Below are 56,070 nucleotides of genomic sequence, written 5' to 3'. Positions count from 1 at the left end.
CAATGACGGGCACGTTCAATTCTTTGGCTAAATTCTTGAGTGCCCGCGAAATCGACGCAATTTCCTGCTCGCGGTTGCCGCCCATTCGCCCCGCCGTTGTGTCGCCCGACATCAACTGAAGGTAGTCAATCACCACCATCTGAATGTCGTGCTGGGCTTTCAATCGGCGGCATTTGGCCCGCAGTTCCAGGATGGATAGGGCAGGGGTATCGTCGATGAAAATGGGGGCTTCGGTCAGCCGCTGAATTTTATGGTGCAACTGCGTCCACTCATGCGGGGCCAGTGTCCCTTTTCTGATTTTCTCCGAATCGATTTCGGCTTCCGCCGAGATAAGCCGGTTGACCAACTGCACCGACGACATCTCCAGCGAGAAAATCGCCACGGGTTTTCCGTGGTCAACGGCTGCATTTCGGAGAGCGCTGACGACAAAAGCAGTGTTGTGGGTGACGGTCATGTCTTCGAGCAAAAACAACCGGTTGCCATCAATCGAGAAACCATAGTAGTCGTCAACTTTATCGTACTCGACCTGAATTCCGGTCACGCGCCAGTCAGCCCGTGCTTTAAGCGGTCGGGCTTTCTTTCCGGAACGCCGGACCGTGTCAATTCTCACGGGAATTGAATCCAGATTACCAAAGATTCGGAGTCGATAAACCGTTGATATATAGCCTATTTTAGCAATGCCAGCTTGTTTCTCCTTGAGGGAACAGGTAAAGCCCAGCGTATCGCAGAGGTATTTTAGCTGCTCGGCCAGATTCTTGTTTTTCTGAGTGATTTCGTAGCAGTTGAACGCTTCCTGATAATGGCCACGGTCCGACGCTCGGGCACTATCAATCAAACCCGCCAGTAATTTAAGCCGGTTTTCAGTCGAATTTATCAGGTAAGAGTGTGGAATGTGCTTGTTTTCAATCACTGACAAACCGCGTAACTGCTCTTGTACGTTGAATACGGCTGGGCGTCGGCCCGATTGAGCACCTCCCCGTTGACCGGATGTGATGGCATAATTAGCTATCCGGTTTGCCTGTTGGTAAGTGACCATCTTCAGGCCAGGTTCATCAGCATACTCCTGTAAATAATCGACTACTTCCGAGTCTGTGTTTGTGATGCGTGAACTGTAAGCATGACCGTCACCGAGCCATAGACCTACAAAATATGGATCGAGTGGAACAGCCTGCGCCGGGAACTCAACCGCAACTTTGTAACCTTTATAATTGGTTTTAAATTTATCGGCTTTCGTCAGGTAGTCGCGAACGGTGATGTTCAGTACATCCCCTTTTTTGTGCGGGCCTTCGGTACGGGACCGCTTGAGCGAAAGAATATGGCTTTCGTTGACTCGATAGTCGATGCCTTTGTTCTGCTTTACCCAGTACATTCGTTCCCGGCCACGGGCAATGGACAGAACCCGTCGCGGAGTCGAATCGTCGCCCATGAGCACGTCGCCTTCGCGCACGTCTTCCACTTTCCGCAGCGAACCATCGAACATAACCACTTTCGTGCCTTTGCCAAGGCACTTTCCCATCGCAGGCCGGGCCGCCAGAATAATCAATTCGGTGGGTTGCCAGCCCGATGTAACGCGGTCGAGGTTGGTGAAGCCCGACGGTACGCCGGTCAATCCTTCCTGGTTTTTCTTGGTTTCGAGTTCGTTGAGGGCCATCCGGACGATGGTACTCATGTCGGCATAGTTCTTCTTGATGTTCGACTCCGAAATCTTGAAGAGCTGCTGTTCGGTGCGGTCGAGGAGTTCAAACACATCGGTCGTATCCTCGTAGGCATCGCGCAGGATAACCGACGACATGGCAATGAGCGCCCGTTTGAGCGCCTGCTCCGACACAATCCGGGAGTGATACTCGATGTTGGCTGCCGAGTTGACCCGAAACGTCAGTTCGGCTACAAAACCACCCCCACCCACCAGTTCAATTTCGCCAGTTTTGCGGAGTTGGTTCGTAACCGTCAGCAAATCAATGGGATCGGAGTTGCCAAACAGCGTTAGAATAGCCTGGTAAATCCGCTGATGGGCTTCTTTGTAAAACGTTTCGGGCTTAAGAATGTCGACTACCGACGACAGCGCATCTTTCTCAATCATCAATGCGCCCAGCACCGCTTCTTCGAGGTCGAGCGCCTGTGGGGGCAGTTTGCCGAGGCCCGTATCGAGCCAGTGGTTGCCAGCCTGCTGACGACCTCCGGCGAAGGCTGACGGTTTACGAAGATGTTGGTTTGGGCGGGCGTTGTTCTCCATGTCTTACTGCAAGTTTACGCAATCCTGCCTGCATAAGGCAAGTCTGCATGGGCTGACGTATAGACATGATGACGGCCGGAGCGGTCGTAACATTCTGGTAATGTTGACGCTACCGCATCGAAATAAAAAAGAAAATTTAAGCAACGGTAGGAGGAAGGATTCGCGTGTAGCATACAGAAGCTGGCCAGTGAACTGTACGTCAGCAAGATAGCAATTTATTAACACAAAATACTTTTTTTGTACTAAATGCGACCCACAAATAAGAAACAGTATAAATGAATAAATTTTTCGGGAAATGCGTTGTACAAGCAAAGAAATCGCTTACTTTTCGGAATCACACGTTAAACCTATTCATCGTTTGGTCGAAAAAGTCATTACCCTCGACAATGTATCGCTCATCGACTTTCTGGGCGTAGAGAACCACAATATCAAAGAAGTGGCCGCTGCGTTTCCGATGAGCAAAATTATCTCCCGTGGCAACGAAATCCGTATCAAAGGCACCACGCCCGAAATTAGCCGAATCAGCGACATTCTGGATTCGCTGATGGAACACTACCAGCGATACGGTAAGATTACTCAGGAAAACGTGCAGACCTATATTAGCCATAGCGGGCAGCCCACAAATGGCAATAGTGCCGTGCCACCCGTTCTACCCGACGACGACGAGGTGCTGGTATACGGCAATCGGGGGGTGGTGGTTCGGGCCCGAACCGACAATCAGAAACGATTGGTCGAAGCCGCCGAAAAATACGACCTGGTGTTTGCTATTGGTCCTGCCGGAACGGGCAAAACCTACACGGCGGTGGCTATTGCCGTGCGCGCCCTGAAAAATAAAGAAGTAAAAAAAATAATCATCACCCGTCCGGCGGTGGAAGCCGGTGAAAATCTGGGCTTTCTGCCGGGCGACCTTAAAGAGAAAATCGACCCGTACCTGCGCCCTATTTACGACGCCCTCGATGACATGATTCCGGCGGAGAAACTGAAATTTTACCAGGAAAACCGGATTATTGAGATCGCACCGCTGGCCTATATGCGGGGCAGGACCCTCAACAATGCCTTTATTCTTCTCGATGAAGCCCAGAATACGACGCCCATGCAGATGAAGATGTTTTTGACGCGCATGGGGCCAACCTCGAAAGCGATCATTACCGGCGACCGGTCGCAGATTGATTTGCCCAACCGGCAGAAATCCGGCCTGATTGAATCGGTCGACATTTTAAAAAACATTAAAGGAATTGCATTCGTTGAACTTGATGGCCGTGATGTGGTTCGTCACCGGCTTGTTCGCGAAATTATTACGGCTTATGATAAAGCAGGTCAATAATAGCCTGACACCGGATCAACGAACCGGCTGGCGTTGGCTGGCCGGTTTGCTTTTGTGCCTGCTGGTCGCTGTTGCGCGGGCACAAACCACCAGCGAACTGAACCGGTGCGGAAGCGTTGCCTATGAACGCCTGCTGCAACAGCGAAACCCGAACCGGCTCCGGCAGCTAAACGAACTGAACCGGCGGATTCAACAGCTTGACCTAAACCAAAGGGCCCTGCGCGAGCCTGCCGACGAGACGGTTTATCGGATTCCAATTGTGGTTCATGTGGTTCACACCACGGCGTCAGGAATTATCGGTGGGGCCAATAATGGGAATATCACCGATACTCAGATAACGTCGCAGATTCAGGTGCTGAACGAAGATTACCGGCGTCAGCAGGGCACCAACGGGTATAACACCAGTCCAATTGGCGCTGACGCCCGCATTGAGTTTTCCCTGGCTACGACCGACCCCGACGGTAAGCCATCCAGTGGAATTACCCGGCACTATTACCCGCAAAAACCAACGTTCGACGTGTATTCGTCGGATGACCTCGTCTTGTCTCAGATTGCTTACTGGCCCAGCAACCGCTATCTGAATATTTGGGTAACATCCTTAGCGAATAATTATTTAGGCTATACCAAATTTCCGACCGCTGCTGATACGTTGAGAGGTCTTGAGCCTTCGACCGATGAGCGTACTGACGGCAGCATCATCGACTATCGGGCGTTTGGCCGGCAGGGGCCTGCCAATACAGACTCACGGTACGCTTTGGGGCGAACCGTTACGCACGAAATTGGTCATTGGCTGGGTCTGCTTCACCTGTGGGGCGACGGGGGCGGCTGCAACGAGGATTATGTGGCCGATACGCCCCTAATGGCCGATGGGTCGACCGCCCCTCAATCGTGCCGGCAAACGTTTTCAAACTGTAATGGCCGGGGGCAGGTGCGCGACCTCATGGAGAACTACATGAACTACTGGCCCGATGCCTGCATGAATTTGTTTACGGCCGGGCAGGTAGGCCGGATGAGGGCGGTGCTTACTCTGAGTCCGCGCCGGGCACAACTCCTCAAATCCGTTGCCAGCCCACTGGCCGAAACCGACGCCTTAACTATAAGCGTTTACCCAAATCCGACAGCGAGCGACCCATCAATTGACGTACAATTAAAAGGCTTTCAGTCGTTTAGTGTCGACTTGTTCGATGCAGCCGGTCGCCGGTTACGAACGCTCAGTTATACAGATTCGCCCAGCGCCCGCATCACGCTTCCTGTTAATGGACTAACCACGGGCATGTATATTGTCCGGGTAAAAACGGAAACTGAAACGGTCAGTAAGCGTTTGCTGGTGCAGTAACTTAGTCGGTAAGTGGTGTTGTGCAACATCTTACCGACTGTAGCTCCTAATTTATGATAAACGTTTTGCCTATTTCCAATCCCACTGATCTTGAATCGGCTTTTGCCATTCGCCGGCAGGTGTTTGTTGAGGAACAGCGGGTTTCAGCCCGTGAGGAATATGATGAGTTTGAAACCACGAGTACCCATTTTCTGGCTTACCTGGATGGCACACCTGCCGGTACAGCTCGCTGGCGACGAACATCCAACGGGGTGAAGTTAGAACGGTTTGCGGTGCTGGCGGGCTTCAGAGGAAAGGGTGTTGGCAAAGCCTTAGTGCGGGCCGTACTCGACGATGTGTTTAGCCAGCAACCCGAACCCATCGAGCGAATTTACCTGAACGCACAGGTAACGGCCATGCCGCTCTATGCAGGTTTCGGCTTTGTCGCCGTCGGGCCTATGTTCGAGGAGGCCGGTATTCAGCATTATAAAATGGTTTTGCCCGGTTCGGCCTACGCAAAGGAATGAAAGGGCATCCGTTTGTTCGTTATGCTGCAGGTCTCATTGCCGGCATTGTTCTCTACGTCAATTTTCCAGCCTGGTACGGCCTGCCGTTAACTGCCCTGGCCGCAGGCAGTGGCCTGCTTGTCTGGGGATTCGTTCGAACCAATGGCCAGACCATCAAGCCTATCCAGCTTACGCCGGGTATGGGCAGTTTGCTGATTTTGATGGCCTTAGGCTGGGCCATAACCTACGAGCGCACAGCCAGCAATCGACCCGACAACATTCTTCACCTGACCGATACACTCCGGGCCTATGAAGGCGTCGTTGTAGCTCAGCCCGAAGAACGTGCCAAAACCTACCGGGTCGAACTGGAAATTCGTCGGGGCAACTGGCCAAACCGCCGGGCCAGGGTCAATCAGGCTGCTGGTAGCTGGCAACCACTTAGTGGCCGGGTAATTGTGTATTTAGACAAGGCGAACGACCCGTCATCACGTGGTCCGTCATCACGTGGTCCGTCATCACGTGGTCCGTCATCACGTGGTCCGTCATCACGGCAACTTATGTCAGGCATGGTCGATATGCCGCACCACCGGCCGCACTATGGGGAGGTCTGGTTAGTGTCTGGCTCACCCCGGCCCATCGACCCGCCCCTGAACCCCGGCGAGTTCAATTACAAACGCTACCTCAGCTATCGAAACATCCACCACCAGCAATACCTGCGCCCCTTTCAGCGGCAGGTTCTGGCCGTTGATCCGCCCAGTCGAATCACGTTCTTTGCTACGACAGTTAACCACTGGGCCGACAGCGTTTTTACGCACCAGGTGGGCACCCGCGCCGAATACGGCATCGTAAACGCGATGATTCTGGGTGTCCGCGACGATCTGGACGCCGAACTCTACCGGGCATATTCGGCGGCTGGAGCCGTGCATATTCTGTCGGTTTCGGGGCTGCATGTGGGCATCCTGTTCGCCGTACTGACGTTTTTACTCAGCTTTCTCATCAAACGGCCCAGGGGCAAACTGCTGATGGCGGGCCTGCAATTGGTTATTTTGTGGTTCTACGCGCTCGTAACGGGTTTTTCTCCCCCAGTGCTACGGTCGGCGGGGATGTTCACGGTACTGATCATTGCCAATGCGCTGGGTCGGCAGCAGCAGTTGGTGAACACCCTGGGCGCGTCGGCGTTTTTCATTCTCTGCTTCGACCCTTACGCGCTTTTTTCGGCGGGTTTTCAATTATCATACTTAGCCGTGGCGGGCATTGGCCTTTGGCAGTCACCTTTGTATCAATCCGTTACGTTCCGAACCAAATGGGCCAATCGGTTGTGGGAGTTAACCGCTGTAGCCCTGGTGGCCCAATTGATTACATTTCCGCTGGGTGTGTTTTACTTCCATCAGTTTCCGACCTATTTCCTGCTGGCCAACCCGATTGTGATTGTCATGTCGGAACTGCTGTTACCCCTGGCAATGGCCGCACTGGCCTTTAGCTGGGTGCCCTATCTGAACGATATACTGGGCTGGGCGTTGCAAAAAACGGCCTGGTTGCTGAACTATGCCATCATGCAAACGGGTCAGTTGCCGGGCGCAGCCTGGGATGGGCTTTGGCTCTCACCGATGGCTATGCTACTAACCTACGGCCTGATCCTGTGCGGGGCTGCCCTGCTGCTGACCCGCAACCGGGCCTATGCGTGGGCCGCCTGTGTGGCTGCAGTAGGGTTAGCCGGAGCGACACTCTGGACCGATTATCAGCAGGCGCATCAACGGCGGCTGGCAGTTCACTTTTTGCCCCACCGAACCGCCCTAAGCCTGACCGATGGCCACCAAAGCACCCTCCTGACCGACCTCGACACGACCGACAACCGCTCGTATGATTTTTACCTGAAAAACACCTTCGGGCAGTGGGGCGTTTCGGACCTGACCCTTGCCAGTGTCAGGGCTGATTCACTACAGTTTGTCCCGGCCTATTATCGAACTAAAGAGTACGCTTTATGGGTTTGGCGGGGCAAAACGATCCTGCTGGTCAATAAATTTTCGGGTAGAAATTACTGGAAACTACCCGCTGTAGTGGACTATCTTATTATCCGCCGGAATGCGTTGCAGGAATGGGAGCAACTCAACGGGCGTGTGGTGGCCCGGTATATCATTTTCGATGATTCCAACAAAACACCCCTGACAGATAAGCTGTTAGCGGAAGCCAAACAGCGTGGTATCGTCTGTTATTCAGTCCGGCAGATGGGTGCATATATGACTGATTTGGAGTGATTTTTGGTTATCTTTACAACTTCAAGATACCGCGACCATGACACTAAGCATAGGAAACTTACCCGATGAGCAACGGACAACGGTCAACTTTGCGGACTACCGAATGGACGATGATGCGTTCTACGACCGCGACGGTGGCCCGTTTCTGCCGTCAGAATGACCACCTGAAATTTGAGCGCACCGTAACGACAGACCGCCCCGACGGAATCATCGTAGCCATGCCCAACACAGGTGGAAAAACCGGAAATAGAAATACAAAAATTACTTCCAGGCTTGACAGTTGGTCGGAATCCTTTGGTGGCTTAGTATTCGATTCCTCGACGGCGTTTAAGTTGCCAAACGGAGCAACACGTTCACCCGATGCCGCCTGGATTAGTGATGCCCGCTGGAATACGCTGACCGAGAGTGAGCAGGAAAAGTTTCCGCCCATCGCCCCTGAGTTCGTCGTTGAGCTTATCCGGGCCGACGTTCGGTCGGTAACAGACTCGCTGACCAATGCAAAAGAGAAAATGCAGGAATATATTGCCAACGGCGTTTTGCTGGGCTGGCTCATCAATCCCAAACAGGAAGAAGTGCTGATTTACCGGGCCGACGGAACCATTAGTAAACATACCGATTTTGACCAGCCCATTTCGGGCGAGGACGTATTGCCAGGCTTTGCCTTTACGCTGCGGTTATTGGTTCGATAGAAAAGACTATCGTCTTACCGTGTATATAAAGCGCCTTTGGCAATGGTGGATTCGTACTCGTAGTTGATTGTCTCCAAAAACTTGCCCGTTACCCAGCCAATATCCGCATTTCTGACAAAAACGAACCGCTTGGGTTCAGCGGACGACGAATATGCCTTTACGACGGCATCTAACCACAACGCACCGGCAATTAATTGTTTCTCTGTCAACTGGCTTTGTAAGGTTGTCATGTCTTTCTCGGCCTGACTGCGGGCCATTGGGTCCGCAATGTCCTTAAGGCTGGGTTGGGTCAGTTCCTTATAATCGTTTAGGGCTAAGCGTTTAAACCGCTCGACATCGTCCACCGTGATGGGAATGGCCGTAACTCCCGCCCGTTCGGGGTGTAAATACGTGACCAGCGCCCACACAATGTCGCCACCCAGACCTACGGTTCGGCGGATCTGCAATCCCCGGTTACCAGCGCTAATCTGGCCAGGGAGTTCTTTCTCCGCAATGGTTTTGATAACCTGCTGGGCTTCCCGCTTAAACGCATCCACACCCAGCGAACGCTTATTCTCGATCTGGCTCACCAATGAACTTGTGCCAACAGGCAGGCTGATGCCATGAAACGCTTTTTTTGTATCGAAATAGCCGCCAATAGTGCTGTTGGTGCCGAGGTCTAAAGCCGATGTGGTGGGCCATACTTTGCGGGGAATGGCGCCAATCGTGAATAACTCCGCTTCCCGGCTGGCCGTCAGCGACGTGTCTATTTTCAGACTGGTGTTGGGCAAAATGCGTGCTAGCTGCGCGTATAAATTCTGTCGGTTATCAGGGTTTCTTGCCAGCTCTTCCCGAACGTCATTGCTCAGGACCACAAACACGCGCCCATCGGGAATGTTGTAGCGCTGGATGGAATCGAAACAAATTTTAAGCGCATCCTGCCCCGCCCGCAGCGACCCCGACGCATCGGCAAATAAGGTCGTGCCGGGGTTGGCAATATCGACAATGGACCGAACATCTTTCTCGTAGAAATCGGTCTCATACTTTGTTTTGAGGATGGCTAATTTAATGTTCGAGGAGCCAATCTGAATCCCGGCATACAGGTTTTTGGTGGAGATATTCCGCACGATTTCGTTGACACCCCAGGCGCTGGCCACATACTTGAGATTCAGGTATTGAGCGCGGGCTTTCTCCAGATGGCGCAGGGCCGTCGTTGTATCGCGCAGGTCGTTGTAGGCGAGTCCCAGCAGTTCGTTGGCAACGGCTTCCCAATACGGATTTGTCGTTTTAACCGCCGGTAAGGCTCGTTTGAGCAAATCGATGGCCGCATCCGATTTCTCGACCTCCCGCAGCGTGTTGGCTAATTTAATGTAGCGAATGGCCTGCGACGTGCTGCGGGCCTGCTGGGCGAACCCAGCCTGAACAAAGAGGCCAAAAAGGAAAAGTAACGTAAGTGAGCGTTTCATAAACGGGCGAATTAATCTGGTTAGAAACGATTACATAACTCCTGATGAGCGTAATCCTACCGCCACACTTACGTTATAAAGTAGTACTTAGACTTTCGGTTGGGTAGAAAATTAGTTTACGGCAAAAAAAATGACATTACGGCTGATTGCCTGCCTTACTTAATGAATCTTTTTTAGGCGCAGGTGGCCGCCAGCCACCAATTTCTTTCGTCATCACATCTTTTTTTGATTGATACAGCGCCCATTGTTCCGGGGTTAGAATCGGTTTGAGTTTATCTTCTTTTTCTTCGTTGAGCATCAGCATCATATCCTGAACCTGTTTCACCGCTTCGGGCGAAGGACGCCCACCGCCGGTGCCCAGAATGTCTTTGATGGCATCCTGCTGCTGGTCGCCATAGTCGTTGTTAAGGTTTTTGACCGCCTTCAATTGATCTTTCGTCAGCGACAGATTTTCCTTCAGCCACTTGGTTTCCTTCTGAGCCAGTGCACCGGCAATGTTGGGTACCGATGCCCGCTGACTGTTCGACATCGTGGGGTCTCCGCCCATGCCACCCATCCGGCGGCCACTCATGCTGCCGCCCGGATAATACTGGCCAAAACTTTGAACGCTTGTTAACAGCCCCACAAGAAGAAGGCCACACACACCTATGTTTGTCTTGTTCATGACGACGGGTAGAATAGAGACAGGAACCTGCTGCCCGGTAAATTAATGCCAAAGTTCGGGAAAAAAAGGGAAGTTAGTTGGCCTTCCCTGGCGTTAAACGCATAAACTTTTTCGATCAACCCGCCGTTGTTCAGGTGTATGGAAACCCTCGAAAAAATCCGTAAGGCGTACACTGACTACGTTCTTGAAAACGGAAAACAACCCATCTCCGTCTTCCAGTTTGCTAAAAAACTTAAAATCGCCGAAGCCGACTTCTATCAGGAATATTCATCCTTCAACGCGATTGAGGCCGACATCTGGCTGACGTTCTTTACGGAGGCCAAAGCCACCGTTGAGGCCGACGAAACGTATCAGGGCTACTCCGTTCGCGAAAAGCTGCTGGCGTTTTATTACACCTGGATCGAGTTGCTGAAAGCCCAGCGCAGTTTCGTGGTGTATAGTTACGGGCAGTTGCGGGATGAAAAAAACGGGCAGAGAGCAAGGCGATTACGAACACAGCCATCTGTTTTTAACCCGTTCAAAGACGTATTTTTCGACTACGTCCGCGATTTGCTGGCCGAGGGCCGCGAAAGCAAAGAAGTGGAGCCGCGCCCGTTTGTGACTGACCGTTACCCCAATGCGCTCTGGATGCAAACGCTCTACTTACTTGATTTCTGGGTGCGCGACGTGAGTAAAAACTTTGAAAAAACCGACACGGCCATCGAAAAATCCGTGAACACCGCCTTCGACCTCATCGGACGTTCGCCCTTAGATACTCTCTTCGACTTCGCCAGGTTTATGTACCAAAATAAATAGCAGGGGGCGCGGTGCAGGGAGCAGGGTCACAGCCCCGCCCCTTGCTCCCTGCACCCTGCAACTACCTATGAAAAGCCAAACATCCGTTCCGACCACTAAAGTTGCCCGTGCCAGTCAGTTTGTAAAGGCTGGGGTTAAAGTTGGCGGGAATTATATAAAGCATTACAGCAAAAAGCTGCTTGATCCGGGTCTGTCGAAAGATGAACTCCATAAAGACAATGCCGCCGACATCTATGACGCCCTGAGTGAACTGAAAGGCTCGGCGCTCAAAATGGCGCAGATGCTGAGTATGGACCGGGGCCTGTTGCCCGTGGCTTATTCGGATAAATTTACGATGGCGCAATATTCGGCTCCGCCGTTGTCGGGGCCGTTGGTCGTTAAGACATTCAGAACGTATTTTGGGAAGTCTCCTTCGCAACTGTTCGATAAATTCGATAGTGAAGCGGTGAATGCCGCCAGCATCGGGCAGGTGCATGTAGCCTGGAAAAATGGCCGGAAATTAGCCGTCAAAGTGCAGTATCCCGGCGTGGCCGATGCTGTCAGTTCCGATTTGAAAATCGCCAAGCCACTGGCTGTGAGGTTGCTGAATCTGAATGAGCGCGACATTGACCGCTACATGGGCGAAGTAGAATCGAAACTGCTGGAAGAAACCGACTACGATTTGGAATTGAAACGGTCCATCGAAATTTCGGAAGCCTGCGCCCATCTTCCCGATTTGGTATTCCCAAAATACTACCCCGAATTTTCGTCGAAACGCATCCTGACAATGGACTGGCTCGACGGCCTGCACCTGAAAGAATTTCTGAAAACGAACCCGTCTCAGGATGCGCGCAACCGCATTGGGCAAGCCTTATGGGATTTTTATGATTTCCAGATTCATACCCTCCGGCAGGTTCATGCCGACCCGCACCCCGGCAATTTCCTGATGCGGCCCGATGGCACCCTGGGCGTGATCGACTTTGGCTGCGTGAAGGTGATTCCTGAGTTTTACTACGAGAATTACTTCCGGCTCGTCAACCCCGATACGCTCGAAGACCCTGAGTTGACCGAAGCGATTTTTAACAATCTGGAATTCCTGACCCCCGCTGATTCGCCCAAAGAGCGCCTTTTTTTCTCAGATTTATTCAAAGAAATGACGCTCATGCTGGCCGAACCTTTTGCCGTTGATTCGTTTAATTTTGGCGATGACGCCTACTTTAACAAAGTGTATGCCTTTGCCGAGGGGCTGGCGAACGTGCAGGAGTTGAAGAACTCGAAAGTGGCGCGGGGGTCGCAGGATGGGCTATACGTTAACCGAACATACTACGGTCTCTACGCGATGCTCAACGAATTGAAAGCCACAGTGGTGACCACCAAACCGGAGTGGCTGCGCTCGAAAAAGGAATTGGTTTAAGCGCCTGTTTAAAAATAGGGTAAGTATAAGCAAAAAGCGGAATCAGTCTATCTGGCGGATGGCTACTCGCTATGTGCCGGTCTCAAACGTCAACGTAATTACTGAAATTGGATAATTTTGCGGCTAAACCCTTCCCGCAACGGACCGTAGAGGAGTTGCCCGGCTGAAATACCCACAAAAAAGCTGGATAGCAACAACGTGACCTCGGTCACCGATGTCTGTAGCTACTGGGTAATCTAAGCGAAAGCGGGCAGCCGGTTTAAACCTCTTCTGTCGAATTCGGGTATTCTTCATCGGTTACCCGGTCCAGCCATACCACAATGCCTTTATCGGTATTGGTGTTAATGGCAATGTGGGTAAATTCACTGTCGGGAGAGGCTCCGTGCCAGTGTTCAATATCGGGTAGGATCGGCACTACATCTCCTTTTTGCAGTACCTGTATGGGCTTACCCCGTTCCTGATAGTAGTCTGTTCCCGCCGTAGCAATGAGAATTTGCCCACCGGGATGGCTGTGCCAGTAATTGCGGGCACCGGCTTCAAAGTCGACATTGAGCACCATAACATGGAGTTTGTCGTGGTCTGGAACTAAGTACTTTGCCCAGGCTTTTCCGGTAAAATAGTCTTCAGGAGCCGGATCGCCCTTCGGCAAGATCGGTGTCTGATGGATTGTTGACTTCATAATTCGCTTCTATTTAAAAACACCTCGCCTACTTATTTTTGCCCATATTCCGCATCCGTGACGGCCTGTAACCACTTGACGATGCCTTTGTCCGTATTCGGAATAATATACAGGTGGGTCATCCTGCTTCCGGGGCTTGCTCCGTGCCAGTGAATCACATTGGGCGGGCATTTAACCACGTCGCCTTTCCGAATCAGTTGCTTTGGTTCCCCTTTTATCTGGTGGTAGCCAACCCCATCGGTGACAATAAGTAGCTGCCCGGTTGGGTGAGAGTGCCAGAAAGAGCGGGCTCCCGGCTCAAAGGCGACACTGCCAGCCACAGTCGTATAAATAGCGTCATTGGGGACAAGGCTCGTCACCCAAACGGTCCCCGTAAAGGTGGCAGCGGGGCCTCGCGTTGCTGCCTGCGGACCCGTCACGGCGTTACCGGTCTGTCCCAGGGCCGAAGGAGAAATAGTGACCAGGGCGACCAACAGCAACAGGATGTTGAGGGCCATGCCGATTATCGGCGGATTGGCTACCGGATGACCCGAAAAGCGGGTTGTTTTGTTGTCGATTGAATTTTTCATGACCGTATGGTTCGTCTTTCTGTTGTTTCGATTACAAGGTCTTCACCACCTTTGCCGGTATGCCGGCAACGACGGTATTGGGTGGTACATTCCGGCTTACGACGGCCCCTGCGGCCACGATGGCGTTTTCCCCGACTGTAACTCCGGGCAGGATGGTGGCTCCAGCGCCAATCCAGGCATTCCGTTTGATGACAATGGCTCCGGGGATAACCGTTTTGCGGTCGCCCGGATCGAGCGGATGATTCTCGGAGGTAAGGTTGACTCTCGGACCAATCTGAACGTCATCTTCCAGGGTGATCCCGCCTATGTCCAGAAAAGAGCAGGCATGGTTGATAAACACGTTTTTACCCAACCGGATAAACAAGCCGAAGTTGGTATGAAAGGGTGGAAAAATCGCTGTCGATTCGTCAATCTCGGTGCCCGTTATGGTGCTTAGCTGGCTACGTACCTGGTCAACGTCGGTGGCCGTTGCGTTCATTTCCACACAGAGCCGGATGGTTCGCGAAACGACGGCCGTAAATTTTTCATAGTCGGGATCATCTTTTCGGAGCGGCTCACCCGCCCGCATCCGTTGGAAAATAGCATTACTCACTGATTCAGGCGGCATATCTTTACTCAATTTGGCTGTTGTAAACCCCTTTCGTGGCTGCTTAAGCTGGACGCAGCAGCTTATCGGGTGTAATAGGCAGGTCCCGGATCCGCTGACCGGTGGCATTGAAGACCGCGTTGGCTACCGCTCCGGCAAATCCGATCAGGGCAATTTCGCCCATCCCTTTCGCGCCCATCGGGTTGATGATCGGGTCGGGCTTGTCGATCATAATCGTTTCGATGGCCGGTACGTCGGCGTGCACCGCTACGTGATAATCGGCCAGGTTATTATTGACGAAACGGCCAAACCGGTGGTCGATGACCGCTTCTTCGGTCAGGGCCATGCCGATGCCACCCGTTACTCCGCCAATCATCTGACTGGCCGCCGTTTTAGGACTGATGATCCGGCCTGAATCCGCCACACTAACGGCTTTGGTCACACGCACCACGCCCGTTAGCGGGTTGACCCGCACCTGCACAAAATGCACCGAAAACGAATACATTGAGTAGTTCTGAAGTTCCGGCCCACCTTTCGACTCTTTCGTTTTGTCAATCACGGTCAGGTTATTGGCCTGCATCAACTCGCTTACGGCCACTTTTTTGCCCGGCTCTTTTTCAACAGAAAGTACGCCATCCGTTACCGTCAACTCATCCGCCTGACGACCGGCCAGGGGACCGCCGTCTTTCGTTGCCAATTCGATCAACGTGTTTTTTGTGCTGGTACAGGCATCGAACACCGCCGACCCTACCGCCGAAACAATGGCCGAGCCACCCTGACTTGGCGCCTTTGGCAACGACGTATCGCCGTATTCGACCCTGATACGATTCAGCGGCACAGCCAGTACGTTGTGAGCAATCATCGTCAGGGCCGTTCCCGTTCCCGGCCCAATGTCGGTCACCGCGCTCTGCACCGTCAGCGAGCCGTCGGCTTTGAGCAGGACACGGGCGCTGGCTTCCCAGCGGAAAGCGTTGAACGTACCCGTGCTCATACCGTAACCAACCAGCCAGTCGCCCTCACGCAAACTACCCGGTTCGTTTTTTCGCTTGCTCCAGCCAATGGCTTCCGCTCCACGTTGGTAAGCTTCTTTCAGGTGCTTGCTCGAATAAGGCCGGTTATGTTCAGGGTCGGTTTCGGTATAATTTCGCAGGCGAAACTCGATGGGGTCCAGCTTCAGTTTGTGGGCCATTTCGTCCATTGCCGATTCCAGCGCAAACGCGCCCGTCGCTTCGCCGGGACCCCGCATCCAGATGGGTACGCTCCGGTCGAGCCGCACGATACGATAGCGGGTGCTCACATTGGGGCAGGCGTACATAAACTTGGTCATGTTGACGGTCGCTTCGGTGAAGTCTTCGTAGCTGGCCGTTTCGGCGGTAGCCGCGTGGGCAATGCCGACCAGCTTGCCGTTGGTATCAGCACCCATCTGAATAGTCTGTACCGTGTGGGGACGGTGACCCACCAGCGTAAACATCTGACTGCGGTTCACGACCAGCTTCAGGGGACGGCCAATTTTTCGGGCAATGGCCACCACCGCTGTTTCCTGGGGCCAGGTCCTGAGACCCATGCCAAAGCCGCCCCCCATAAACTCAGTATGTACGTGGATATTTTTGGGGTTGAGCTTAAAGGCTTCGGCCATCGCCTGCTGCGTGGCATTCACTCCCTGCGTTTTGGCATAGATCAGTAGCATATCCGGTCCGGTCCAGTGGGCCACAATACCGTGCAGCTCCATCGGATTATGCACCTCGATAGGAATGGTGTAATTAGCCTCCAGCGTGACTGGAGCGGATTGATAGGCGTCGGCTTTTCCCCGCAAATAATTGCCTCCCTCAGACCCTTTAGGCGAAATGCCCTCGGCAATGTGTTTCGACAAGTCGGTACGGGCCGTCTGTTTTTTGTAGGTGGCCTTGACGAGCGAAGCCGCGTAGGTGGCCCGCTCGTAGGTGTCGGCTACCACGATGGCGATGGGTTGCCCATCGAAGAGAATCTTCGGGCTGCTCAGGATGCGGTAAGTCTCTTCGGTCCTGGGTTTGGGGGCTGGTCCATCCGCTTCACCGCCAACAGGGGCATCCCAGCCCGGAATGGGCGGCATGTTCTGATGCGTAAATACGCCCAGCACACCCGGTGCGCCCTGCGCTTTTTTGGTGTCTAAGCTGGTGACGGTGCCTTTAGCAATTTCACTGCCGACAAGGACACAATAAGTCATATTGGGCAGTTCAAAATCAGCGAAGTAGTTGGCTCCGCCGGTCACTTTCATCCGTGCATCCACGCGGTCTGGCACGACCCGGTCTGGCGCGACCCGGTCTGGCGCGACCCGGTCAATAGGCGGGTTTTTCGTGTCTTTGGTCATGATCAGGCGGTTTTAGTGGCGATTGTCAGCGCGTCAATAATGGAATTGGGGGCCAGCGTTAGTTTAAAGTCGTTCTCGCCGTATCCTTTCGCGCCCTTCATGGCCAGCGCAGCCGCCTGTTTGAAATTGGCTTCAGTCGCCGGTTTTCCCTTCAGAAACTGCTCGGCTTCAGTCAGTCGCCAGGGTTTATGCGCCACCCCACCCATCGCCAGCCTAACGTCCAAAATAGTGGTACCTTTCAGTTGTAGACCCACACCCACCGAAACCAGCGCGAAGGCATACGAAGCCCGGTCACGTACTTTCAGGTAGTAGGAGTTGTCAGCGAATCGATTCGTCGGCAAATCCACCGACATAATTAGTTCGCCGGGCAGCAGCGTGTTGTCTTTTTGGGGCGTATCGCCAGGAAGTCGGTGAAAGTCAATAAACGGAATTTTTCGGTTGCCCTTCGGGCCGGATACGTTCACCGTCGCATCCAGTGCTACCAGGGCGATGCACATGTCGCTGGGGTGAACGGCAATGCACTTGTTGGATGCGCCAAAAATGGCGTGCATTCGGTTGAAACCGCCGATGGCTCCACAACCCGTTGGTCCGTTAGGTTGTCCTTTATCGGGACCCGCCTGCACGGGGCTGCGCTTGTTGCACGGCATCGAATTGTCGTAGAAATATGAGCAGCGTGTGCGCTGCATCATGTTGCCGCCAATGGTCGCCATGTTCCGTAGCTGCGCTGAGGCCCCCGCGTTTAGGGCCATCGACAACAGGGGGAACTGCTTTTTGACCAGCTCGTTATCGGCAACAGTCGAGTTTTTGGCCATCGCCCCGATTCGCAGACCAGTTGCTGTTTTTTCAATCGTGGCCAGTGGCAGCTTGTTAATATCGACCAGCCGTTCGGGAATGACGACCCCGCGCTTCATCAGGTCGATGAGGTTAGTGCCGCCCGCCAGAAAATAGGTGCCACTTTCTTTCGTAATGGCCGAAACGGCTGCTTCAGGGGTCGTAACCCGCGTGAATTGAAACGGATTCATACTTTATGCCCTCTCTTTTTTACGTCGACAATCGCGTCGACAATATTGGAATACGCCCCACAGCGGCAGATGTTGCCGCTCATGTACTCCCGAATTTCGTCGGGACTGTCGGCGTGACCTTCCCGGATGCAGGCTATCGCCGACATGATCTGGCCTGGGGTACAATAGCCGCACTGCAAGCCATCGTGCCTGATAAAAGCCTCCTGCATCGGATGCAGCCGACCCGTAATGGGGTCGCCGTCGGCCAGGCCCTCAATGGTCGTTATCTGGCAGCCTTCCGTGGTGAGGGCCAGTGTCAGGCAGGCGTTCACCCGCGTACCATCGACGTGGACCGTGCAAGCTCCGCATTGACCGTGGTCACAGCCTTTCTTAGTGCCTGTCAGGTGGAGTTGTTCACGCAGCAGGTCCAGTAAGGTAACCCGAGGTTCAATGGCGAGTTGACGCGCAGTTCCGTTAATCGTTAGCTGAAGCGGCATTTGCTCAACGGCAGCCGCTACTTTTTCGTCCAATCTGTTGTCGACAGCAGCCAGGGCGGCTGGTGGAGTCATGACCAGCGCAGCCAGCGCGGAGGATTGCTTCAGAAAAATCCGCCGGGATGACGTTGAATGGGTTGCCTCATCCTCTATGTTTTCAGTCTCATCCATATAGCAAGTTTCTTTTAACGTGAGAAAACTATTGGCTTTGCCCCAATGCCCGAAGGCGACTGGTGACGTTTGGTCTATGGCAGGTTAAAACTGACCATCACACTGCCGAAAGAGCCAGCGCACGCTCAAGTCCGGCTGGATTATCGAACTGCCCCAGTTTTGTATAACTGTAGACCGTAGGAAACGTCTTATAGAAAAGCACCAGCGTAGTAAAACGTATTGCTTTTAGTCCGCAAACTTACCCAAAAGGGATTGGCGGTTTTATAGCAAAACCAAAGCATTTTTTATGAAAAGCGCATTTTTTAATCAGAAATGAAGTTGAGCGGTTCTTTTTGCATTATAGGCCCAGTTTTGCCGTTATTGGGTGGAATTTAGGGTTCCAGAAGGCTATTAGAAACGGTTACAAATTAAGAGATTGTCTGAAAATTAGTTTTTTCTCAGCCTAAAAACCCCTAAATCCCCTAAAGGGGACTTTATCTGAGAGTGAGCAAAGTCCCCTTTAGGGGATTTAGGGGTTTTTAGATAGCTTCTGAAAGAACACGTATCGTAGACTGAAATCTATCTGTTAAAGTTATGAAAACACGACCACGGCGGACCGCCGAAGCACAGCCCATCACGATGGTGTACGATATGCCATCCCTGCTACCGCCCGGCACCACACCGGTGAGCCGACTCTACTACGAAGACTGGAACATTAAAGTCGTGGACCGTGAAAAAAGTGGCTGTGACAACTACCTGTCGCCGAACCGGCGCGATTTCTACAAGATCATGCTCATGACCAGCGGCACGGGTTGCCAAACCCTGGGCAAGGATACCTACAACATTGACGAACGAACCATTCTGTTTTTGCACCCCAATGAAATTGTATGCTGGCGCAATGCGCCCGAAACGGTAGGCGGGGGTATCTTCTGCATGTTCAAAAAGCGATATCTGGATCAGCACCCCTCGCTGAAATTGGTCATTGACTGATACCGGTTTTTTACCCAGAAAAAGATACTTCGCCTTTCAGAAGAGTCGACCCGGATGATTCATAAGCTGCTCACCCAGATGAAAGCCGAAGCGGCCTCGGGCGGGGAACTGGCCGAAGAAGCTATGCAGGCCTATGTTCAGCTCGTGCTGGTTGAAAGCCTCAAAGGGACCGATTATGCCCCAACCGGCGAGATTACCAATGAGTATCGGCATGTGTATAATTTTTTTGAACTGCTGGAAAAAGAAACCAACCTGGCGAACATAGACAAGCCCATCCGGATACGAACGGCCCAGGAGTATGCCCGGAAACTCAACCTTAACCCCAGTTACCTGAACGGGTTAGTGAAAAAGCATACCGGGCAACCCATTAGCACGCTCATCAAAAATCGCTTAGTGGAAGAAAGTAAAGCGTTGCTGGTTCAAACCAACTGGAGCCTGCAGGAGATCAGTCAGATTATTGGCTTTGCCGATCAGCCTAATTTCAGCCAGTTCTTTAAGAAATACGTAGGTATAACGCCCAATGAATTCCGGCGCTCACCGATCTCGCCAGCTTATGAGGCTTGATTCTGTTGAATGGGGATTGTCTTTTAAATCAATCTTCTTTCATGTAACTTAGATTAGTTAGTAGAAATTTTCGGCCCTACAGCCTCAATCTCAGGCGGGCCATCGGGGTAATAGCGGAAAGTGGTCTTCTCAACCAGCGATGGATACGGCTTGAAGGTAATCCAGCGCAGGGGCCATTTGCGAAGCCAAAGGGCGCCCGTGGTCAATGCCGTAAACCAGCCGGCTGGCCGGTCATACCCAAACGCCAGCCGTAGTTTATCGGTAATAAGGGCCGCAAACGTGGGCTGTACCAGCGGGTGCAGAAATCGGGGAAACCAGCCCTGAACAATCGTTACCGTTGCGTCGGCAATTTTCCGGTTGCTGTCGGTGTAGCGAAAATAGCGGTCTTCATAGGCGTTCGTGAAGGCCCGCAAACCGGCCATGCTGTCGGGCAGATCGCGCAGGTTCATCCGCCGACCAACTTCCCGAAAAAAATAGAACACCGCCAGTTCTTCCGAAGGCGTGAGCTGCCGCCAGCCGTAGCGATGGATCCAGTCGATGGGGTAGAAAACAAACGTGGCCAGCACAAACAGAAAATCGGCGTTGTCGATGCGATAGTGGCCGTGAATGTGGTTCATGTGGGCAATAGCCCGCCCGCCTTTGTCGCTGTCGTAGCCCGACTCCATAAACTCCGAAATCAGGCGGCTCGTGTCGTCGTATCGTTTCTGGCCGTGGCGCTCAAACTCGCCCGTTTGGGCCAGCAGACCCGATACGCGCGGACTGGCGTAGGTATGAAACAGGGCCAGCTCGAGGGCGCGGGTAATGTCGAACGGGAATTCGTAGGCCGTCAGCAAATGCACCATGCGCTGGTGATCACCAACGGGGTCAAGCGATTGGAGTTCCCGCCGAACCGCCGGGTTGCGAAACAGGCCGAAGTGTTTGGCGTAGGAGAGGGGCATGAAGTTGACATTTGGGAAATTACGGATAACGAGTCATCAAACGACCGGCAACTTCCAGCCGTTATGATAATGAGCACTCAGCAGAGCATTGGCCTGTGGGTCATTCCTGAAGCCCTTTGTTGCAACGTCCCAATACACCTTCCGGCCCGTTTTGTAGGCAATGTTGCCCATGTGGGCATTAATAGCGGCAATGCTGCCCGTTTCAATGCCGCATTTAAGCAGACCGGCATCATTGGCTTTAATGGCCTGAATGAAGTTTTTGGTATGTTCGTTCAGGTACTCCCCAGTACGGGCCTGATCGGGAATATCGTCAAGTTTATACACCTTAATGCCGTTCTTCGTTTCCGTTTCGGGCAGCAGCGACCAGCCATCCCGATTCAGCACAAGCGTGGCATTATTACCAATGAAGGCAATACCCTCCGTACGCCCGTAGTTGCCCCCGTCAATACCCGTGGCATGTTCCCAGAGCATATTGAAGCCATCGTATTCATAAACCGCCTGCAGGGTATCGGGTGTTTCGGAGGCATCATCGGGGTAGGCGAGTTTTCCGCCCGACGCCATCACCGATTTGGGAGCTTTGGCATTCATGGCATAGAGCGCAATGTCAATTTCGTGGACGCCCCAGTCCGTCATCAGTCCTCCGGCATAATCCCAGAACCAGCGGAAATTAAAATGAAATCGGTTGGGATTAAACGGCCGTTTCGGGGCTGGCCCCAGCCACATAGCGTAGTCAACGCCAGCGGGGGGCGCACTGTCGGGGCGAACGGGAACGGGGTTCATCCAGCCCTGATACGCCCAAACCTTCACTAAGCGAATGTTGCCCAGTTTGCCCGAACGAATGTAGTCAATGGCTTTTTCGTAATGCGAACCACTCCGTTGCCACTGCCCCACCTGCACAATTTTGTTGTATTTGCGGGCAGCCGCCAGCATTAGATTACATTCTTCGATGCTGTTGGCTAAGGGTTTTTCAACATAAACATGCTTTCCGGCAGACACCGCATCAATCATGGCCATGCAGTGCCAATGGTCTGGTGTTCCAATAATGACGGCATCGATATCCTTGATTTCCAGCAGTTTCCGGTAATCCTTGAAAAGCTGGGGCCGGTTGTGCTGCATGGTCTGAACATCGGCTGCCCGTTTATCGAGCACACGCTGATCCACATCCGCTAAGGCCACACATTCCACATCGCTCATAAGCAGGTGCGAGCGGAGGTCTGACCAGCCCATGCCGTTGCAGCCAATCAGCCCAATCTGAATTTTATCATTGGGCGAAACCGGTCTTCGCTGGCTGGCAACGGCCTCCACCGTTGGGAGGCTGATTAGTCCGGCTCCCGTAACGGTTAGGGCCGAATTTCGCAAAAAACGCCGACGTGTCGTATTCATCAGTAGGTTGGGTTTAGAAATCAATTGAGCTACTTTTAAAAGCAGAGAAGGCGGGTTACCTAATCAGGTTCGGATGGATTTGTAAGCTCAACGGGTTAACTCCCTGCCTGATTGCAGCCGCCATTACTCGTTTTGATTAGTAAAACTGGTCAATCACCGCTTTAGACAGTATGAAACACTGTACCCCATCTCTTTCTTCGTTATTCTGGCTTGTTGTTTTGTGGTCGATTGTTCTGCTGCGATGCGAACATTCATTGGCCCAGGATGCGCGTAAGGGCGAAAAACTTTTTGACGTGAATTGTACCAGTTGCCATAATTTTAAGCAGGACGGTATTGGTCCCCAGCTTGGCGGACTGAAAGAAGTTGTTGATGAACATTACCTGACTGAATTTATTAAAAGCCCCAAAGCCATGATTGATGCGCGGGTGGCCCGTGCGTTCGATAAATTCAAAAAATTTGGCAGCGTTATGCCCGATTTTAAGCACCTAAAGTCAACGGAAATTGATAATTTGATTGCCTTCATTCTTGAAAAGCCCGCTCCTGAACGTTATATTTCTTCCGGCAAAAAAGCCCTGGAAAACCCTGTTATCCCCTCAATAGTTAGGTCGGCTATCAGTCTAAATCTACAAAAAGTCACCCAATTCCCATTTACCAGGGAAACGCTGCCCCGCACCCGAATTAATAAGATGGGGTTTCATCCGATCACGAAGGAAATGCTGGTGGCCGATCTACAGGGGAAAATCTACATATTGACTGGCGCTAACCAGCCGGAAGTGTATTTTGACGTAACGAATCAGTTTAAAAACTTTACCAGTTCACCCGGCTTCGCCACGGGTTTAGGCAGCTTTGCCTTTCATCCGGACTACGCTAAAAACCGACTTTTTTATACGACCCATTCTGAGCCGGGCAATGCCGTAAAAGCCGATTTTGCGTATGCCGACAGCATTCCCGTTCAGCTTCAATGGGTCGTTACCGAATGGACGGTGGAACACCCCGATTCGAGGGTTTTTTCGGGAAAGCCCCGTGAACTGCTTCGGATCAACGTAGTCGGCCAGATTCATGGCATGCAGGAAATTGCCTTTAATCCCTATGCAACGCCAACCGATCCCGATTATGGGTTGCTGTACATTGGCATAGGCGATGGCGGTGCCGTTGAGCAGGGGTATCCGTTTATTCCCAGAAACAAAAATCATATCTGGGGCAAAGTAGTTCGGATAAATCCTACGGGCAGAACCAGTAAAAATGGCCAATACGGCATTCCGAAATCCAACCCCTACGTCGATAAAGACGGGTTAGATGAAGTGTATGCGGGCGGCTTTCGAAATCCCAACCGCATTTCCTGGACTAAAGAAGGCCGGATCCTCGTTTCCAACATAGGCCAGCGGCAGGTCGAGTCGCTTTATCTGCTAAAGCCCGCCAAAAACTACGGATGGCCTGATCGGGAAGGAACGTTTCTGATAGAATCCCCGGCCAACACGAACCGCGTGTATTCTCTGCCCAAAAATGATGCGACGTATGGGTATTCTTACCCGGTGGCTCAATTCGACCACGATGAAGGGAACGCCATTATGGGCGGCTTTGAATACACGGGCAGCCAGGTGCCTCAACTACAGGGCAAATATATTTTTGGGGAAATTGTCAGGGGAAGGGTTTTCTACGTAAATCTTAAGGAAATTAAGGAAGGTTCGCAGGCCACCATCCATGAGTTCCCGCTCAGAATAGATGGTAAACAAACAACGCTGAAAGAACTTAGCAAAGACACTAAAGCAGATTTGCGGATTGGGCAGGATGCCTTTGGGGAAATGTATCTGTTTACGAAGCCAGACGGGATGATGTACAAAATCGTTAAATAGGGCCTTGTTGGCCCGGCAAAACTTCCCTACCACCCGTATACTACACCCCAATAAATGTGGTGACCTCGGAGAGACTCGAACCGCATAGGCGTCTCTGTGCCAGCCTTCAGGGCCGAAACCTGACGCTCTTTCAATTGAACTATGAGGCCTTTGGACATACCAGGAAGGGATTGACCGGCAACGGCTGACCACCCCGACTTGCGGATTCGAATTCGCTTCTCTACCCACTGAGTTACTTATATAGTTGTGGAACCGGTCAGACCCGAACTGGCATAACTGGTTTTTCAGACCAGCACCTTGACCATCTTGGTAACAGTTCCATGGTGATGCGGGACTCGAACCCAGGGCCTTCTCATTAAAACGGGGCCGCCCGTGCGGTGAGAAGCTCTAACCAACTGAGCTAAAGCATCATGGAGTCCAGTACTGGAGTCGGCCGCTGTCGGCCGACCGTCAGTTCCGACAGTTTTGCAGACTGTTGCCCCGCCGTAGAGCATACCGGACTTGATAGATTAATTTCTTGATATGGATAAAATGAAAATCCCCCTGCCGATTTGGATGCGACAGGGGGATTTTGACAAAAACGTATGTTTTTCTTTAGTCAATATCATGCCCCGCCGTCTGCCAGAAGCAGAACGTGCGCTTGGATTGATATTGGCTGTGAGAATTCATGGTGCAACTATGGGGGAATAGATTTGGTTTTACCAAATACTACTGTGCTTAGTTTAGTTTCATGAGCAACCTTCAGGAGTCATTACCTGATTGCTGGTGTCTACATACTGATAGCGATACCTAAATTGTAGATTAATAAGGTCTCTGGTCAAACTTTTTAGCTTGCCTTCGGTACGAACCCGAACTGTCGATAAACCAGTTGTTGTTCTCTCACTCATCAAATCTCGCCAAATCATCCAGTGAGTAAAGCGAATAGCTAAATCGTTGCACTGAAAATTATAACACCCGTTTGCTCAATTCGCCAAAACATAATTTGGAAGTTTTATAGCTAACTTATTCCTTTACTTGTGAACCGACGCAACAACGGCTGTCAGGAAATTGCATAGTCCAAAGCGACTGATAATCTACCATAAGTAGTTCTGCAATATTGCGTACAATACTCTGTTGGGTGGTTCGTAAAAGCAGTGTTTCCATTTCGGCGTTTCGGGCGACAGGTCGCACGTCCCAGCGGTCAGGTTTTTTGCTTGTTCGGCGGGTTCTCTGTGACATAGGGAACGCCCCGATTAGGCAAGAATACGGAATACTACAGCAATACGAAATGCGAAGTGCGTATTTTGTGTTGAAAGTGCGTAAATCGGCGAGTTAGCGGTCATTGTAACGGACGATATATTTGTTCGACACAAAAGAAACATAAACAAAAAAATAAAATGAAAGTAGAATGCACAGACAAAAAAACATTTCAGTTGATTGACAATGGAGGATTGTTAGGACAACTAACCTATAAGAGTCTATTTTCTTATAATGCTGAAATTACTTTGACAAATTCTGATTCATACGAAATTAAATCTGTTGGTTTCTTCGGAACAAGCATTATCGTAACGAAGAACGAAATGGAAATAGCCAATTTGCAATTGAATTGGAAAGGACAAATTGTAGTGACCTTTCAAGATGGACAGGAATTTATTTTTAAAGCCAAAGGGGTATTTCACAACAGATACGTAATTGAAAACAAAGCGGAAGAAAAACTAATTCAGTTTGACCCGAAATTCAATTGGGGTAAACTTCATTACAATTATGATATTTCGTATGACAAAAAGCCAGAAGTTTTATTTGTTTTACTTGGTGTTTATGCTTCAAACTATTATATAGCAGCTATGTCGGGTCAAGTATAAATTAGTGACAAACGAGAAATCCCAACAAAGACGAAAAAATAAATAACTAACCGCTAAAATCGGTTTGGCAATATGACGGCTGAATTACTTCTGTGAAGCATTTGTGCAAGGCATAGTATTAGGAATTCTATTGAACTTTAGTGCTAAAAATCTGCAACATCGCCAAGCCGAAAAACGTTGATTGTGCATTGTGCGCTCCGCGTAGGGTATTTTTCGGTCGATAGGCAGCAGGCCGCAAGGTCAGCGTTTTCAGCCCAACCGGGCAGGGGTGTAAATGTGCGCTACGCGCCATCAACCCCTGCGGTCGTTGGGTGGAACATAGAAGCATAAAAGTGTGAAAGGCAGCTTCCCGGCGACAGGCCGCACGTCCCGAATGACAGCGGTTAGCCCAACAAAGGCGAGGATGTAAAAGTCGAAAGTACGTGCGTTCAGGTGGATAACTCGCCCGCCATCAACCCCTGCGGGTGTTGGGTGAACCGAACAGGCAGTTAAAAAAGGCATGGGTGCCAGTGTTCCGGCGACAACTTGCACTTCCCTAACAGGCAGGCTTTGGACACGTTAGGAGAGTTGCGGTCTACAAGCCAATTGTCTTGACAAATTTGCTATACAATGTTCTTGTTTTAACGCACAATTACATCGCTGTTTCTTTAACCATTACCAGTATGAAAATCATTCATTTGTTAGGCGTTCTACTCTTGTTTCATCTATCCTCAGATGCACAAATAAAATCTTGGTCAGAAGACGACAAGAAAAAACTAATTGATAACTACCGTAGAACCCGGGAGGAGATTAACAAGTAAACGGTTACTCTTAGCTCCAAACAATGGAATTTTAAGGAAGAAACCAGCCGATGGAATATTGCTCAGGTAATGGAACACCTCTACAATTGGTCTTTACTTACCCAACAGAATGTACGATATTCTTTTTTTCTGGGTGAGAATCAGGAACTGGCCAAAAAAAGTCTTTCAGATAGTGCAGTTACCTCATTCATTTATGAACAAAGACCACACACGTCACCTGACCACACAGTTCCTACCGGCTTAATTACTGACGGTAATAATCTTAAAATATTCAATATTAAATATGATGAAATCATCAATTCGATAAGTCATTCTGACAAAAACTTTAGATTATATTTCAGGCCATTTGATGATAAATACCAAGAAGATGTAGTTCAGCAATATATTATCCACTACGGTCATGTCGATAGACATTTAAGGCAAATTCGGAAAATAAAGGCACACCCTGATTTTCCAAAGTGAGACTATTAGGGCCTGATGAATGTCTGGTTTACCGACGACAGGGAGCACGTCCCGACAGGCAGGTTTAGGTTTGCAAAGCAGGTTTCGGCTAACAGGAGAAACGCCTTGACAAGTTAAATTTGGCGTTATATTTCAGCGTTCGTGTGACAGGGGAGTTGCCCCGACAGTCAAAATATCAGGTCCGTTAAAGTCAACTATATGGCAACACATTTTACAGTTAATCAAGCCATTGAAGTAATTCGGCTAAATGTAAAACCAGAGAATGTAGCTGCATTCCTGGAAGGAAGAGCTGAGGTTGAAAAATTCACACATACGCTTCAAGGACATATTAGCACTGAATTGATTCATCTTGGCGCCGAACATTGGTTAATGCTAATCCGGTGGGAGAGCGAAGAAGCTGTTCAGGCGGCTCAAAAACTGACCGCTACTGCATCTGTCATTTCAGCTTGGCTAAGGCGAACAGCCGAGTTTGTGTCCTTTGACACGGGTGTTGTTAAATATATCGCTTAACTCATATGCCAGTCTTGAGTATCTTGCTCACCATCAACAGTTGTGGGTGTTGGGTGCGAGTCCATTAAGTGTTTGTGTGCCAGCGTTCGGGCGATAGGTTGCACGTCCCAGAGGTCAGGTTTTTAGGCTTCCATTTCCAGCTTTCGGCTGACAGGGCAAACGTCCCGATAGGCAAGGCTAAAAAGCATCTCCCTGACAGGCCAAACGTTATAAGATGATGCTTGAAAAGTGATTTCTGAAATGGGGATGCCGAAAACCAATTTAGAGTAAGCGCAAAACATGAAAAAGATGAAAAAGAATCTTACGTCAATCATCCTTTGCTGCCTGTTATTCAGCCTTGTAACGGTGGCACAGGCGCAAGCCCAAAAGGCTTCAACTGCTCAAATTAAAAGTATTCACCTTTTCGATATGCCAGAAGGCGTAACCGAAGCCGAATTGGCCGCATCACTCAAAGAAATGAACACCGCCATTGAACGCTTAGGGTACAAAGACGCGGGCTATTCCCTTTACAAAGTTCAAAGTGAAGGAGGAGAAAAATATCGCTATTTCTTCGAGGGCGTTTGGCCCAGTGCCGAAGCCTATAAGAAAATCCACGAAGACAAGATGTACCTGGAAGCTGACAAGAAGGCAGATTCGGTGTACAAAAAAATCAAAACAGTAGAACTTTACCGTCGAATGGTGCGGGTGCAGTAGATAATTTGCTCCGTCAGTTCTTACGACGTTGGTTGATTCGCTTCGCGTGGGCGGCCTGTCGGGCGACAGGTAGCACGTCCGGAAGGAGAGGTTCAGCCCAACAATGGAAAAGGTGTAAAGGTCGGAAGTGTCTCGCGTTCAGGCAAGTAACTTGTTGCCCATCAGCCCTTTCGGGCGTTGGGCGTGCCAAACAGGGTTAAAAAAAGTTCGTGTGTGCAGGCTCCGGGCGACAGAGTATACGTCTCCGACAGGTGGACCTTTGGCTTTCATTTCGGGCTTGCTTGCGACAGGTTGAACGCCCCGCTTGGCCGGGTTGGACAAGTTAGACAAGTGGTTTGTGACAGGGCAAACGCCCTGGTAGCCGCAACTTGACAAGAAAGACAAAATAACAAAATAATATGGAAACTCAGGAATTCGACCGTTTAAAAATTGATTATGAAAATACTGTCAAATATATTTTCCATTTATCGGAAATACGATTTAAGCTATTAGGATTTTTACCTATTGCAACCGTGATAGCATTTAAGTTTACTGAAATAAAAAACTCACCAAGCCAAAGTATCACCATTGGATTATTTGGCTTAGTGGTAACATTAGGAATTCTATATTATGACCAAAGAAATACCGAAATTTATGACGCCTATGTTGGCCGGGCAAAAGAGATAGAACTATTAATGAATGAGTCGCGAGAAGGTACATTTGGCAGTAGAGCTTCACGAGGCAGAAAGCTTTTTGGTTACTTTTCAATGTGGCATGATAAAGGGCTTGCACTGATATATTCGTCGGTGTTTTGTATCTGGTTTTTTGTTATTTTTGATTCTGTGAGGTTCATTATTATTAAGAATGATAGCCACACTTTAGAACTTTTAATACTATTTGGTTCCTTTGTTCTATCATTCTTAATTTATGTGGAGTTGATTAGGCAAGATGATAAAAATATTAAGAAAGAATATTGGGGATATTTACGCTGTTTTTTTGATAAAAAACTACAAGTCCCTGAAAGGGCGGTTGGATAAATCAGATGAAGCGCATTATTTTTCATCGCCCATTGGCATAAAATTGGATTGTGCGTTGTTGTTCGATTCGCGTGGGGCAACTTTCTGGAGACAGCGAGCACGCCCCGCAGGAAGGTTTGCAGCCCAACGGATAAAAGGTATAAGGGTGAGGCTACTCACCATTTTCGCCTAATTGGTTCACTATTAGTCCTTTGTCGGGCGTTGAGTGGGGTCAATAAAGTGCTCGCAGGACGAATTCGGTCGGTAGGCCGCACGTCTCAGAGGTTAAGTTTAGGCTGCCATTTTCAGGTTTCCGCTGACACAGCAAATGCCCCCTTTTAGCCGGGTTAAACAGGTGGGGCGGGTCCCGTCCGACAGAAAACATACCCTAACAGTTGCGGCTCGACAAAAATCAAGAAAGAGTATAGAAATATAAGTCTTTTGTATTCAGTTTTTATGAAAGTTCAAATAGGGTCGTGACGACAAAAAGCAGGAAGAAAGCCACCAAATTCAAGCCCATCACGATTAGCGATGAAGGGCTTGACTTGATTGAGTACCTGAGCCTGGATTGTACGCAGAAAGCCAGTGCCTGGCAAAGTGATGTTGACCTAAAAATTAATAAGAAAGGCTTCGTGCTACTAAACGGCAAAAAGACTGGCCAATTCTGTGAGGGCATAAGTCAGAGTAAGGTCCATCCACTCTGGCTGAAAGTGCGTAACGTAGCGGGGGATGAAAGTGTAATTACATTATGAGGGGAGCATACCCTTATAACAAATCAGATACATTGACCGTATCCACATACGTGAAAACGAGATACAGTGCAGATACAATTAGTCATAAAAAAACCTCGAAATCAGCCCGATCTCGAGGTTTTTTTAGTAGGAAGTAGCGGGCTCGAACCGCTGACCTCTGCTCTGTCAAAGCAGCGCTCTGAACCAACTGAGCTAACCTCCTTTTTACAATGGATAATGGATAATGTATAATGGAAAATGTCCGCGTCGATGCAGTTACATTATTCATTTTACATTGTCAATTAGTTATTCCCGAAGGGAGTACAAACTTACAAAACTTCTGCGTTCTCCAAATGAACGCGATAAACTTTTTGTGAGGGAATGCGCCACAGTAACACGAAACCAATGACAAACAACACGAGCAGAGCCAGTATGCTGTTCCGCATACTACCGGTGAGCTGCTCAATCAGGCCATACACCAACGTGCCCAACACGATGGACGTTTTTTCGGTTACGTCGTAGAAGCTGAAATACGAAGCCGTGTCGGTGGTAGCCGGAATGAGTTTGGAATAGGTCGAGCGCGACAGCGACTGAATGCCGCCCATCACCAGCCCTACAATGGCTGCCAGCCCGAAAAACTGCGACTCGGTTTGCACGTAATAAGCGGCTGTGCAAACGCCAATCCAGATGACAACGGCCGTCATGAGAGCGTAGGTGTTGCCAATCCGGCCCGACAGCCGTGAGAATCCATAGGCCCCCGGAATCGCTACTAACTGAATCAGCAGAATGGTGATGATCAGACTCTGACCGGGCAGTTTCAACTCGGCGCTCCCGAAAATTGTGGCCACGTACATCACCGTCTGCACGGCCATGTTATACACAAAAAATGCGACTAAAAACCGCTTGGCTAAGGGCCGCTCCTGCAACTCGGTCCATACGTGGCGCAACTCGTTGAAGCCGTTGAGTAGATAATTACCACTCGTTGCTACGCCCTTTTTGAGGCCGAAACGTCGGACCGCGTTGGGCAGGCGGCTAAACGGTATTTGTGCAAAACCGACCCACCACAGGCCCACTGTCAGGAAAGCAATCCGGGAGGCCATTGCTTCGGAGATGTTACCAAACCAGTCGCGTTTTAGAATCACCAGCAGGTTGAATACCATCAGAAGCACGCTGCCCAGATACCCCATCGAAAACCCCCGCGCACTCAGCCGGTCATACTGGTCTTCGGTGGCGATGTCGGGCAGGTAAGAGTTGTAGAAGACGATACTGCCGCTCCAGCCAATCAGGCTGAGCCAGAAGCAGATAACGGCGAAGGTGGTGGTTTCCTGGGTGAAGAAATACAGCAGACTGCAACTGACGGCTCCCGTATAACAGAAGACTTTCATGAACGTTTTCTTCCGGCCACTGTAGTCGGCAATAGCCGAGCAAATGGGCGAGAGCAGGGCCGTAAACAGAAAAGCCGCCGAAATGGTGTACGAAAACAGCACCGAGTTTTTAATTGAAATGCCCAGGAAATCAATCATCGGCCCGCCCGCGTCGTTGAGGGCCGTTGCCGAAAAATAAACCGGGAAAATGCTGGACACAATCACCAAGGAATGCACCGAATTGGCCCAGTCATAAAGTGTCCAGGCGGTGAGGATACGGGGGGAGTTTTTCAGCATTTAATGAATGAATTAGCGAATGAGCGAATAGAAGAGGGTAGCGTAAATTATTCACTCATTCGCTCATTCGCTAATTCACTCATTAAAAAATTTATCACTGCTTTCGTAAACGCATGATTCGAGTCGCCTGCAACCATGTGGCCTGCGTCGGCAACGCTCACGCTCTGCACATGCGGAACGGCATCTAAGAATTCGGCCATGACTTTCTCGCTTACTACGTCGCTGATGCCCCCGCGCACAATGAGCGTGGGCACGGTGAGGGCATGGGCAGCCAGGTAGAGCCGTTCTTCGTTGCTTATCTGTCGGTCGGGGCCGGTATTTTGCCGCCAGACCGACAGCATTTTAGGGTCCCAATGCCAGTAATAGCGCAGTTCGCCGGTCGAGCTGTTGCGCTGCCGTAAGTTTTTTTCTAACCGGCTATGGTCCGACGGCCGCGACCGATGGGGGAGATAGGCGGCAACAGCCTCGGCGGCTTCGCTCAGTGAGGCAAATCCATCCTGATTTCGGCTCATAAACGAAAAAATTCGCTCGATGCCTTTCTGCTCGGTGCGCGGGGCAATATCGACCAGAACAATGGCTGAGCAAATGGATTCAGTGCCAGGTAATCGTTCTCCTTCGGCAATCAGGGCGGTCATGCCCCCCATCGACGCCCCTACGAGGGCGGGCTTCTGGCTGAGTTGCGAACAAACGGCCCGCAGGTCATTCGCCAGATACTCAATGCTATACTGCCCCTCTGCCGACCAGTCGCTGTCGCCATGCCCACGGGCATCGAGGGCCAGCGCATACCAACCCGCGTCGGCCAGAACCTGAGCCGTATCGCCCCAGGAGTGGCGGGTTTGGCCTCCGCCATGCAGGAGCAGAACGGGCCGATTTGCCGGGTCGCCCCAGCCATCAGCAGCCACAAAAAAGCCCGGTTCGGTTTCAAATTTCATAATCAACAAGCGAGCGAACGAGTGAATGAGTGAACGTTGCTTGCGCCAGCCTTTCACTCATTCACTCGTTCACCATTAAAGGGTTGGGTCAAAGTCAAGGTTAATGTCGGCGTCCTTACCGTCGACAGGGGCCCGCTGGCGCAGGATGAGTTTGTTCTTATTGAGTTGAACGATGGGGAAGTTTCCCCTGAAACCCGATACGTCTACGTCGATGGATTGGTTGTCGGCGGTGAGCTTCCAGGTGCCGCCGTTAATGACCGAATTGGATTGCTTAGGGTCGAGCGCACGAACGGTGCCGTTGTTCCGAAACTGCATATTGAGGTCATACAGCACCTGCGTGGCCAGATTCAGGCGGTTTTTGTTGATTTCCTGCCCATCGGGCGTCAATACGCGAACCGTCCGCCAGTTATTAGCCACTAATAATTCTGTTTGAGAGGCTGCGGTGGGAACGGGGTTGTTGCCGTCGTCTTTTTTGCACTGGGTCAGGGTGCTCAACAGCAAGGTGAACATAAGCAGAAGTCGGATGGTTTTCATAACGGGTTGTTTAATAAGTTTTGTTGTGCCAGTTGACGGGTAAGACAAGTTTTTCAGGCAGGATTACCGGGGATTTGAGAGGTTGTCTAAAAAGTAGATTTCTGTTGGCTCGGTTTTACGAAATTTAGACAGTCTCTGATAGAACCTAAATGCTGTAATCCTGCCTGAAAATTTTAGTCAAAGATAAACCTGGTCTGCCTCCGGTATCTATAAGCAGAATTTTCCGCCCTTAAAATTCCGTAGTTTTGGCGAAACTTCAAGCAATGCGGGTTCCATTTGGTAGTTTCTTTATTGGGTTGGCCCTGTTTGGGCTTTTTCTCAGGCCATCAGCCACCGCCCAGCAACAATGCGCCGACCGGCTCACCTTCACGCCCGTTGGCCAGCCTAACCAGATTGAGTGGAACAAATTCCCGAATTTCACCCTGCCCTTTCCGGTCATTTACGGTGGTCCGCGTTTTACGGATGGGCAAGCCAGCCCGCTTCGGCACGGGTTTAGCCATTTAGTTGATATTAAGGACAGTGAATATGGGTCGCTGGTGCAGGCGAAACAACGGGCGTTGGTCTATTATGGCGTTGCCACCGGCCTGAACCAACCCTGGGAAACCATTGAAAGCCCCTGGGCAAATGACCTCAATGCCTACCGGGCCAAATGGGACCGGTTCTTGTCGGATATAGCCGGGGGACAGAAAAATGCCGCCGGGCTGTATGTTCTCCCCATCAATCGACTGGCGCTGGATGTCGAGCGGATTCTGGAAACCGATGCCCGGATTCTGAAAATCAAATCCGATGCCCGCGTGCCGGAAATCTATCGTAAACTGTCCGACGCCGACTTTGTGGCCGCCTATAAAAAAGCCATGCGGAACCTGTACGCCGAGAGTCTTCGGTACATTCGTCAACATGCCGACCTCACGGGTATCAGCGTGAGCAGCTATGCCGATACGCCCGTGCTGAACGCCTACCTGAACGTGCCCACCTTTACCTGGGCCGACTGGAAAACCAACCTCAGCCGGACGAATTATCTGGTTCAGGATTCGACCGGGCGCGGCATTGGCGGCCCGTATTATGACCAGTTAGACGCTCTCTCGCCTTCGGCCTATTATTACTACGACTACCCGAATCCGCTTGCCCAGGATTACCTTGCCTATTTGCTTTTTCAGGTTGAAGTGAACCGGGCCTGGAGCAACAAGCCAGTGGTGCCCTGGGTGTGGCTTCGCTACCATGACAGTTCGGGCAGTGGCCTTCAGTTTATTCAGCCGTTTATGGCCGAAGCCACGGCGATTTTTCCGTTCTTTTCGGGAGCCGCCGGGCTGTGGCTGTGGGAGAACCCAACGCTTACGGCTACCCGCACCGATACCTACGCAGCCTACGAACATTTTACGCACGGCCTGTACCGGCTATCGCGCTTTGCCGACATGTTTCAGGGGAGCTACGAACTGGTTATTGAAACGCCTGCCCGCGACCTGATGGACCGGCAACTGCCCGTTTGGCGGGGCGTTGTGAAGGAAAATAAAATCCTGATTGCTGCCCAAAATCCATACGCTGCCGAGGGCGCAAAAACCAGTCTCACGGTCCGCTATAAATCGTGGCAGCAGACCATCGAGCTAACGGGCCGGGAAGTTTATCTCTGCCGCTTCGAGATGGGAACCGTCACGGCGACAGAACCCGCCCTGCCTGTTATAACGATATTTCCGAACCCCGCTCAAACGACATTAACAGTCTCGTTCGGGCAACTGCCTGGTGCATCGACCGAACTTATTTTGCTGAACACAACCGGCCAAACGGTGGTTAATAGGATGGTTAACAGTGTTAAGGAAGTGTTGCCGATCGCAAATTTATCCGCCGGGCTGTATGTTCTCCGAATTCAGAATAAGACTCAGATTCAAACAAAAAAAATAGTTATCAACTGAAGGGTATATCACAGAGATTTCTCAAAACTATTTTTCTCTGTGAATCTCTTGTGCTCTCGGTGCGTCTCTGTGTTACCCCCTTTTTTTAAACTATGCCTAACCAACTCCAATACGAAACCAGCCCGTATCTGCTTCAACATGCCGAAAATCCAGTTGACTGGTATCCCTGGGGCGACGAAGCCCTGACCAAAGCCGTGCAGGAAGACAAGCCCATTCTGGTCAGCATTGGCTACTCGGCCTGCCACTGGTGCCACGTGATGGAGCGCGAATCGTTTGAGAAGGACGACGTGGCACGGGTGATGAATGAACACTTCATTTGCATTAAAGTTGACCGCGAGGAACGCCCCGATGTCGATGCGATTTACATGGATGCCGTGCAGGCGATGGGTGTGCAGGGCGGCTGGCCACTCAACGTATTTTTGATGCCCGATGCCAAACCATTTTATGGCCTGACGTATCTGCCCAAGGCGAACTGGCTTCATTTATTGGCTAGCATTCGGGCCGCTTTTGACGAACACCGCGACGACCTCGCACAGTCGGCGGAAGGGTTCGCCACGGAACTCAACCTGACCAATGCCGAACGCTACGGCCTGACCCAAAACGACCCGCTGTTTGCTCCCGAAACCCTGGAGGTACTGTATCGCAAAGTGGCCGTAAAAGCCGATGATGAGAAAGGGGGTATGCGCCGGGCGCCCAAGTTTCCGATGCCGGGTATCTGGCGGTTTCTGCTGTGGTATTATGACGTAACCGTATCTGCGTCGGCCGGTAATGAAAGTGCCCTGCATCAGGTCAGGCTAACCCTCGACCGGATGGCATTGGGTGGGATTTATGACCAGCTTGGCGGTGGGTTTGCCCGCTACTCAACGGACGGCGACTGGTTTGCGCCCCACTTTGAGAAAATGCTTTACGACAACGGGCAACTGCTGACGCTCTACGCCGAAGCCTATAGTTTGACGAAAAGTCCGCTCTATAAACACGTTGTCTATCAGACGATTGGCTTTGCCCAGCGTGAACTGCTCAGCCCCGAAGGCGGCTTCTACTCCGCCCTCGATGCCGACAGCGAAGGCGTAGAAGGTAAATTTTACACGTTTACCACACCGGAGTTGCAGGAGATTTTGAGTGGGGATTACGAATGGTTTGCCAAACTGTACAATCTGACGGACGAGGGAAACTGGGAACACGGCCGTAACATCCTGCACCGAACCGAGTCCGACGACGCCTTTGCCGAACGAATGGGCTGGTCGCAGGCCGATTTGAACGTGCGACTGGATGCCACCCATACCCGGCTGCTGCGCGTGCGGAACGAGCGCATCCGACCGGGCCTGGACGACAAGATTCTGTGCTCCTGGAATGGGCTGATACTGAAAGGATTGGTTACGGCCTACCGCGTTTTTGGCGAACCGGAATTCCTGACCCTCGCTCTTCGGTTAGCTTATTTTCTCCTGAAAAAGATGCGCGACAGCCGCAACAGTCGCCTTTGGCATACGTATAAATTGGGTCGCGCCCGGCAGGCTGGTTTCTTAGACGATTATGCCGCCGTGATCGATGGGTTGCTGGCGTTGTATCAGGCCACCTTCACTGAAAGCTGGCTGATGGAAGCTGACCAACTGATGCAGTACGTGCTGACTAATTTCAGCGATACCGATCGGACTGAAAACACGGACCCGGACCCAATGTTGTTCTTCACCGATAAAAATGGCGAAGAACTCATTGCCCGCCGTAAAGAACTGTTCGACAACGTGATACCATCGTCAAACTCGATAATGGCTGAAAACCTGCACACACTCAGTTTGTTGCTCGAAAGGCCCGACTACGCGAACCGCGCCGAGCAGATGCTGGGGCGGGTGCAGCCATTGGTGCAGCAAAACGCCGACTATCTCACCAACTGGGCGGCTCAGTTTGCGCTTCGTGCCCGGCCCACCGCCGAAATCGCCATCGTTGGCCCCGACGCTGACCGGTTCCGGGCCGAGTTGGATGCAGAATTTTATCCAAACAAAGTTCTCTGTGGAACGACTGACAAAAGCGATCTGCCGCTTCTACAGCAGCGAGGGACACTTAACGGGCAAACAGCCATCTATGTCTGCTACAACCGAGCGTGTCAGTTGCCGGTCACGAGTGTGGCCGAAGTATGGCGATTGCTGCGGTAGCTTAGCGTAATGTAACAAATGACCGTTCTGTGAATCTACTGAAATAGTGTAAAAAGATGAAAATGAATCAGGTGTAGGCTACATTTCTGCTGATTTTGGATAGCAAAGAAGGGTAAATTGATAATTTTATACTTTTTTTGCCTTACAGTCGCTTACCTTTTTGAGGTCTAAGCGATTTAGTCAAAACATCCTATAATTAAATCGTCATGAAACCTACACATCTCCGCCAGTGGCTTCTCAGCCTCCTGTTTGTTGCTACTGTTCTGTCCTGTATCGATCACCGGGTTCCGGTGGTGTCGCCGGGGTCAGGCCCTGAACGCCTGCGGGTCAAAACCATCACCCAGGAAACGCCCAATAGCCCGACCAAAGTTAGTGCCTTTAAGTATGATAGCCAGAATCGCCTAAGCCTGATTATTGGCTACGAGACACCCGACAGCAGCGTAGCGCCAGTTGAGAACACGACCTATCAGTATGATGGTCAAAACCGGCTTACCCAGGTCCAGCACACGTTTGTCAGACGGGCGCCACTTTACAGTTTTGATGGAGATACCTATACCTACTCCTATAATGGGGCGGGTCAGGTCTCTAATTTGAGACACTCGCCATCCACGCTTAGTATATCACCCAGCTATACTTCTGGTAATCAACCGTCAGGCTACGGCAAAAGCGTTAATGTGGCTGGTCTTATTTATAGTGCAGGTGGCACGTTTGCCTTCACCGGAAATAATCTGACGCTTGCCACTGCTACCGTGAAGATTATTCGCTTAGGAGGCCCTATGGTTCCAGTTGTTGATGGAACGACAAGCACGCCCTTTACCTTCGACGACAAAGTAAACCCCTTCTATGGCGTTTTTCTCATTCCAGCGCCGGGTAGATTTGGGCCGGGGGTTGGTAATGCCGCAACCAGTACTATTTATACTTACTATGGGGGTATTGATAACCTGTTCAACTTAAGCCAGAACAATGTGCTTTCTGCGGGCAGTACAACGTATAATTATGCCTACAACAGCGCCAATCTGCCAACTATTCGGATCACCACAACCGGTGGCACCGCTGTGGAAACCTTGTATTATGAGTACGAAACGTACTGACCAATTTTAATGAATAATGAATAATGCGTTCTGTTGTCATTATTCATTATTCATTATTCATTATTCATTATTCATTATTCATTATTCATTATTCATTATTCATTATTCATTATTCATTATTCATTATTCATTATTCATTATTCATTATTCATTATTCATTATTCATTATTCATTATTCATTATTCATTATTCATTATTCATTATTCATTATTCATTCTCCCCAGACCGTCAGAACCAGCCTCCGGCGACTGCCATCGTTGCGGTGCTCACCGAGACGGTCCGCCGTTGTGGCATACGCCCTGCCAGGTGCCAGGATTTACGCACCCGTTTGTAATGGGAATCGTGACGGATTGGCCCGGCATAGCCGCTTTCAAGTGGGCGGGTATCGGTCCGTCGCTACGGTCATCGGAACCTTCGTAATCGTGTTTGAACTAAGGGGCGTTTTCTGGAACGGCACGGTTGAAGAAGCTTTCAACGTACTGCCGAACGGTTGGGTCGGCATTTTCACGGTCCGAGGCTTCGATTGATAGTCAGGCTGGCTGACGTATGCTGAATGAATGGTGCAGCAGTCGAACGCGAATTTGTTGCAGGGCCATGCGTTCGTGCCCGATGATTCGGGTAATAAACTGAAAGCTACGCGGATAGGCGGGCAGGTGAATCGTTTGCTGAAAAAAGCATGAGGGGTACGTTTTGGCGTCAAACCAACAACTATCCTGCGTACTTTCCGTTTGAGCCATTGTAGCATCGAACCACTCGATAATGAATCAACGAATCGCACACATTGCCTTAGTAGTAGACGATTATGACGAGGCCATCCGGTTTTATACCCAAAAGCTTAACTTCATCCTTCTGGAAGATACTGCACTGAGCGAAACAAAACGGTGGGTATTGGTGGCTCCACCCGGCTCAACGGACTGTTGCCTGTTGCTGGCAAAAGCGGCTACAGACGAGCAAAAAAGCCGCGTTGGCAATCAGACGGGCGGGCGCGTCTTTCTCTTTTTACATACCGATGATTTTTGGCGCGATTATACCCGCATGTCAGCGGATACCATCCGATTCGTAAGAGAACCCGTCGAGGAACCCTACGGAACAGTCGCTGTTTTTGAAGACCTGTACGGAAATTTATGGGATTTGATCCAGCCCCGGTCAGCCTGAGAATTACATTACCCGGCCTGAGTTTTCGCTCACAAAGGCGCCCCAGGCTCCTTTTTTGGTTTTTTTGCCCGGCGCAACGGGCAGTGCATTCTCGTGAGGCAAGGCTTACTTGTCGCCGTAGTGACCTTTAACCGAAATAACTAATATATCGCCGTTTGTGTCAAGCTTATAAACCAGTCGGTGTTCGTCAGTAATGCGTCCAGACCAGTAGCCTGATAGATTTCCTTTCAAAGGCTCTGGTTTGCCAATACCATCAAAGGGATGCCGCCGAATGTCACGAATGATTTCGTAGATACGTTTAAAAATAGATTTGTTGTAAATAGCCCAATCGGCGTAATCATCGAATAGATCCTGCTCAAAAATAATATTCCTCATTTGAGCAGATTGAGGGTGAAATCATCAAATTGCTCATCTGTCATCACAACCCGATTGTTCCCAGTTGCGAGATTATGTGCAGCCTTTTCCAATCGGGTTATGTATTCTGATGGCGATTCGGACTTAGTCAAATCGAAATCTGTTGCCGAACTAATTGTAATCTGTAGTTCACGGGCATTCTTGAACAGCCGCTTAACCGATTCCAAAAATTCGGTGTCTAACTCGTCTTTGCGAAGTGTGAAGGTCGTTTCCATTTATCGCTAAAGGTTTACGTAATTTACATTACCCGGCCTGAGTTTTCGCTCACAAAGGCGCCCCAGGCTCCTTTTTTGGTTTTTTTGCCCGGCGCGACCGGCAGCGCGTTTTCGTGGAAGTGGTGGCAGACAGCAATGGCCAGTGCATCGGTTGCGTCGAAAAATTGCGGATTCAACTCTTCCCGAAGCAAATGACTGACCATGTGCGAGACCTGGTCTTTAGACGCATTGCCGTTGCCTGTTACCGACTGCTTGATGCGCCGGGGAGCATACTCCACAATCGGAATGTTGCGCGAGAGGGCAGCCGCCATCACCACGCCCTGCGCCCGGCCCAGTTTAAGCATCACCTGCACGTTTTTGCCGAAAAACGGGTCTTCAATCGCCATCTCATCGGGGTGGTAATCGTCAATGAGCCGCAGGATGGTTTCGTAGAGTTTCTGAAGCTTCAGTTGATAGGTAGTATATTTGCTCAACTGAACCACGCCGTACTGCATCATGCTCATCACGCCCGATTTCACCGAAATGATGCCGTACCCGGCAACCTGTGTGCCTGGGTCAACCCCAAGAATAATTTTCTCAGAGATCGGCGGTTTGGGAAGAATGACCGGTGAATTAGCTGGAGGTGTCATGGCTGGGTGTTGGCTCTCTTACAAAGTAACGTGTTCTCATACGATTTGTCGCTGAAACCAGGTAAAAAAATCATTTTTTGGGCCAAACTCGTCGTTTTTGCCAGCCTCGTAGCGTATATCGCTCATGTGCTATGGCAACAGCCGTTCGATTGGGCCATTGTTCGGTCGCAGCTACAAACCGTCGACCATCCCGAACGCTGGGCCATTGGGTTGTTGGTGCTTATCCCCGTCAACTGGGGCTTTGAGACCCTCAAATGGCAGATTCTGCTCCGTCGCGTCGAGCAAACGTCCTTCCGGGATGCCTGCCGGGGTGTGCTGGCGGGCGTATCGCTGGGATTTGCGCTGCCCGCGCAGTTGGGCGATACCGCCGGGCGGGTGCTCTCGCTGCGGTCAGATGGGCGGGGGGCCGCCATTGGGGCTTCGCTGGTATCGGGCGGGATGCAGTTCTACGTCGCGCTGGTGTTTGGCACCGTTGCCTGGGCACATCAGTTAACGGTTGTTCCCGACCGAAACACCCAAACCGGGCAATGGCTGCTGCTGGTGCTGAGTGTACTGTCGGTCGGCGGAATCGCCTTCGGCCTGGCCCGCCGTCGGTGGCTCGAATGGCTGGAAAAACGGCCGGGGTTGAGCCGATTCGCCCCTTACTGGAACGTTGCCCGATTGTATTCAGATCAGGAAATCGGGCAGGCGCTTACGGCAGCAGCGCTGCGGTACCTGGTTTTTTCGGTTCAGTTTTACATCGCCATCCGGTTGGTCGGTATCGCGCTGCCCATGGGCATGGCTGCATCGGGTATTGGGCTGGTATTTCTGGTTAAAACCATGACGCCTGCTTTCAACCTACTGAGTGATCTGGGCGTTCGGGAAGCGGCTGCGTTATGGGTCTTTACCCCGGCTGGGATTTCCGCTCCGGTGGTGATCACGGCAACACTGACACTCTGGATTGCTAATATTCTGATGCCCGTGCTGGTGGGATTGATTTGGGTCTGGAAATTGAAACTCACCGCCGAATGACAATTTTTTTAGTGGCGATTAGCCTGCTCTACGCGTTGTTTACGCTCACGCTCTGGCTTGCCTGGCTGCGGATGCCCGATTTTCGACCTGACATAACGGCCCTGAAGGCTCCGTTCATCACCGTCATTATTCCCGTCAGAAACGAAGCGGACACTATCGAAAATCTGCTGAACGACCTTAGCCATCAGACCTATACCCGGTTTGACGTGATCGTTGCCGACGATTCATCTGCCGACCAAACCCTGGCCATCGTTCAGAAATACGCTCAAACAGCTTCCTTTGCGCTGCACCCGCTGCCTTTGGCCAGCGAGCGCACGGCGTCGCCCAAGAAACGAGCCATCACTCAAAGTGTCGCCCTGGCAGTGGGCAGCCTGATCGTGACGACGGATGGCGACTGCCGGGCGGGCCCAAACTGGCTGGCAACCCTGGCCGCTTTTTACCAGAAAACCGGTGCCAAACTTATTTCCGGCCCGGTAACGTTCACGGCTGAACGCACCCTTCTCGATTCGCTGCAAACCGTTGAATTTGCCAGCCTGATCGGGTCAGGAGCCAGCACAATGGCCCTCGGTTACCCAACCATGTGCAACGGAGCCAATCTGTGCTACGTAAAAGACGTATTTACCGAAGTGGGTGGTTTCGCGGGTGTCGATCATCTGGCATCGGGCGACGATGAGTTTTTGATGCATAAAATTGCAGCCCTGTACCCCAACGGCGTTCGATTCCTGAAAAATGCAGATGCACTTGTCCAGACCCGGGCGCATCAGTCCTGGCGGGCGTTTTATAACCAGCGGAAACGGTGGGCCAGTAAGTGGAGGGCCTACACCAGTTACCTGCCTTCGCTGCTGGCGGTGTTTGTCTTTTTGAGTAATGCCGCTCCGATGCTGGCCGTGCTGGGCTGGTTATTCAAATTTTTAAACGGAAATACTACACTTATCGTTATTGGCCTGAAGGTTATACCGGAGTTTTTGTTTTTACGGCAAATTCTTGTTTTTTTACAAAAAAAATCGTCGGTAGGAGTTATTCCGCTAACCCAGTTAATCTACCCGCTCTATGTACTTTTCTTCGGGTTAGCGGCCCAGGGAAAAGGATATGTCTGGAAAGGACGAAAGTTGAGTTAGTGGTGTTTAAGGGTAAAGGGTCAACGTTCCAGGGCTGGAATGAACTTTAAACCTTAAACCTTAAACGTTAAATAATTTTGGCTCTGTTTCTTCATAAATCGAATTTTTTGCTCCGAACGGTCTATCCTGAGTTCTGGTGGAAGATCGACGACAAAGTCGAACCGACAATCTACCTGACGTTCGACGATGGGCCAATTCCAGACGTGACGGAGTTTGTGCTGGAGCAGTTGGATAAATTTTCGGCTCAGGCGACGTTTTTCTGCATCGGCGACAATGTTCGCAAACACCGCGATGTGCTGTCCAAAGTGCTTGAAGCCGGGCATATGGTCGGCAATCACACCTTCAATCACCTTAATGGATGGAAAACCGACGACGTTGACTATCTGAAAAATATCCAAAAATGCCAGCGTGAGTTAGGCATTGAAACAGCTCTGTTTCGCCCGCCCTACGGACGCATCAAAAAATCGCAGGTACCCCCGGTTATGGACGATTATTCCATTGTGATGTGGGATGTGCTGACCGGTGATTTTGACCAAAGTTTGCCCGTCGATGTGTGCCTGCGTAAAACGATTCAGCACACTGAGCCTGGCTCCATCGTGGTCTTTCACGACAGCCTGAAAGCCTGGCCAACGATGCGCTACGTATTACCCCGGATGCTGGCTCATTTTGCTGAGCAGGGCTATTCATTCCGGGCCGTTCCGCAACCCGTTTATGCCGGCTACTGACCCGGCCGGGATGGACCCGGACCGGATGGCCCCATCCCGGCCGAACGTTGGCCGGGCGTCTTCCCCAGTTAGTATTCTGATTGCCGTCCGCAACGAAGAAACTACGATTCAGGACTGCCTGCGGGCCATCACGCAACTCGATTATCCGACTGATGCTATCGAAGTGCTCATTGGTAATGATCAGTCTACTGATCAGACTGGTCAAATTATAGCAGATTTTATTGCCGATAAACCAACGTTTCGGTTAATCGATATTACAGACACCAAAGCGGGTTTAACCGGTAAAGTCAATGTGCTGGCTCAGTTGGCCCAACAGGCTACGGGTCATCTGTTTTTTTTTACGGACGCCGATACCCAGGTAGCAATCGGCTGGCTAACTGAACTGGGGAGCCAGTTTACCGAACATGTTGGCATCGTTTCGGGCGTTACCCTGCCCGAAGGCTCCGGACTTTTTCATAAATTTCAATCCCTCGACTGGCTTTATAACCTGACCCTGAGTCACTTAGCCAGTAGTGTGGGTGTGCCGATTACGGCGATGGGCAACAACATGGCCGTGAGCCGGGTGGCTTATGAGGCCATTGGAGGCTACGAATCGCTGCCGTTTTCGGTGGTGGAGGATTACGCGCTTTTTCGGGCCATCGTAGCAAAAGGATACGACTTCCGAAACCTGCTGAACGAGCAGAGCCTGGCCCGGACGAAACCGGTAGAAACACTTCGGGCGTTTCTGCACCAGCGAAAACGCTGGATGCGGGGAGCAACCGATTTGCCCGCCTGGATGGTCATTTCGCTGTATGGGCAGTATCTGGCAGGCCCCTTGCTGCTACTGCTCGGCTATTTCATGCCCGCGCTGGCGATTGGCCTGTATGTGGTCAGATTATTCACGCAAACGCTGGTCATCTCGTTTGGATTGAGTCGGCTTCGGCAAACCAACTTAGGGCCGTATGCGTTGGTGTTTGACATATACCAACTCATTATCGGGCCACTGGCAGTCATGTTCTACCTGTTGCCCGCGCCAATTGAGTGGAAAGGAAGGAAATATAAATGAGTTGTAAAGTTATAGAATTATAGAGACTGTCTAAATTTCATAAAAACAGGCTCGGTTTTACCCCCAACCCCCTGAAGGGGGCTTTGTCCGACGTGGAAATAAGCCCCCTTCAGGGGGTTGGGGGTAAAACCGAGCCAACAGAAATCTAATTTTTAGACAGCTTCATATAGTTACAAAATTGTTGGTAGCAGCAAGTCTCTGCGCGTCAAACTCGACAACTATATGACTCCATAACTTTACAACGTATAAAATCCCATGACTCTAATCGACACCCACGCCCATCTTTACGACCCGCAGTTTGCGGATGAGCGGGACGACATGCTGCACCGGGCTGAACGTGGGCAAATCAGCCAAATCTGGATGCCCAATTGCGCCCGCGAAACCGTGCCGGGCCTGATGGCCCTCGCCGACCAGTTTCCTGAACGATGTTTGCCCATGATGGGGCTGCATCCGTCGTATGTCAATGAATCGTTTGCCGATGAACTGGCGGCTGTCGAAGACCTCCTGAATCGACATGCGTTTATGGCCGTTGGCGAAATTGGTCTGGATTTTTACTGGGACATGACCTTCGTAGACCAGCAGTTTGCTGCTTTTGAGACGCAACTGCGCTGGGCGGCTGAACAAAAACTCCCCGTTTCGATGCACACCCGTTCCGGCCACGGTCGAAATGCTTTTGCCGAAGCCGTCGGCCTGATTGAAAAACTGAGGGCAGTCTCCCCGGCTCTGAACGAACTGACCGGTATTTTTCATTGCTTTGTGGGTTCGCTCGATGAAGCGAACCGGGCCATTGAGTTAGGCTTTAAATTGGGCATCGGTGGCGTTGCGACATTTAAGAATGGACGGTCCGGCGCTCCGGGGCTGGATAAGGTGTTGCCCCATATCGGGCTGGAGCACATTGTGCTCGAAACCGACGCGCCTTACCTGGCGCCGGTACCGCATCGGGGCAAGCGCAACGAACCGGCCTATCTACAGCTCATTGCCCAGCGCGTCGCCGACCTTAAGCAAATCCGCATCGACGACGTGGCACGGCATACCACCGCCAACGCCCTGTCGCTGTTACCGGCACTATACGCCAATCTCTTACCGAAGTGAGCGTGTGAGAATGAATAATGAATAATGAATAATGAATAATGAATAATGAATAATGATGGTTGCTTTACAAATATCATTCCCCATTTTCGCTCCCATTTTACATTATCCACCTGATAACTCGTGTCCTACAGAACCATTCATATTAATTTAATTTCTTCGGAACAACCCCGTGCATCGGTGTTGGTGATTTACACGGGTGGCACGTTCGGGATGGTGTATGACCCCCAGGCTGGTCAACTCGTTCCGTTCGATTTTGAGCGGGTACTCGACCGTTTGCCCGAACTGAAGCGACTTGATTTCGACATCACGTTGCTGACTCTGCCCCATATCATCGATTCCTCGAACATGAAACCCGCTATATGGGTCGAGCTGGCCAGGATTATTCAGCAGAATTACGAGCGGTATACTAGTTTCGTGATTCTGCACGGCACCGATACAATGGCTTATACCGCGTCGGCGCTGAGTTTTATGCTGGCTGGGCTGAGCAAGCCCGTCATTTTGACCGGAGCACAATTACCCATTGGTGTGGCCCGCAGCGATGCCCGCGAGAATTTCATCACGGCCCTCGAAATTGCTGCCGCAGTGGATGCTGCCGCAGTGAATTTGCCGACGCAGGAAAAAGGCCAGCCAATTGTACCGGAAGTGTGCGTTTATTTCAATTCGCTGCTATTGCGCGGCAACCGCTCCACCAAGCGCGAGAGTGTACAGTTCAATGCGTTTGCGTCGGAGAATTACCCGCATCTGGCCACGGCGGGCGTGAGCATCGACTACAACCGGCCGTTTATCCGCCCGCACCAGCCTGGTCAGTCATTAAGTTTACAAACCGTGCTGGATCCGAACGTAACAATTTTGAAACTTTTTCCGGGTATTACCCAACCCGTCGTTGAGTCCATCGTAACTATTCCCAACCTGCGGGGTGTGGTACTCGAAACCTTCGGAGCGGGCAATGCGCCCACAGATGGTTGGTTCTTAAATACGCTCAAAGAGGCCATCGACCGGGACGTTGTCATCTTCAATGTTTCGCAGTGCGAGGGTGGCCGCGTCACGCAGGGGCACTACCAGACCAGTCAGCAGCTTGGGCAAATCGGCGTGGTAAGCGGAGCCGACATCACCACCGAAGCGGCCATTACCAAACTGATGATACTGCTTGGTCAGGAGAGTAGTTCAGTCCGGCTGCGAACGCTTCTGGCTCAGCCGATTTGTGGCGAGATGAGCGGATAGCCGATTTTTTGGGGCCAGACGATTGCGTTTTTACCGACAATCGTGCATCTTTGCACCCGGAATCGCTCCGGCGAACCGGCCGTACCAGCCAAATGATACAGAGAGCTGCCAGAGTGGTCGAATGGGTCTGATTCGAAATCAGAAGTACTCGCAAGGGTACCGGGGGTTCGAATCCCTCGCTCTCTGCAAAACCAGGTTGTTAGTCAATAGTGATTCGTCATACGTATTTTCTTACTAACGACTGTCTACGAATGACTAACGATTTTTTCTTAGAGAGGTGTCCGAGTGGTTGAAGGAGCACGCCTGGAAAGTGTGTATGCGGGTAACTGTATCGAGAGTTCGAATCTCTTCCTCTCTGCAAGTAAGGCTGTAAATCAAGCAGTTACAAGATTTACACACAGTATTACACACAAAAAAGGGAGTATGTTATAAACATCTCCCTTTTTTGTTGTTTATGGTTTCTACTAATTGCCTCTGATCCAAAAGTCCTTTACTCCCTAATCAGATGCACGAGGATTTACTTATCCAAGGTGAAATTCAAGCTGTATTAGAAGAAGCTAAGAAGCCTGATTGGTCTAACCCAAATCTTATGGGCATAGGCGGTAGAAAAACGTCTATTCATAGAGTATTGGCTACTATTGGGCTTATAATGGTAAATGGCAACGAGTCGACCGGCTTGCAGCATATTAGGGAAAGACATCAATTCGGGCGGCAAGTCTGGAGAGAAGATAAAGATGAATTGAGTATTACTTCAGAAATCAGATTCGGAGTAGCTCCATATGACTATCTCACAATTGCGGAGTCTATCTATAAGCCAGAAAACCATCGAGCCGATTTAAATAAGCGACCAGAAGAATTTGATTTTTACTTGGGCACACATGTGCACAAAAACGGCGACCTGATAGAATATAAATTACTAACCTATAAGGGTACTGGCGTTATTCACACCCTGTTTCCAACTAAGTCCGACAACCAATCTAAAAAGCTTTTAAAATATCGACAATGTGCTACAGGTTGGGTTAATGATGTAAGAAGAGGCCTGCATACCTATACCGTTCCGTACGAAGATAAAGCCGGAAGTGAGGTATTCAGGCTAGTTATTCGAGGCATTAGAGGCTACCCAGTAGAGCGGTGGTACATTCAGATAAATGAGGGTAACACTATAAATCCACAGACTATATTTGTGAAAGAGCTTGTTTTATCTACCACCATTGAGCATGGAATTCTAAGAAGCTGGTTTATTTCAGATGGCATTAAGTCTGAGATTGAGCAGATTGCCTTACTAATTCTTAGAGGGCAGTACAAGCCTGATCCAAAAGAAAGACTGCATGTAGTTGAGGGACGGACTACCAATACTAAACCTACCTATTTTGCCTGGTAAGTTTGCTTGATGGTGAAAAACGAGATGTGTAGCGCAGGCTGATAAAGGCTGAATGATTACCTTGTAACTCTAACTACCGTACTATGTCTTCTGACTTTCTTATCTTGGTCATTGATGATGACCCTCCTCTCCTTGACATTCTAAAGTTCACGGCCAAAAGTGGTTTTCCAGAAGCCCGCTTTATTCAGGTTCATAGCACCGGTGATGCCAAAACGTATTTTGCAAATCTAACTGGGCATGGCCCTCGGCTCATCCTGCTGGATATTAACTTAGGAAGCGGGGAAAATGGATTAGACTTTTTAAGAATTCTTCGGGAAGATCGCCATACCCATATCATCCCCGTGCTTATGTTGACGGTTAGTGACTCAGCCTCCGACATTAAAGCTGCTTATGAATTAGGCGTCTCCAGCTTTACCAACAAGCCCGACACGACTAAGGACTGGATCACTTATTTTGAACGGCTCCGGATCTATTGGCTAAAAACGGTCACTTTGCCAAAAGTCTTTTTTCGTAAGCAGGACTAATCAGCCCAGAGTTGGACCTATCAACCAGTACCGATTTGTAATCGGGGGTGTCAAAAACTTTACGCCCTTAGCAGGTAATGGGTAGGGAATTTTACGACCCTTTTTTAAACACTTTTAAAAGCCCTGCAAAATCTGAAGGCTCAAATCTGAGCCATGATTTCCGTCGCTGATTCCGACGCTATTACACAAGATGTTAGCGTTTTTATGTCGTTTTTGTATCAATCCGACACTGGGTATAGAATCTCCATACTGTTGTTTTAGTAAGTGCGGTGTACGCAACCTTGAGTACAGGGTAGCCGAAACCGGGAATAACGGTTTCGCTCATAATCGGCCGCGACCTGGTATTGTAGAACAAAAGGTGTACAATCTCTCGGCTTGCCATTTTCCGCATGTCACCGGAAAAATCTAAATGGCGATGATGGTTTGCTGTTCCTAATGGAATAGCGAAGGGTGTCCACTCAACCGGACACCCTTCGCTATTTTCCAGCGTATAATTCTTACCCGGTGGCCAACTTGATTTTGCTCCTCAATAGCGGGGTAGGCTGGCTTATAGTTCCAGGCAACCCTTAGCCTTCAGTCCTAATGCAACTAGCGGGGCGAGGAAATCTGCTGGTTTTTGTATGTGGAACCCCGTATCAACTCCCTTGACTGGACATGAATAAACACATTTGGTTTGTGGAGTGGCTTTTAGCAAATGGTTTCATCGTCAGCGGTTCCGGGCCGGGCGTTGAGGAGTTTGCCAAGCCCCTGACAAGTGGCGATAGTCTGTATGTTCAGGTAACATTTGATGATACAGGAACCCACAAAGTGTCCATTCATTCGGATGCGCCAAATTGGGCGAGCAGTACCGGCCTGGAGATACCCTTCAGTAATTTACACGCTAAACTGCTGCTGTGGTTTCATGGCCTAAGCGACACCTAATTATTGGGCCTGTCTATTTTACCATCAATATCTCATCCCAGCGCGTGGTGTAGCGTTTAGACAGCCATTGTTGTTTCATGGGCCAATCGGGATTGTAGAGCTTAGAAGCCAGCCGCAACTTATCCTGCCCATAGCGGTAATTGAGCTTATCCACCAACGCCGACAGTTTCAGTTGCTTCTCGTTCGGCCCCTCCACAAAGATTCCCTTTTGCCGAAAGTCGGCGGGCACAATGTTATTCAGAATGATACCTACCTTCTGGTACTCGTAGCCAAAGGCGAAGATTGATTTCAACGCAGCTAGCGCGTAGGTAAGCAGTTCGGGCGAGCTGCTCGTTGGATGAGGCAGTTCCACCGTCCGGGAGTTGTAGTATTGTTTGGCGGGTTGACCATTGCCGGGTGTTTTTCGGAATCGGTTGGTATGTAGAAAGACGGTTATGGTGCCGCATAATGAATCCTGACGGCGTAGTTTTTCGCCCGCACGAGTGAGGTAGCTGGTTAGCGCATCGGTGATTGTAGCCAGGTCCGGCACCATTCGCCCGAATGACGGAGCCGAACAGATAGACTTTTTGGCGGGCGGATTCACCTCCAGCATCTGGCACGGAAAGCCGCGCAGTTCATGGACCAGGCGAAGCCCGTTGACAGTCATGGCCTGGTTAATCCAGTCGTCGGGAGCGTCGCGTAGCTGGGCGGCTGTGGTAATGCCGTTGCGTTTGAGCATACTGGCGTACCGATACCCCACACCCCACAGGTCTTTTACGGCAAACTCGGACAGGGCTTCAGTGATTTCATCCGATGAATCCAGCACGCAAACCCCAGACAGTTCCGGCCGTTGTTTGGCAATCCGGTTGGCTACTTTAGCCAGCGTCTTGGTTGGGCCAAAGCCGATGGATACAGGTATTCTGAGCCACTGTTTCACGGTATCCCGGATGGATTGCCCCAGTCCGGCATAAGAGGGGTATATGCTGTCGTAGCCGTCGACTTTTAGAAAAGCTTCGTCAATTGAATACACCTCAACGTCTTCCACGAAGTGGTTCAGTGTGCTCATTAACCGCGAACTCATGTCTCCGTATAAACTATAGTTACTACTGAATACGGCGATATTATGTTCTTTTCTAAGTTCCTCCAGTTCGAAAAACGGCTGGCCCATTTTAATCCCTAACGCTTTGGCCTCATCCGAACGGGCCACCACGCAGCCATCGCGGTTGGAGAGCACAATGACAGGCTTATCCGCCAGTGCGGGGTTAAAACTGCGCTCACAACTTACGTACATCGCGTTGGCATCGACTAAAGCAAACATATCAGCGGACGGTTTGAACATTGTAGGTAACTACACCTAACACGCTGAAATTCTCGCCGGGGTGAACATAGATCGGTAAGTAGGCCGGGTTTGCCGACTCCAGCACAATCAACTTGCCGGTGTAACGAATCCGCTTCACGCTGTGGCCCCCATCGTACCAGACGACTACGACTTTGCCCTCTGTTGGCGTTCTGGAGCTATCGACCACCAGCACGTCACCCTCGCAGATGCGGTCTCCCATCATGCTGTCTCCCGATACACGCACGAAATAGGTGGCTTCAGGATGGGATATGCAGAGGTCGTTAAGGTCTAACCGGCGTTCGATGTAGTTTTCGGCCGGTGAGGGAAAGCCGCCCTGCACCATCGAGGAGAAAAACGGAATAAGGTGCCGTGAATCCGTTTTGGCGGGCACGATGCTGCCAGGGGGCAAATGGTCGATGGTGTCTAACATAACGAGTCTAAAATGCAAGAACCGCTATATTATACTTTTGTTATATATGTTGCAAGTAAAATATAGCAAGGCATCAAAAAACGCCGACCTCAGCGAAGCCAGCGTTTCCAAATGAAAAATCAAACTGAGAGACTCCTCTTTAGTCCATTAACAAACCAAAGGTTAATCTACATGTATCAGTGCTTAGCACAAATTCACTACTGCTGGTGTCGGTAATGCCTGACCCTGATATTGATAGAAGCGTATCGAAATCATCGGGGTCAGTAGCGTCTAAAGGGTTAAAAATTTCGTCACCTTCCTTGTCATCCTCTCTTACTATGGCACTGATACGTATGCCACGTTGAAAAAATGGGCGCCTTATTGTGAATGAAATTGGACTAGTAGATCTGGTAAACGTTCGGGTACTACCGCTATCCAAAACGAATTGGCCACTTTCTTTTACTAGTGTTGATTGGCGTCTACTCTGATAGGGTGCACTTAAACTTCCAAATCCATGAAGCCAGGCTCTAACCCATATCTCTCCAGCGCCGAAGTAATCAGTATCGTCGAAGATTTCCATTTTTTTTAAAAATGCACGTCGAAACATTGTGGTTTCGGTTAGTCTACTCAAGCGCATCACCATATATCTCCTCGGTATAGTTGGATTATTGTAATAAACTCTGACCCTTGCTTCTTGACTTACATACCCAGTCTTGGAATAGTTTACTATTAAGTCAATCCAATCTCTGTAGGGAGCTATATCAATAGGAATAGTGAAATAATTTGTAGCATATAATCCAAATTCGTCCGTAGTAACTACCACTGGATCTAGTAAATTTTCCGCACTGCGAAGAGTAACTTCAACGTTTGCTAATCGTGAATCATCGTCGTTGAACTGATCAATTTGTCTTACGCGGCCAGTAATTAAGGTAGGCATAGTTTAGTGATTTTGAGGTGGTTACAGGATTTTCGGCGGTTATTTATAAAAATAAATAGTAATAAGCAAACGTAACAACCTTTGTTAATTGAAAAAAACGCTGAACCTAGCAGAATCAGCGTTTTTCCATTCACTTTCTAAAAATTTGATATATCTGCGGTGAAACGAATGTAAACGGTTTGCCAGCCTACCAATCGGCATACTGAACACCTCTTTAAGCACCTGGCTATTCCACCTAAGCATTCAGCCATTTTTCGACCGCTTAGTAAGTTGCAATAGAGTAATCACAATACTTGATACTCTTTGCTCAACATGAAGCCATACACGACCTATATAGCAGGTATTAAGTTTAATCAAGGCATGGATATAATTCCCAGCCTGCCAACTGGCACATCCCTGCACTTAGTCCGAGAGCCGAATAATCCGTATGACCCCAATGCGGTAGCGGTTTATTATGGTGAATATATTCTTGGGCACATCCCATCTCTTTATGTAAGCAAAACAGCCACTGTTTTTGATGAAGGTGGCCGTGTTTGTGCAGAGATTATTAGGACTGGTGTAGAAAAGAATGTACCTACGGCTCACATTCGAGTGTTTGAATGTGATTTAGAAGACACAGATTTGTCAGTAACGGCGCCTGTAGAAAGTCCTCTTCAAATTCAGCCGCCCCCCGAACCCGAACCAATCACCACCTATGCAGATGAACCATCAAAAAGCAATTGGTGGAAATGGGCGTTAGGTGGCTTTGCTGGCTTAATTATCATTTCACTTCTAACGAAGAGTAAAGAAAATCTGGCTGCTATAGATAAAGAACCCGTTCCCAAAACTGTATCCGTTCCTTTGCCTGTCCATGAACTACTCAAACAGGATGGAGCCAGTAACGGTCGTTTTGTCAATCTGTGGTTTTACGTCAACGACTTAGGACGGGACACAGCTCAAATAAAGCAGGTAGCAATAGCATTGATTAATGAATATTGCGATGATAAAACCTGCAATCAGGTCTATTTCTGGCGTGACAAAAAAGCCTTTGAACTTTTGGAATACAAGCGTGAACAGTTCAGAATTGATAACTACGACTACGATAAAAACAAATGGCTGCGGGCTGAATCGAAATGGAAAGACAAGAACTGGAAATTTGTCTGCGAAAACTTAGCCGCAAATTATGACAACAACGGCGGAGAATTAATGTATGAGCCATATTTAGATTCAGACTATAGGCAGCACGGCGGTAACAAGAAACGACCCGGCCAATTTTCAACGACACTAACCCTTACTGTGCCAAAATTCCACTTCTGACGCCCGTAAAACGCCTTGCAAAAGGTCGTAAAGCTGTAGGGGATTGAGAACCGTGCTCCTTTCACTTTGCGCTATTAATCCAGGTATGTCAATAGTCACAGGGTGTTAAAATATTATTGAACCGTTTTAAGCTCCCTATATGATATGTGTATCAATACCGCCCTTAGGATAGTTTTGATTGAAAGCCCCTCTTGTCGAAGCAAGTTTAGAAGTAGGTAAAAAAAAAGATGTTTTTACGCCTGCATTTCCTACACATCCTACACGGATTGCTCCCAACCATGATGCGGTGTTTGGTGTTAACCCGTCGGGAATCTCCTACTCATTAGCTCCCTACGTACACTCATGGAAAACCAGGCCGTCAAGCAGGATCTATACCAGGCAATCAGTGAATTCCTTCAACTGGAGCCAACTGCTGAGAATGAAACCATAACCACGCTGTATACAACCATCAAAGTATTTGCCGATGAGCTGCCGGTCTACCCTAACCCTCAAACCCAGGCTCAAGTCAACGCCTACAACCTGGCTCACGGTGAGAGTGAAGCGGACTTGATTTACTTTTCGCCAACGGCAGGGGATAGCTCAGGCTCCATTGGTGAAAGGGGCTCAACACTATCCCGGCTGCAAGCCCGAGCGGTAGAAATTGAGCGGTTACTTCGGGCAGATACTGACAGTAGTGAAGGCAAGTAAGAGGAGGTTTTCAAAACTACCTCTCCTCGTAAATCTTTACGAATTTCCTGTAACTACCTACGATCAGGCAGATTTTGATGCAATGGGCTTTTCTTTTCACCGAATAGTGAAAAACTCAGCAGAGCCGATTTGAAATCAGGACTGTTCTTAATGACCCCAAAAGTGGGTCCATTGAAGGTAGTACCATTTCGGTACACCCTCGGTCGGCAAGGGGTAGGGAGTTTTACTACCCCTTGTCAAAACACCTTAAAAACCCCTGCAAAATCAATCGGCTCATCGTTGAGCCGCGAATTCCGTCCATTCCCAGTGGACGCTATTACATGAGATGTTGTATAGCGTTTGTGTATCACTCTGCTAACGGTAGTAAGCTTTACTACTGTTGGAATCCTGTAATCTGATGAAACATTTTCCCGGATTGTTGGCAGGTACCCTATTTTGCCCCCATTCGGTGAGTAGGTTACCTCTGCACTCCACTCGCTAACCAACGCTGGCAGGTGGCCGACTGCTACGACCTCATCTATCAGTGTGGTTAGTACGATCATTCGCATTATATCCGTGCGTTCACGCAGTTTTTAGGCAAACGACCAACGCTTTACAGTAAAGACAACCACGAACTAGCTCAGTATGCGTTGTGTCCTGAGCGAATGTCGCATTTGTACAATAGTACGCCTAAGGGCTCCCGTAGCTTTGTCGTCGAGAATCACCTCTTTCTTACTAAAAACGATGAAGCAACGCTTAATCCTGCAGAGTCTGCTGGTGCTGGCAATCACAACCAGTTACGCTCAGAAGCTCCGGACCGAGACCGACCGGCCACTACTACGTGCAAGACCAACTTCAACCTGTTCGACAATGCCCAGATAGAAATGTCCAGAACGCGGTGGGATGAGCTGATATACTCGTTTGAAGCTGGTGATGAGATGGAGAGCACCTGGTTCAACAAGGTTGATAGTTCGGTTTAGACCCTCGAACACTGGGTAAAAGAGCGGCCGACTCTTTTCGAATCCAACGGGGTAGATAGCACCCAGGAGCTGCCGGTGTACCAGCCCGAGTAAGGTATTCGCCGAATCACCTGTAAGCAATCGGCACAACTCATTTTCCTCTGCGGCAGACCGGTTCCGACCGGGTTGTCTCTTGTAAAGGTGAATAACGGACGTCAGACGTTCACGACGAAAATGCTCAAACTGCAAACCAAACCACGTACTATTTACAACATGGAAACAATGATGAAAAACGTAGTTACCGCCCTTCTTTTGGGCATCGCATTGGCGGGCGTGGCGCTCGCTCAGGCTCCGTCGCCAGAATCGGCGGGGAAAACAGGCAAGACCCGGATGGCCGTAGTCGAATTCACGCCCGGCCCAAACGCGTCGGGGATGACGGCCGAAGCCAAGCGGCAGCTTCAGGCCAGCATCGCATTCCGGCTTATGAAAACCAACCGGGTTCACGTCGTGGATGTCAGGCACACGAGGGAGGCATCGCAAGCCGATCTGGTAGCGGT

Annotated in this window: 55 protein-coding genes, 5 tRNA genes and 1 pseudogene (2 of these 61 cut by a window edge); 36 read left to right on the top strand and 25 right to left on the bottom strand. The window is 50.3% G+C overall.

Annotated elements, in window-relative coordinates; all coding sequences use genetic code 11:
• Positions 1–2,233: the 5' portion of a replicative DNA helicase gene (gene dnaB / locus ACYVI1_RS00860; protein ID WP_460905601.1), read on the bottom strand. 464 nt of this gene lie to the left of the window's left edge; the window shows 2,233 of its 2,697 coding nt (coding positions 1–2,233); it begins with the start codon at positions 2,231–2,233; its stop codon lies off the left edge, out of view.
• A gap of 358 nt (positions 2,234–2,591) precedes the next feature.
• On the opposite strand from dnaB, the gene ACYVI1_RS00855 reads away from it, so the two are divergent.
• Genes ACYVI1_RS00855 through ACYVI1_RS00830 form a run of 6 tightly spaced genes read left to right on the top strand, consistent with a single transcriptional unit; the run spans position 2,592 to position 8,322 of the window.
• Positions 2,592–3,557 carry a PhoH family protein gene (locus ACYVI1_RS00855; protein WP_460905666.1) on the top strand — a complete coding sequence of 322 codons (966 nt, stop codon included), beginning with the start codon at positions 2,592–2,594 and terminating at the stop codon, positions 3,555–3,557.
• Complete coding sequence (locus tag ACYVI1_RS00850; RefSeq protein WP_460905598.1) at positions 3,538–4,893, top strand: M43 family zinc metalloprotease; 1,356 nt, start codon at positions 3,538–3,540, stop codon at positions 4,891–4,893. Before ACYVI1_RS00855 ends, ACYVI1_RS00850 begins: the two co-directional genes overlap by 20 nt.
• Positions 4,894–4,946: 53 nt before the next feature.
• Entirely contained in the window at positions 4,947–5,399 is a 453-nt protein-coding gene (locus ACYVI1_RS00845; protein ID WP_460905595.1) for a GNAT family N-acetyltransferase, read from the top strand.
• Positions 5,396–7,633 carry a ComEC/Rec2 family competence protein gene (locus ACYVI1_RS00840; protein ID WP_460905592.1) on the top strand — a complete coding sequence of 746 codons (2,238 nt, stop codon included), beginning with the start codon at positions 5,396–5,398 and terminating at the stop codon, positions 7,631–7,633. The genes ACYVI1_RS00845 and ACYVI1_RS00840 overlap by 4 nt, the downstream gene beginning before the upstream one ends.
• A gap of 37 nt (positions 7,634–7,670) precedes the next feature.
• Complete coding sequence (locus ACYVI1_RS00835) at positions 7,671–7,793, top strand: hypothetical protein (RefSeq protein WP_460905589.1); 123 nt, start codon at positions 7,671–7,673, stop codon at positions 7,791–7,793.
• Positions 7,744–8,322, top strand: a complete 579-nt coding sequence (locus tag ACYVI1_RS00830) for a Uma2 family endonuclease (protein WP_460905586.1) — start codon at positions 7,744–7,746, stop codon at positions 8,320–8,322. The genes ACYVI1_RS00835 and ACYVI1_RS00830 overlap by 50 nt, the downstream gene beginning before the upstream one ends.
• 14 nt (positions 8,323–8,336) lie before the next feature.
• Here ACYVI1_RS00830 and ACYVI1_RS00825 read toward each other — a convergent pair whose 3' ends face one another.
• Both ACYVI1_RS00825 and ACYVI1_RS00820 read right to left on the bottom strand, forming a co-directional pair.
• Positions 8,337–9,767 carry a tetratricopeptide repeat protein gene (locus ACYVI1_RS00825; RefSeq protein WP_460905583.1) on the bottom strand — a complete coding sequence of 477 codons (1,431 nt, stop codon included), beginning with the start codon at positions 9,765–9,767 and terminating at the stop codon, positions 8,337–8,339.
• 136 nt (positions 9,768–9,903) lie between these two features.
• Positions 9,904–10,431 carry a hypothetical protein gene (locus ACYVI1_RS00820; RefSeq protein WP_460905580.1) on the bottom strand — a complete coding sequence of 176 codons (528 nt, stop codon included), beginning with the start codon at positions 10,429–10,431 and terminating at the stop codon, positions 9,904–9,906.
• A gap of 138 nt (positions 10,432–10,569) precedes the next feature.
• Here ACYVI1_RS00820 and ACYVI1_RS00815 point away from each other — a divergent pair, with 138 nt between their 5' ends.
• On the top strand, positions 10,570–11,226 hold the full coding sequence (locus ACYVI1_RS00815; protein ID WP_460905577.1) for a TetR/AcrR family transcriptional regulator: 657 nt from the start codon (positions 10,570–10,572) through the stop codon (positions 11,224–11,226).
• A gap of 67 nt (positions 11,227–11,293) precedes the next feature.
• A complete protein-coding gene (locus ACYVI1_RS00810) occupies positions 11,294–12,619 on the top strand; it encodes an ABC1 kinase family protein (RefSeq protein ID WP_460905575.1) in 1,326 nt (441 codons plus the stop codon).
• Between the two features lie 259 nt (positions 12,620–12,878).
• Here the strand turns inward: ACYVI1_RS00810 and ACYVI1_RS00805 are convergent, their stop codons facing one another.
• From ACYVI1_RS00805 to ACYVI1_RS00780, 6 genes are read right to left on the bottom strand one after another with little or no spacing between them, the layout of a single operon-like run.
• Positions 12,879–13,298: a cupin domain-containing protein gene (locus tag ACYVI1_RS00805; protein WP_460905572.1), complete on the bottom strand. Its 420-nt coding sequence runs from the start codon at positions 13,296–13,298 to the stop codon at positions 12,879–12,881.
• Positions 13,299–13,330: 32 nt separating this feature from the next.
• Positions 13,331–13,867 carry a (R)-mandelonitrile lyase gene (locus ACYVI1_RS00800; protein ID WP_460905569.1) on the bottom strand — a complete coding sequence of 179 codons (537 nt, stop codon included), beginning with the start codon at positions 13,865–13,867 and terminating at the stop codon, positions 13,331–13,333.
• A gap of 31 nt (positions 13,868–13,898) precedes the next feature.
• A complete protein-coding gene (locus tag ACYVI1_RS00795; RefSeq protein WP_460905566.1) occupies positions 13,899–14,474 on the bottom strand; it encodes a DapH/DapD/GlmU-related protein in 576 nt (191 codons plus the stop codon).
• Between the two features lie 43 nt (positions 14,475–14,517).
• Entirely contained in the window at positions 14,518–16,800 is a 2,283-nt protein-coding gene (locus ACYVI1_RS00790; RefSeq protein WP_460905564.1) for a xanthine dehydrogenase family protein molybdopterin-binding subunit, read from the bottom strand.
• 2 nt (positions 16,801–16,802) lie between these two features.
• On the bottom strand, positions 16,803–17,822 hold the full coding sequence (locus ACYVI1_RS00785; protein ID WP_460905561.1) for an FAD binding domain-containing protein: 1,020 nt from the start codon (positions 17,820–17,822) through the stop codon (positions 16,803–16,805).
• A complete protein-coding gene (locus tag ACYVI1_RS00780) occupies positions 17,819–18,466 on the bottom strand; it encodes a (2Fe-2S)-binding protein (protein ID WP_460905558.1) in 648 nt (215 codons plus the stop codon). Before ACYVI1_RS00780 ends, ACYVI1_RS00785 begins: the two co-directional genes overlap by 4 nt.
• A gap of 573 nt (positions 18,467–19,039) precedes the next feature.
• Between ACYVI1_RS00780 and ACYVI1_RS00775 the strand changes: the two genes are divergently transcribed.
• A complete protein-coding gene (locus ACYVI1_RS00775; protein WP_460905555.1) occupies positions 19,040–19,435 on the top strand; it encodes an AraC family ligand binding domain-containing protein in 396 nt (131 codons plus the stop codon).
• Between the two features lie 54 nt (positions 19,436–19,489).
• Positions 19,490–19,999, top strand: coding sequence for a helix-turn-helix domain-containing protein (locus ACYVI1_RS00770; protein WP_460905552.1), 510 nt, complete (start codon positions 19,490–19,492; stop codon positions 19,997–19,999).
• Positions 20,000–20,052: 53 nt separating this feature from the next.
• On the opposite strand, the gene ACYVI1_RS00765 is transcribed toward ACYVI1_RS00770, so the two are convergent.
• Positions 20,053–20,937 carry an oxygenase MpaB family protein gene (locus ACYVI1_RS00765; protein ID WP_460905549.1) on the bottom strand — a complete coding sequence of 295 codons (885 nt, stop codon included), beginning with the start codon at positions 20,935–20,937 and terminating at the stop codon, positions 20,053–20,055.
• A 36-nt stretch (positions 20,938–20,973) separates the two neighbouring features.
• The gene (locus ACYVI1_RS00760; RefSeq protein WP_460905546.1) at positions 20,974–22,320 is read right to left on the bottom strand and encodes a Gfo/Idh/MocA family protein; all 1,347 of its coding nucleotides are present in this window, start codon (positions 22,318–22,320) and stop codon (positions 20,974–20,976) included.
• Between the two features lie 170 nt (positions 22,321–22,490).
• On the opposite strand from ACYVI1_RS00760, the gene ACYVI1_RS00755 reads away from it, so the two are divergent.
• Positions 22,491–24,173, top strand: coding sequence for a PQQ-dependent sugar dehydrogenase (locus ACYVI1_RS00755; RefSeq protein ID WP_460905543.1), 1,683 nt, complete (start codon positions 22,491–22,493; stop codon positions 24,171–24,173).
• Positions 24,174–24,420: 247 nt separating this feature from the next.
• On the opposite strand, the gene ACYVI1_RS00750 is transcribed toward ACYVI1_RS00755, so the two are convergent.
• Positions 24,421–24,493, bottom strand: a tRNA-Phe gene (locus ACYVI1_RS00750).
• Positions 24,494–24,584: 91 nt separating this feature from the next.
• Positions 24,585–24,674: transfer RNA gene (locus ACYVI1_RS00745), tRNA-Cys, on the bottom strand.
• Positions 24,675–24,695: 21 nt separating this feature from the next.
• On the opposite strand from ACYVI1_RS00745, the gene ACYVI1_RS00740 reads away from it, so the two are divergent.
• On the top strand, positions 24,696–24,863 hold the full coding sequence (locus tag ACYVI1_RS00740; RefSeq protein WP_460905541.1) for a hypothetical protein: 168 nt from the start codon (positions 24,696–24,698) through the stop codon (positions 24,861–24,863).
• A 686-nt stretch (positions 24,864–25,549) separates the two neighbouring features.
• Entirely contained in the window at positions 25,550–26,014 is a 465-nt protein-coding gene (locus ACYVI1_RS00735; RefSeq protein ID WP_460905538.1) for a hypothetical protein, read from the top strand.
• Positions 26,015–26,305: 291 nt separating this feature from the next.
• Here the strand turns inward: ACYVI1_RS00735 and ACYVI1_RS00730 are convergent, their stop codons facing one another.
• Positions 26,306–26,515 carry a hypothetical protein gene (locus ACYVI1_RS00730; protein WP_460905535.1) on the bottom strand — a complete coding sequence of 70 codons (210 nt, stop codon included), beginning with the start codon at positions 26,513–26,515 and terminating at the stop codon, positions 26,306–26,308.
• Positions 26,516–26,883: 368 nt separating this feature from the next.
• Here ACYVI1_RS00730 and ACYVI1_RS00725 point away from each other — a divergent pair, with 368 nt between their 5' ends.
• The 5 genes from ACYVI1_RS00725 (at position 26,884) to ACYVI1_RS00705 (ending at position 30,226) form a co-directional block, all read left to right on the top strand.
• Positions 26,884–27,276 (top strand): hypothetical protein, encoded by a 393-nt coding sequence (locus ACYVI1_RS00725; RefSeq protein ID WP_460905532.1) that lies wholly within the window; start codon positions 26,884–26,886, stop codon positions 27,274–27,276.
• Between the two features lie 198 nt (positions 27,277–27,474).
• Entirely contained in the window at positions 27,475–27,786 is a 312-nt protein-coding gene (locus ACYVI1_RS00720) for an antibiotic biosynthesis monooxygenase (protein ID WP_460905530.1), read from the top strand.
• A 279-nt stretch (positions 27,787–28,065) separates the two neighbouring features.
• On the top strand, positions 28,066–28,479 hold the full coding sequence (locus tag ACYVI1_RS00715) for a hypothetical protein (protein ID WP_460905527.1): 414 nt from the start codon (positions 28,066–28,068) through the stop codon (positions 28,477–28,479).
• A 398-nt stretch (positions 28,480–28,877) separates the two neighbouring features.
• Positions 28,878–29,495, top strand: coding sequence for a hypothetical protein (locus tag ACYVI1_RS00710; RefSeq protein ID WP_460905525.1), 618 nt, complete (start codon positions 28,878–28,880; stop codon positions 29,493–29,495).
• 455 nt (positions 29,496–29,950) lie between these two features.
• Positions 29,951–30,226, top strand: coding sequence for a hypothetical protein (locus tag ACYVI1_RS00705; protein ID WP_460905522.1), 276 nt, complete (start codon positions 29,951–29,953; stop codon positions 30,224–30,226).
• A gap of 127 nt (positions 30,227–30,353) precedes the next feature.
• On the opposite strand, the gene ACYVI1_RS00700 is transcribed toward ACYVI1_RS00705, so the two are convergent.
• The 4 genes from ACYVI1_RS00700 to ACYVI1_RS00685 form a co-directional block, all read right to left on the bottom strand.
• Positions 30,354–30,428, bottom strand: a tRNA-Val gene (locus ACYVI1_RS00700).
• A gap of 106 nt (positions 30,429–30,534) precedes the next feature.
• Positions 30,535–31,866 carry an MFS transporter gene (locus tag ACYVI1_RS00695; protein WP_460905519.1) on the bottom strand — a complete coding sequence of 444 codons (1,332 nt, stop codon included), beginning with the start codon at positions 31,864–31,866 and terminating at the stop codon, positions 30,535–30,537.
• A gap of 47 nt (positions 31,867–31,913) precedes the next feature.
• Positions 31,914–32,798 carry an alpha/beta fold hydrolase gene (locus tag ACYVI1_RS00690; RefSeq protein ID WP_460905516.1) on the bottom strand — a complete coding sequence of 295 codons (885 nt, stop codon included), beginning with the start codon at positions 32,796–32,798 and terminating at the stop codon, positions 31,914–31,916.
• Positions 32,799–32,873: 75 nt separating this feature from the next.
• On the bottom strand, positions 32,874–33,332 hold the full coding sequence (locus ACYVI1_RS00685) for a hypothetical protein (RefSeq protein WP_460905514.1): 459 nt from the start codon (positions 33,330–33,332) through the stop codon (positions 32,874–32,876).
• Between the two features lie 263 nt (positions 33,333–33,595).
• Between ACYVI1_RS00685 and ACYVI1_RS00680 the strand changes: the two genes are divergently transcribed.
• The 3 genes from ACYVI1_RS00680 (at position 33,596) to ACYVI1_RS00670 (ending at position 38,477) form a co-directional block, all read left to right on the top strand.
• Positions 33,596–35,239, top strand: a complete 1,644-nt coding sequence (locus ACYVI1_RS00680; protein WP_460905511.1) for a T9SS type A sorting domain-containing protein — start codon at positions 33,596–33,598, stop codon at positions 35,237–35,239.
• 92 nt (positions 35,240–35,331) lie between these two features.
• Positions 35,332–37,386 carry a thioredoxin domain-containing protein gene (locus ACYVI1_RS00675; protein WP_460905508.1) on the top strand — a complete coding sequence of 685 codons (2,055 nt, stop codon included), beginning with the start codon at positions 35,332–35,334 and terminating at the stop codon, positions 37,384–37,386.
• A 206-nt stretch (positions 37,387–37,592) separates the two neighbouring features.
• Positions 37,593–38,477, top strand: coding sequence for a hypothetical protein (locus ACYVI1_RS00670; RefSeq protein ID WP_460905505.1), 885 nt, complete (start codon positions 37,593–37,595; stop codon positions 38,475–38,477).
• A gap of 211 nt (positions 38,478–38,688) precedes the next feature.
• Here ACYVI1_RS00670 and ACYVI1_RS00665 read toward each other — a convergent pair.
• Positions 38,689–39,136: pseudogene (locus ACYVI1_RS00665) on the bottom strand (secondary thiamine-phosphate synthase enzyme YjbQ).
• Positions 39,137–39,236: 100 nt separating this feature from the next.
• Here ACYVI1_RS00665 and ACYVI1_RS00660 point away from each other — a divergent pair.
• Entirely contained in the window at positions 39,237–39,632 is a 396-nt protein-coding gene (locus ACYVI1_RS00660) for a VOC family protein (RefSeq protein WP_460905503.1), read from the top strand.
• A 105-nt stretch (positions 39,633–39,737) separates the two neighbouring features.
• Here ACYVI1_RS00660 and ACYVI1_RS00655 read toward each other — a convergent pair whose 3' ends face one another.
• Genes ACYVI1_RS00655 through ruvC form a run of 3 tightly spaced genes read right to left on the bottom strand, consistent with a single transcriptional unit; the run spans position 39,738 to position 40,890 of the window.
• Positions 39,738–40,007: a Txe/YoeB family addiction module toxin gene (locus tag ACYVI1_RS00655; RefSeq protein WP_460905500.1), complete on the bottom strand. Its 270-nt coding sequence runs from the start codon at positions 40,005–40,007 to the stop codon at positions 39,738–39,740.
• Positions 40,004–40,261 carry a hypothetical protein gene (locus ACYVI1_RS00650; RefSeq protein WP_460905497.1) on the bottom strand — a complete coding sequence of 86 codons (258 nt, stop codon included), beginning with the start codon at positions 40,259–40,261 and terminating at the stop codon, positions 40,004–40,006. Before ACYVI1_RS00650 ends, ACYVI1_RS00655 begins: the two co-directional genes overlap by 4 nt.
• 23 nt (positions 40,262–40,284) lie before the next feature.
• Positions 40,285–40,890, bottom strand: coding sequence for a crossover junction endodeoxyribonuclease RuvC (gene ruvC, locus ACYVI1_RS00645; RefSeq protein ID WP_460905494.1), 606 nt, complete (start codon positions 40,888–40,890; stop codon positions 40,285–40,287).
• Positions 40,891–40,935: 45 nt separating this feature from the next.
• On the opposite strand from ruvC, the gene ACYVI1_RS00640 reads away from it, so the two are divergent.
• The 11 genes from ACYVI1_RS00640 to ACYVI1_RS00590 all read left to right on the top strand — a co-directional run bounded on the left by ACYVI1_RS00640 (position 40,936) and on the right by ACYVI1_RS00590 (position 49,928).
• On the top strand, positions 40,936–41,901 hold the full coding sequence (locus ACYVI1_RS00640) for a lysylphosphatidylglycerol synthase transmembrane domain-containing protein (RefSeq protein WP_460905491.1): 966 nt from the start codon (positions 40,936–40,938) through the stop codon (positions 41,899–41,901).
• A complete protein-coding gene (locus tag ACYVI1_RS00635; protein ID WP_460905488.1) occupies positions 41,898–43,019 on the top strand; it encodes a glycosyltransferase in 1,122 nt (373 codons plus the stop codon). Before ACYVI1_RS00640 ends, ACYVI1_RS00635 begins: the two co-directional genes overlap by 4 nt.
• A gap of 77 nt (positions 43,020–43,096) precedes the next feature.
• Positions 43,097–43,744 carry a polysaccharide deacetylase family protein gene (locus tag ACYVI1_RS00630; RefSeq protein ID WP_460905485.1) on the top strand — a complete coding sequence of 216 codons (648 nt, stop codon included), beginning with the start codon at positions 43,097–43,099 and terminating at the stop codon, positions 43,742–43,744.
• The gene (locus ACYVI1_RS00625) at positions 43,731–44,789 is read left to right on the top strand and encodes a glycosyltransferase (RefSeq protein ID WP_460905482.1); all 1,059 of its coding nucleotides are present in this window, start codon (positions 43,731–43,733) and stop codon (positions 44,787–44,789) included. Before ACYVI1_RS00630 ends, ACYVI1_RS00625 begins: the two co-directional genes overlap by 14 nt.
• Positions 44,790–45,044: 255 nt before the next feature.
• The gene (locus tag ACYVI1_RS00620; protein ID WP_460905479.1) at positions 45,045–45,881 is read left to right on the top strand and encodes a TatD family hydrolase; all 837 of its coding nucleotides are present in this window, start codon (positions 45,045–45,047) and stop codon (positions 45,879–45,881) included.
• Between the two features lie 120 nt (positions 45,882–46,001).
• Positions 46,002–47,102 (top strand): asparaginase, encoded by a 1,101-nt coding sequence (locus ACYVI1_RS00615; protein ID WP_460905475.1) that lies wholly within the window; start codon positions 46,002–46,004, stop codon positions 47,100–47,102.
• A 99-nt stretch (positions 47,103–47,201) separates the two neighbouring features.
• Positions 47,202–47,288, top strand: a tRNA-Ser gene (locus ACYVI1_RS00610).
• An 85-nt stretch (positions 47,289–47,373) separates the two neighbouring features.
• Positions 47,374–47,460: transfer RNA gene (locus ACYVI1_RS00605), tRNA-Ser, on the top strand.
• 147 nt (positions 47,461–47,607) lie between these two features.
• Positions 47,608–48,483 carry a hypothetical protein gene (locus ACYVI1_RS00600; RefSeq protein WP_460905472.1) on the top strand — a complete coding sequence of 292 codons (876 nt, stop codon included), beginning with the start codon at positions 47,608–47,610 and terminating at the stop codon, positions 48,481–48,483.
• A gap of 83 nt (positions 48,484–48,566) precedes the next feature.
• Positions 48,567–49,007, top strand: a complete 441-nt coding sequence (locus ACYVI1_RS00595; protein WP_460905469.1) for a response regulator — start codon at positions 48,567–48,569, stop codon at positions 49,005–49,007.
• A 654-nt stretch (positions 49,008–49,661) separates the two neighbouring features.
• Entirely contained in the window at positions 49,662–49,928 is a 267-nt protein-coding gene (locus ACYVI1_RS00590; RefSeq protein ID WP_460905466.1) for a hypothetical protein, read from the top strand.
• Positions 49,929–49,941: 13 nt separating this feature from the next.
• Here ACYVI1_RS00590 and ACYVI1_RS00585 read toward each other — a convergent pair whose 3' ends face one another.
• The 3 genes from ACYVI1_RS00585 to ACYVI1_RS00575 form a co-directional block, all read right to left on the bottom strand.
• The gene (locus ACYVI1_RS00585) at positions 49,942–51,225 is read right to left on the bottom strand and encodes a Y-family DNA polymerase (protein WP_460905463.1); all 1,284 of its coding nucleotides are present in this window, start codon (positions 51,223–51,225) and stop codon (positions 49,942–49,944) included.
• Position 51,226: 1 nt separating this feature from the next.
• Entirely contained in the window at positions 51,227–51,676 is a 450-nt protein-coding gene (locus tag ACYVI1_RS00580; RefSeq protein WP_460905460.1) for a LexA family protein, read from the bottom strand.
• Positions 51,677–51,815: 139 nt separating this feature from the next.
• Entirely contained in the window at positions 51,816–52,592 is a 777-nt protein-coding gene (locus ACYVI1_RS00575; protein WP_460905457.1) for a hypothetical protein, read from the bottom strand.
• A gap of 312 nt (positions 52,593–52,904) precedes the next feature.
• Between ACYVI1_RS00575 and ACYVI1_RS00570 the strand changes: the two genes are divergently transcribed.
• The 3 genes from ACYVI1_RS00570 to ACYVI1_RS00560 form a co-directional block, all read left to right on the top strand.
• A complete protein-coding gene (locus ACYVI1_RS00570; protein ID WP_460905454.1) occupies positions 52,905–53,888 on the top strand; it encodes an HIRAN domain-containing protein in 984 nt (327 codons plus the stop codon).
• 342 nt (positions 53,889–54,230) lie between these two features.
• Positions 54,231–54,575, top strand: coding sequence for a hypothetical protein (locus ACYVI1_RS00565; RefSeq protein ID WP_460905451.1), 345 nt, complete (start codon positions 54,231–54,233; stop codon positions 54,573–54,575).
• A gap of 1,172 nt (positions 54,576–55,747) precedes the next feature.
• A protein-coding gene (locus tag ACYVI1_RS00560) for a hypothetical protein (RefSeq protein WP_460905448.1) crosses the window boundary here: on the top strand, positions 55,748–56,070 show its 5' portion. It continues 277 nt past the right edge of the window; the window shows 323 of its 600 coding nt (coding positions 1–323); the start codon lies at positions 55,748–55,750; its stop codon lies off the right edge, out of view.

It is taken from the genome of Spirosoma areae (assembly GCF_054781775.1).
Note: the sequence above shows the minus strand (reverse complement) of the source record. Positions and strands in the feature narration are given on the sequence as shown.

Excerpts from the sequence above, each read along its gene's own strand:
- ACYVI1_RS00850 (WP_460905598.1), top strand. The coding sequence starts at position 3,538 with ATGATAAAGCAGGTCAATAATAGCCTGACACCGGATCAACGAACCGGC.
- ACYVI1_RS00845 (WP_460905595.1), top strand. The coding sequence starts at position 4,947 with ATGATAAACGTTTTGCCTATTTCCAATCCCACTGATCTTGAATCGGCT.
- ACYVI1_RS00840 (WP_460905592.1), top strand. The coding sequence starts at position 5,396 with ATGAAAGGGCATCCGTTTGTTCGTTATGCTGCAGGTCTCATTGCCGGC.
- ACYVI1_RS00835 (WP_460905589.1), top strand. The coding sequence starts at position 7,671 with ATGACACTAAGCATAGGAAACTTACCCGATGAGCAACGGACAACGGTC.
- ACYVI1_RS00830 (WP_460905586.1), top strand. The coding sequence starts at position 7,744 with ATGATGCGTTCTACGACCGCGACGGTGGCCCGTTTCTGCCGTCAGAAT.
- ACYVI1_RS00825 (WP_460905583.1), bottom strand. The coding sequence starts at position 9,767 with ATGAAACGCTCACTTACGTTACTTTTCCTTTTTGGCCTCTTTGTTCAG.
- ACYVI1_RS00820 (WP_460905580.1), bottom strand. The coding sequence starts at position 10,431 with ATGAACAAGACAAACATAGGTGTGTGTGGCCTTCTTCTTGTGGGGCTG.
- ACYVI1_RS00815 (WP_460905577.1), top strand. The coding sequence starts at position 10,570 with ATGGAAACCCTCGAAAAAATCCGTAAGGCGTACACTGACTACGTTCTT.
- ACYVI1_RS00810 (WP_460905575.1), top strand. The coding sequence starts at position 11,294 with ATGAAAAGCCAAACATCCGTTCCGACCACTAAAGTTGCCCGTGCCAGT.
- ACYVI1_RS00805 (WP_460905572.1), bottom strand. The coding sequence starts at position 13,298 with ATGAAGTCAACAATCCATCAGACACCGATCTTGCCGAAGGGCGATCCG.
- ACYVI1_RS00800 (WP_460905569.1), bottom strand. The coding sequence starts at position 13,867 with ATGAAAAATTCAATCGACAACAAAACAACCCGCTTTTCGGGTCATCCG.
- ACYVI1_RS00795 (WP_460905566.1), bottom strand. The coding sequence starts at position 14,474 with ATGCCGCCTGAATCAGTGAGTAATGCTATTTTCCAACGGATGCGGGCG.
- ACYVI1_RS00790 (WP_460905564.1), bottom strand. The coding sequence starts at position 16,800 with ATGACCAAAGACACGAAAAACCCGCCTATTGACCGGGTCGCGCCAGAC.
- ACYVI1_RS00785 (WP_460905561.1), bottom strand. The coding sequence starts at position 17,822 with ATGAATCCGTTTCAATTCACGCGGGTTACGACCCCTGAAGCAGCCGTT.
- ACYVI1_RS00780 (WP_460905558.1), bottom strand. The coding sequence starts at position 18,466 with ATGGATGAGACTGAAAACATAGAGGATGAGGCAACCCATTCAACGTCA.
- ACYVI1_RS00775 (WP_460905555.1), top strand. The coding sequence starts at position 19,040 with ATGAAAACACGACCACGGCGGACCGCCGAAGCACAGCCCATCACGATG.
- ACYVI1_RS00770 (WP_460905552.1), top strand. The coding sequence starts at position 19,490 with ATGATTCATAAGCTGCTCACCCAGATGAAAGCCGAAGCGGCCTCGGGC.
- ACYVI1_RS00765 (WP_460905549.1), bottom strand. The coding sequence starts at position 20,937 with ATGCCCCTCTCCTACGCCAAACACTTCGGCCTGTTTCGCAACCCGGCG.
- ACYVI1_RS00760 (WP_460905546.1), bottom strand. The coding sequence starts at position 22,320 with ATGAATACGACACGTCGGCGTTTTTTGCGAAATTCGGCCCTAACCGTT.
- ACYVI1_RS00755 (WP_460905543.1), top strand. The coding sequence starts at position 22,491 with ATGAAACACTGTACCCCATCTCTTTCTTCGTTATTCTGGCTTGTTGTT.
- ACYVI1_RS00740 (WP_460905541.1), top strand. The coding sequence starts at position 24,696 with ATGGATAAAATGAAAATCCCCCTGCCGATTTGGATGCGACAGGGGGAT.
- ACYVI1_RS00735 (WP_460905538.1), top strand. The coding sequence starts at position 25,550 with ATGAAAGTAGAATGCACAGACAAAAAAACATTTCAGTTGATTGACAAT.
- ACYVI1_RS00730 (WP_460905535.1), bottom strand. The coding sequence starts at position 26,515 with ATGCCTTTTTTAACTGCCTGTTCGGTTCACCCAACACCCGCAGGGGTT.
- ACYVI1_RS00725 (WP_460905532.1), top strand. The coding sequence starts at position 26,884 with ATGGAACACCTCTACAATTGGTCTTTACTTACCCAACAGAATGTACGA.
- ACYVI1_RS00720 (WP_460905530.1), top strand. The coding sequence starts at position 27,475 with ATGGCAACACATTTTACAGTTAATCAAGCCATTGAAGTAATTCGGCTA.
- ACYVI1_RS00715 (WP_460905527.1), top strand. The coding sequence starts at position 28,066 with ATGAAAAAGATGAAAAAGAATCTTACGTCAATCATCCTTTGCTGCCTG.
- ACYVI1_RS00710 (WP_460905525.1), top strand. The coding sequence starts at position 28,878 with ATGGAAACTCAGGAATTCGACCGTTTAAAAATTGATTATGAAAATACT.
- ACYVI1_RS00695 (WP_460905519.1), bottom strand. The coding sequence starts at position 31,866 with ATGCTGAAAAACTCCCCCCGTATCCTCACCGCCTGGACACTTTATGAC.
- ACYVI1_RS00690 (WP_460905516.1), bottom strand. The coding sequence starts at position 32,798 with ATGAAATTTGAAACCGAACCGGGCTTTTTTGTGGCTGCTGATGGCTGG.
- ACYVI1_RS00685 (WP_460905514.1), bottom strand. The coding sequence starts at position 33,332 with ATGAAAACCATCCGACTTCTGCTTATGTTCACCTTGCTGTTGAGCACC.
- ACYVI1_RS00680 (WP_460905511.1), top strand. The coding sequence starts at position 33,596 with ATGCGGGTTCCATTTGGTAGTTTCTTTATTGGGTTGGCCCTGTTTGGG.
- ACYVI1_RS00675 (WP_460905508.1), top strand. The coding sequence starts at position 35,332 with ATGCCTAACCAACTCCAATACGAAACCAGCCCGTATCTGCTTCAACAT.
- ACYVI1_RS00670 (WP_460905505.1), top strand. The coding sequence starts at position 37,593 with ATGAAACCTACACATCTCCGCCAGTGGCTTCTCAGCCTCCTGTTTGTT.
- ACYVI1_RS00660 (WP_460905503.1), top strand. The coding sequence starts at position 39,237 with ATGAATCAACGAATCGCACACATTGCCTTAGTAGTAGACGATTATGAC.
- ACYVI1_RS00655 (WP_460905500.1), bottom strand. The coding sequence starts at position 40,007 with ATGAGGAATATTATTTTTGAGCAGGATCTATTCGATGATTACGCCGAT.
- ACYVI1_RS00650 (WP_460905497.1), bottom strand. The coding sequence starts at position 40,261 with ATGGAAACGACCTTCACACTTCGCAAAGACGAGTTAGACACCGAATTT.
- ruvC (WP_460905494.1), bottom strand. The coding sequence starts at position 40,890 with ATGACACCTCCAGCTAATTCACCGGTCATTCTTCCCAAACCGCCGATC.
- ACYVI1_RS00635 (WP_460905488.1), top strand. The coding sequence starts at position 41,898 with ATGACAATTTTTTTAGTGGCGATTAGCCTGCTCTACGCGTTGTTTACG.
- ACYVI1_RS00625 (WP_460905482.1), top strand. The coding sequence starts at position 43,731 with ATGCCGGCTACTGACCCGGCCGGGATGGACCCGGACCGGATGGCCCCA.
- ACYVI1_RS00620 (WP_460905479.1), top strand. The coding sequence starts at position 45,045 with ATGACTCTAATCGACACCCACGCCCATCTTTACGACCCGCAGTTTGCG.
- ACYVI1_RS00600 (WP_460905472.1), top strand. The coding sequence starts at position 47,608 with ATGCACGAGGATTTACTTATCCAAGGTGAAATTCAAGCTGTATTAGAA.
- ACYVI1_RS00595 (WP_460905469.1), top strand. The coding sequence starts at position 48,567 with ATGTCTTCTGACTTTCTTATCTTGGTCATTGATGATGACCCTCCTCTC.
- ACYVI1_RS00590 (WP_460905466.1), top strand. The coding sequence starts at position 49,662 with ATGAATAAACACATTTGGTTTGTGGAGTGGCTTTTAGCAAATGGTTTC.
- ACYVI1_RS00585 (WP_460905463.1), bottom strand. The coding sequence starts at position 51,225 with ATGTTTGCTTTAGTCGATGCCAACGCGATGTACGTAAGTTGTGAGCGC.
- ACYVI1_RS00580 (WP_460905460.1), bottom strand. The coding sequence starts at position 51,676 with ATGTTAGACACCATCGACCATTTGCCCCCTGGCAGCATCGTGCCCGCC.
- ACYVI1_RS00575 (WP_460905457.1), bottom strand. The coding sequence starts at position 52,592 with ATGCCTACCTTAATTACTGGCCGCGTAAGACAAATTGATCAGTTCAAC.
- ACYVI1_RS00570 (WP_460905454.1), top strand. The coding sequence starts at position 52,905 with ATGAAGCCATACACGACCTATATAGCAGGTATTAAGTTTAATCAAGGC.
- ACYVI1_RS00565 (WP_460905451.1), top strand. The coding sequence starts at position 54,231 with ATGGAAAACCAGGCCGTCAAGCAGGATCTATACCAGGCAATCAGTGAA.